The organism is Actinoplanes flavus (genome assembly GCF_017592555.1).
Classification (GTDB): Bacteria; Actinomycetota; Actinomycetes; order Mycobacteriales; family Micromonosporaceae; genus Actinoplanes; species Actinoplanes flavus.
The window spans coordinates 286,667-344,337 of the sequence record NZ_JAGFNS010000005.1; the positions used below are offsets into that span (position 1 = coordinate 286,667).

45 protein-coding genes and 1 pseudogene (2 of these 46 running past the window's edge) are annotated in these 57,671 nt (G+C 72.2%); 22 read left to right on the top strand and 24 right to left on the bottom strand.

The window, feature by feature from the left end; all coding sequences use genetic code 11:
- Positions 1-375 (bottom strand): annotated as a pseudogene (locus tag J5X75_RS10155) (enoyl-CoA hydratase) (its annotated part extends 447 nt beyond the left edge of the window); the annotation flags it as partial.
- A complete protein-coding gene (locus tag J5X75_RS10160; RefSeq protein ID WP_208467077.1) occupies positions 372-1,871 on the bottom strand; it encodes a FadD3 family acyl-CoA ligase in 1,500 nt (499 codons plus the stop codon). The gene J5X75_RS10160 and the pseudogene J5X75_RS10155, both read right to left, overlap by 4 nt.
- Before the next feature lie 45 nt (positions 1,872-1,916).
- Between J5X75_RS10160 and J5X75_RS10165 the strand changes: the two genes are divergently transcribed.
- From J5X75_RS10165 to pgfA, 3 genes are all read left to right on the top strand, one after another.
- Positions 1,917-3,092 carry an acyl-CoA dehydrogenase family protein gene (locus J5X75_RS10165; protein ID WP_307798013.1) on the top strand — a complete coding sequence of 392 codons (1,176 nt, stop codon included), beginning with the start codon at positions 1,917-1,919 and terminating at the stop codon, positions 3,090-3,092.
- Positions 3,089-3,886: an SDR family oxidoreductase gene (locus J5X75_RS10170; RefSeq protein WP_208467079.1), complete on the top strand. Its 798-nt coding sequence runs from the start codon at positions 3,089-3,091 to the stop codon at positions 3,884-3,886. The genes J5X75_RS10165 and J5X75_RS10170 overlap by 4 nt, the downstream gene beginning before the upstream one ends.
- 75 nt (positions 3,887-3,961) lie before the next feature.
- Positions 3,962-5,014, top strand: a complete 1,053-nt coding sequence (gene pgfA, locus J5X75_RS10175; RefSeq protein WP_208467080.1) for a cell envelope lipid trafficking protein PgfA — start codon at positions 3,962-3,964, stop codon at positions 5,012-5,014.
- Between the two features lie 40 nt (positions 5,015-5,054).
- Here pgfA and J5X75_RS10180 read toward each other — a convergent pair whose 3' ends face one another.
- Positions 5,055-5,222 carry a hypothetical protein gene (locus J5X75_RS10180; RefSeq protein WP_208467081.1) on the bottom strand — a complete coding sequence of 56 codons (168 nt, stop codon included), beginning with the start codon at positions 5,220-5,222 and terminating at the stop codon, positions 5,055-5,057.
- A 12-nt stretch (positions 5,223-5,234) separates the two neighbouring features.
- A complete protein-coding gene (locus J5X75_RS10185; RefSeq protein ID WP_208467082.1) occupies positions 5,235-6,332 on the bottom strand; it encodes a steroid 3-ketoacyl-CoA thiolase in 1,098 nt (365 codons plus the stop codon).
- A gap of 95 nt (positions 6,333-6,427) precedes the next feature.
- On the opposite strand from J5X75_RS10185, the gene J5X75_RS10190 reads away from it, so the two are divergent.
- Complete coding sequence (locus J5X75_RS10190) at positions 6,428-7,657, top strand: cytochrome P450 (RefSeq protein WP_307798014.1); 1,230 nt, start codon at positions 6,428-6,430, stop codon at positions 7,655-7,657.
- Between the two features lie 415 nt (positions 7,658-8,072).
- Here J5X75_RS10190 and J5X75_RS10195 read toward each other — a convergent pair whose 3' ends face one another.
- Positions 8,073-8,999 carry an alpha/beta fold hydrolase gene (locus J5X75_RS10195; RefSeq protein ID WP_307798015.1) on the bottom strand — a complete coding sequence of 309 codons (927 nt, stop codon included), beginning with the start codon at positions 8,997-8,999 and terminating at the stop codon, positions 8,073-8,075.
- A 109-nt stretch (positions 9,000-9,108) separates the two neighbouring features.
- On the opposite strand from J5X75_RS10195, the gene J5X75_RS10200 reads away from it, so the two are divergent.
- Both J5X75_RS10200 and J5X75_RS10205 read left to right on the top strand, forming a co-directional pair.
- The gene (locus J5X75_RS10200; RefSeq protein ID WP_208467084.1) at positions 9,109-10,779 is read left to right on the top strand and encodes a GMC oxidoreductase; all 1,671 of its coding nucleotides are present in this window, start codon (positions 9,109-9,111) and stop codon (positions 10,777-10,779) included.
- Positions 10,776-12,221 carry a flavin-containing monooxygenase gene (locus tag J5X75_RS10205; protein ID WP_208467085.1) on the top strand — a complete coding sequence of 482 codons (1,446 nt, stop codon included), beginning with the start codon at positions 10,776-10,778 and terminating at the stop codon, positions 12,219-12,221. Before J5X75_RS10200 ends, J5X75_RS10205 begins: the two co-directional genes overlap by 4 nt.
- On the opposite strand, the gene J5X75_RS10210 is transcribed toward J5X75_RS10205, so the two are convergent.
- The 8 genes from J5X75_RS10210 to J5X75_RS10245 form a co-directional block, all read right to left on the bottom strand.
- Positions 12,204-12,737: a DUF6346 domain-containing protein gene (locus J5X75_RS10210; protein ID WP_208467086.1), complete on the bottom strand. Its 534-nt coding sequence runs from the start codon at positions 12,735-12,737 to the stop codon at positions 12,204-12,206. The genes J5X75_RS10205 and J5X75_RS10210 overlap by 18 nt on opposite strands.
- 63 nt (positions 12,738-12,800) lie before the next feature.
- Entirely contained in the window at positions 12,801-13,790 is a 990-nt protein-coding gene (locus J5X75_RS10215; RefSeq protein WP_208467087.1) for a hypothetical protein, read from the bottom strand.
- Positions 13,787-14,107, bottom strand: a complete 321-nt coding sequence (locus J5X75_RS10220) for a hypothetical protein (RefSeq protein WP_208467088.1) — start codon at positions 14,105-14,107, stop codon at positions 13,787-13,789. Before J5X75_RS10220 ends, J5X75_RS10215 begins: the two co-directional genes overlap by 4 nt.
- On the bottom strand, positions 14,107-14,484 hold the full coding sequence (locus tag J5X75_RS10225; RefSeq protein ID WP_208467089.1) for a YbaB/EbfC family nucleoid-associated protein: 378 nt from the start codon (positions 14,482-14,484) through the stop codon (positions 14,107-14,109). The genes J5X75_RS10220 and J5X75_RS10225 overlap by 1 nt, the downstream gene beginning before the upstream one ends.
- A gap of 151 nt (positions 14,485-14,635) precedes the next feature.
- Positions 14,636-15,841, bottom strand: a complete 1,206-nt coding sequence (locus tag J5X75_RS10230) for a globin domain-containing protein (protein WP_208467090.1) — start codon at positions 15,839-15,841, stop codon at positions 14,636-14,638.
- A gap of 14 nt (positions 15,842-15,855) precedes the next feature.
- Positions 15,856-16,293 carry an RrF2 family transcriptional regulator gene (locus tag J5X75_RS10235; protein ID WP_208467091.1) on the bottom strand — a complete coding sequence of 146 codons (438 nt, stop codon included), beginning with the start codon at positions 16,291-16,293 and terminating at the stop codon, positions 15,856-15,858.
- Positions 16,294-16,380: 87 nt separating this feature from the next.
- Entirely contained in the window at positions 16,381-17,802 is a 1,422-nt protein-coding gene (locus J5X75_RS10240; protein WP_208467092.1) for a glycoside hydrolase family 43 protein, read from the bottom strand.
- A 10-nt stretch (positions 17,803-17,812) separates the two neighbouring features.
- Positions 17,813-20,302, bottom strand: a complete 2,490-nt coding sequence (locus J5X75_RS10245; RefSeq protein WP_208467093.1) for an alpha-L-arabinofuranosidase family protein — start codon at positions 20,300-20,302, stop codon at positions 17,813-17,815.
- Between the two features lie 300 nt (positions 20,303-20,602).
- On the opposite strand from J5X75_RS10245, the gene J5X75_RS10250 reads away from it, so the two are divergent.
- The 4 genes from J5X75_RS10250 (at position 20,603) to J5X75_RS10265 (ending at position 25,853) form a co-directional block, all read left to right on the top strand.
- Positions 20,603-22,699 carry a PhoX family protein gene (locus tag J5X75_RS10250; protein WP_208467094.1) on the top strand — a complete coding sequence of 699 codons (2,097 nt, stop codon included), beginning with the start codon at positions 20,603-20,605 and terminating at the stop codon, positions 22,697-22,699.
- A gap of 77 nt (positions 22,700-22,776) precedes the next feature.
- Positions 22,777-23,280: a hypothetical protein gene (locus J5X75_RS10255; protein WP_208467095.1), complete on the top strand. Its 504-nt coding sequence runs from the start codon at positions 22,777-22,779 to the stop codon at positions 23,278-23,280.
- Positions 23,281-23,396: 116 nt separating this feature from the next.
- Entirely contained in the window at positions 23,397-24,896 is a 1,500-nt protein-coding gene (locus tag J5X75_RS10260; protein WP_208467096.1) for a glycosyltransferase family 39 protein, read from the top strand.
- 18 nt (positions 24,897-24,914) lie between these two features.
- Complete coding sequence (locus tag J5X75_RS10265) at positions 24,915-25,853, top strand: NAD(P)-dependent oxidoreductase (RefSeq protein WP_208467097.1); 939 nt, start codon at positions 24,915-24,917, stop codon at positions 25,851-25,853.
- Here J5X75_RS10265 and J5X75_RS10270 read toward each other — a convergent pair.
- A complete protein-coding gene (locus J5X75_RS10270; RefSeq protein WP_208467098.1) occupies positions 25,830-26,435 on the bottom strand; it encodes a helix-turn-helix domain-containing protein in 606 nt (201 codons plus the stop codon). The two genes, J5X75_RS10265 and J5X75_RS10270, sit on opposite strands and share 24 nt — an antisense overlap.
- 73 nt (positions 26,436-26,508) lie before the next feature.
- Between J5X75_RS10270 and J5X75_RS45905 the strand changes: the two genes are divergently transcribed.
- A complete protein-coding gene (locus tag J5X75_RS45905; protein WP_208467099.1) occupies positions 26,509-28,083 on the top strand; it encodes a bifunctional NAD(P)/FAD-dependent oxidoreductase/class I SAM-dependent methyltransferase in 1,575 nt (524 codons plus the stop codon).
- 109 nt (positions 28,084-28,192) lie between these two features.
- Complete coding sequence (locus J5X75_RS10280; protein WP_208467100.1) at positions 28,193-33,493, top strand: DUF3320 domain-containing protein; 5,301 nt, start codon at positions 28,193-28,195, stop codon at positions 33,491-33,493.
- On the opposite strand, the gene J5X75_RS10285 is transcribed toward J5X75_RS10280, so the two are convergent.
- From J5X75_RS10285 to J5X75_RS10295, 3 genes are all read right to left on the bottom strand, one after another.
- On the bottom strand, positions 33,483-34,001 hold the full coding sequence (locus J5X75_RS10285; protein WP_208467101.1) for a DUF6879 family protein: 519 nt from the start codon (positions 33,999-34,001) through the stop codon (positions 33,483-33,485). The genes J5X75_RS10280 and J5X75_RS10285 overlap by 11 nt on opposite strands.
- A 74-nt stretch (positions 34,002-34,075) precedes the next feature.
- Positions 34,076-35,287: an acyl-CoA dehydrogenase family protein gene (locus J5X75_RS10290; protein ID WP_208467102.1), complete on the bottom strand. Its 1,212-nt coding sequence runs from the start codon at positions 35,285-35,287 to the stop codon at positions 34,076-34,078.
- An 81-nt stretch (positions 35,288-35,368) separates the two neighbouring features.
- Positions 35,369-36,646, bottom strand: coding sequence for an acetyl-CoA C-acetyltransferase (locus J5X75_RS10295; protein ID WP_208467144.1), 1,278 nt, complete (start codon positions 36,644-36,646; stop codon positions 35,369-35,371).
- A 51-nt stretch (positions 36,647-36,697) separates the two neighbouring features.
- Here J5X75_RS10295 and J5X75_RS10300 point away from each other — a divergent pair, with 51 nt between their 5' ends.
- Together J5X75_RS10300 and J5X75_RS10305 are read left to right on the top strand one after the other, a co-directional pair.
- Entirely contained in the window at positions 36,698-38,038 is a 1,341-nt protein-coding gene (locus J5X75_RS10300; RefSeq protein WP_208467103.1) for a 3-oxoacyl-ACP reductase, read from the top strand.
- 1 nt (position 38,039) lies between these two features.
- Positions 38,040-38,930: a MaoC family dehydratase gene (locus J5X75_RS10305; RefSeq protein WP_208467104.1), complete on the top strand. Its 891-nt coding sequence runs from the start codon at positions 38,040-38,042 to the stop codon at positions 38,928-38,930.
- On the opposite strand, the gene J5X75_RS10310 is transcribed toward J5X75_RS10305, so the two are convergent.
- The gene (locus tag J5X75_RS10310) at positions 38,914-39,735 is read right to left on the bottom strand and encodes a hypothetical protein (RefSeq protein ID WP_208467105.1); all 822 of its coding nucleotides are present in this window, start codon (positions 39,733-39,735) and stop codon (positions 38,914-38,916) included. The two genes, J5X75_RS10305 and J5X75_RS10310, sit on opposite strands and share 17 nt — an antisense overlap.
- Positions 39,736-40,624: 889 nt before the next feature.
- Here J5X75_RS10310 and J5X75_RS10315 point away from each other — a divergent pair.
- Entirely contained in the window at positions 40,625-41,134 is a 510-nt protein-coding gene (locus J5X75_RS10315; protein WP_208467145.1) for a GNAT family N-acetyltransferase, read from the top strand.
- 2,667 nt (positions 41,135-43,801) lie between these two features.
- Here J5X75_RS10315 and J5X75_RS10320 read toward each other — a convergent pair.
- The 3 genes from J5X75_RS10320 to dhaM all read right to left on the bottom strand — a co-directional run bounded on the left by J5X75_RS10320 (position 43,802) and on the right by dhaM (position 45,933).
- Positions 43,802-45,166 carry an endo-1,4-beta-xylanase gene (locus tag J5X75_RS10320; RefSeq protein ID WP_208467106.1) on the bottom strand — a complete coding sequence of 455 codons (1,365 nt, stop codon included), beginning with the start codon at positions 45,164-45,166 and terminating at the stop codon, positions 43,802-43,804.
- Positions 45,167-45,302: 136 nt separating this feature from the next.
- Positions 45,303-45,563, bottom strand: a complete 261-nt coding sequence (locus J5X75_RS10325; protein WP_208467107.1) for an HPr family phosphocarrier protein — start codon at positions 45,561-45,563, stop codon at positions 45,303-45,305.
- Positions 45,547-45,933: a dihydroxyacetone kinase phosphoryl donor subunit DhaM gene (dhaM, locus tag J5X75_RS10330; RefSeq protein ID WP_208467108.1), complete on the bottom strand. Its 387-nt coding sequence runs from the start codon at positions 45,931-45,933 to the stop codon at positions 45,547-45,549. The genes J5X75_RS10325 and dhaM overlap by 17 nt, the downstream gene beginning before the upstream one ends.
- 108 nt (positions 45,934-46,041) lie before the next feature.
- Between dhaM and dhaK the strand changes: the two genes are divergently transcribed.
- The 5 genes from dhaK to J5X75_RS10355 all read left to right on the top strand — a co-directional run bounded on the left by dhaK (position 46,042) and on the right by J5X75_RS10355 (position 51,418).
- A complete protein-coding gene (dhaK, locus tag J5X75_RS10335) occupies positions 46,042-47,040 on the top strand; it encodes a dihydroxyacetone kinase subunit DhaK (protein ID WP_208467109.1) in 999 nt (332 codons plus the stop codon).
- A 1-nt stretch (position 47,041) separates the two neighbouring features.
- Complete coding sequence (gene dhaL, locus J5X75_RS10340; RefSeq protein WP_238487610.1) at positions 47,042-47,686, top strand: dihydroxyacetone kinase subunit DhaL; 645 nt, start codon at positions 47,042-47,044, stop codon at positions 47,684-47,686.
- 73 nt (positions 47,687-47,759) lie between these two features.
- On the top strand, positions 47,760-49,328 hold the full coding sequence (locus J5X75_RS10345) for a methyl-accepting chemotaxis protein (protein WP_307798016.1): 1,569 nt from the start codon (positions 47,760-47,762) through the stop codon (positions 49,326-49,328).
- Between the two features lie 39 nt (positions 49,329-49,367).
- Positions 49,368-50,039, top strand: a complete 672-nt coding sequence (locus J5X75_RS10350; protein WP_208467110.1) for an acetoacetate decarboxylase family protein — start codon at positions 49,368-49,370, stop codon at positions 50,037-50,039.
- 128 nt (positions 50,040-50,167) lie between these two features.
- A complete protein-coding gene (locus J5X75_RS10355) occupies positions 50,168-51,418 on the top strand; it encodes a YibE/F family protein (protein WP_208467111.1) in 1,251 nt (416 codons plus the stop codon).
- Positions 51,419-51,483: 65 nt separating this feature from the next.
- On the opposite strand, the gene recD2 is transcribed toward J5X75_RS10355, so the two are convergent.
- Positions 51,484-53,667 carry an SF1B family DNA helicase RecD2 gene (gene recD2 / locus J5X75_RS10360; RefSeq protein ID WP_208467112.1) on the bottom strand — a complete coding sequence of 728 codons (2,184 nt, stop codon included), beginning with the start codon at positions 53,665-53,667 and terminating at the stop codon, positions 51,484-51,486.
- 59 nt (positions 53,668-53,726) lie between these two features.
- Between recD2 and J5X75_RS10365 the strand changes: the two genes are divergently transcribed.
- Complete coding sequence (locus tag J5X75_RS10365) at positions 53,727-54,704, top strand: acetylxylan esterase (RefSeq protein ID WP_208467113.1); 978 nt, start codon at positions 53,727-53,729, stop codon at positions 54,702-54,704.
- 45 nt (positions 54,705-54,749) lie between these two features.
- A complete protein-coding gene (locus tag J5X75_RS10370) occupies positions 54,750-56,651 on the top strand; it encodes a hypothetical protein (RefSeq protein ID WP_208467114.1) in 1,902 nt (633 codons plus the stop codon).
- Here J5X75_RS10370 and J5X75_RS10375 read toward each other — a convergent pair.
- Positions 56,632-56,904, bottom strand: coding sequence for a YggT family protein (locus J5X75_RS10375; RefSeq protein WP_208467115.1), 273 nt, complete (start codon positions 56,902-56,904; stop codon positions 56,632-56,634). The genes J5X75_RS10370 and J5X75_RS10375 overlap by 20 nt on opposite strands.
- A gap of 105 nt (positions 56,905-57,009) precedes the next feature.
- Positions 57,010-57,671: the 3' portion of an aldo/keto reductase gene (locus tag J5X75_RS10380; protein ID WP_208467116.1), read on the bottom strand. Its footprint extends 166 nt past the window's final position; only the last 662 of its 828 coding nucleotides appear in the window; its start codon lies beyond the right edge, outside the window; the stop codon is at positions 57,010-57,012.

Sequence of the window (57,671 nt, forward strand, 5' to 3'; positions counted from 1 at the left end):
GCAGGCGCCCTGCACCATGGCGATGGCGGGTTTCGGGATCTCCCGCCACCGTCGGCACATGCCCAGGTAGACCTCCATCTCGCGGGCGTACCTGCGGTCGGCGCCGTCGCGTCCGGTGTGGTCCCACCAGGTCACCGCCCGGCGCGGGAAGGGCGTGTCAGCGTCCCGTTCGGGGGTGCCGATGTCGTGGCCGGCCGAGAAGTGGTCGCCGGCCCCGGCCAGCACGACGACGGCCACCTCGGGGTCGTCGACGGCCCGGGTGAACGCGTCGTCGAGGGCGTACGTCATCGCCGAGTTCTGCGCGTTGCGGTAGCGGGGCCGGTTCATCGTGACCAGGCCGACCGGGCCACGCCGCTGGTAGAGCACGACGCTCATGCGAACTCCCGCAGCCGGTACTTGAGCACCTTGCCGCTCGCGTTGTGCGGCAACCCGGACGGGAAGACGACCGACCGTGGCACCTTGTAGCCGGCCAGCCGCTCCCGGCAGAAGCCGATCACCTGCTCGGCGGTCAGCTCGTGCCCGGGACGGGCCACCACGAACGCGCGCCCGACCTCGCCGAGCCGTGGGTCCGGCACACCGACGACGGCGGCCTCGGACACTCCGGGCAGGGCGGCCAGAGCCCGTTCCACCTCGGCCGGGTAGACGTTGAAGCCGCCGCACACGTACATGTCCTTGAGCCGGTCGGTGATGGTCAGGTTGCCGGCGGCGTCCAGCGTCCCCACGTCGCCGGTGTGCAGCCAGCCGTCCGGGTCGACGGCCTCGGCGGTGGCGGCCGGGTCGTCGAGGTAGCCGAGCATCACGTTGGGCCCGCGCAGGAGCACCTCGCCGTCCGTCCCGGCGATCCGCACCTCGCATCCGGCGGCGGCCCGGCCGCTGGTGAAAGCCACGGTCCGGATGTCGTCGCCGGGCCGGCACATGGTCGCCACCACCGCCTCGGTCAGCCCGTACGCCGTGAGCACCGTGGCGAACCCCAGCTCGTCGCGGATCCGTTCGACCAGCACCGGTGGGACGGTGGCCGCCCCGGTCACGGCCAGCCGCAGGGACCGCAGGTCACGCCCACCCCGGACCGGGTGGTCGAGCAGCCCGATGTAGAGCGTCGGCGGCCCGGGCAGCACGCTGATCCGCTCGGTCTCGATCAGGTCGAGGGTCCGCGGCACGTCGAACACCGCCTGCGGCACCACGGTGGCCCCGCTGACCAGGCAGGCCAGGATGCCGGCTTTGAGCCCGAAGCTGTGGAAGAACGGGTTGACCACCAGGTACCGGTCGCGGACGTCGAGCCCGCCGATCTCCGCCCACGCCCGGGCCACGCCGAGCGACTGCCGGTGCGCGCTCATCGCCCCCTTGCTGCGGCCGGTCGTCCCGGAGGTGTAGAGGATGTCGCTGACGTCGTCCGGCCGTACCGCTGAGGCGCGCTCCTCGGCCGCGTCGCGCGGCACCTCGCCGGACCGCTCCCGGAAGGCGTCCCACTCGGGCAGCGCGAGCACGAAGGGGGGCAGCGCGGCGCCGCTCTCGCGCAGCGAGGCGAGCCGGTCGGTGCCGAGGAACGGCCCGGTGACGATGAGGCCGCGCGCCCCGCTGCGGCCGATCACGTCGGCCGCCTCGACCGCGGTGTAGCGGGTGTTGACCGGCACGAGCGTGCCGCCCGCGTAGAGGACGCCGAGCGCGGACAGCATCCACCGGGCGCTGTTGGGCGCCCAGATCGCCACCCGGTCGCCCGGCTCGATCCCGGAGGCGATCAGCGCACGCGCCACCGTGACGACCTCGTCGTGCAGCCCGGCGAAATCCCATCGGCGCACATGCGGATCGACGAGGGCCGGATGCCTGCCGAATGCGAGCGCCGCCCGTGCCAGCGCCGCCGGGACGGTCTCCATGGCATCCCCCCAGAGGCTTTACCAAGCAAGTGCTTGGTCGGTAGCGTGAGCCTACGCGTGATCCCGGAGGTGGCGCCAGTGACCGACGACGATGCGTTCCGGCACGAGATCCGGGACTGGCTGGCCACGAATCTGACCGATGAGCTGCGTGGCGCCGGCGGCCCGGGCCGGGAGAACGAGGCCTTCCCGCAGCGCCTGGCCTTCGCCCGGCGGCTCGCCGGGGCCGGATGGACCACGCTGGCCTGGCCGGTGGCGCACGGCGGGCGCGGCGCGTCGCTCCAGCGGCAGGTGATCTTCCATGAGGAGTACGCGAGAGCCGGCGCCCCCAGCCGCGTCGACCACATCGGCACCACCATGGTCGGCCCGACCCTGATCGCCCTCGGCACGCGTGCCCAGCGCGACCGGTTCCTGCCCGCGATCGCCGCCGTCGGGCAACTGTGGTGCCAGGGCTATTCCGAGCCGGGCGCCGGTTCCGACCTGGCCGGCGTCATCACCCGGGCCCGGCTCGACGGCGACCGCTGGGTGCTGACCGGCCAGAAGGTGTGGACCTCGCTGGCGCACGTGGCCGACTGGTGTTTCGTGCTGGCCCGCACCGAGCCGGTGCCGCCCGGCGGCCCGCGTCACGCCGGTCTGTCCTACCTGCTCGTGCCGATGCGGCAGCCGGGCGTCACGGTCCGGCCGATCCGGCAGCTCACCGGGGACAGCGAGTTCAACGAGGTGTTCTTCGACGACGCCACCACCGAGGCGGGCCTGGTCGTCGGCGAGCCCGGTCAGGGCTGGCGGGTCGCGATGGCCACCCTCGCCTTCGAACGCGGCGCGGCCACCGTCGGCCAGCAGGTCGGCTTCCAGCGGGATCTGGACGACCTGGTCGCGGTGGCCCGCCGGACCGGCGCGGCCACCGACCCGGCCCTGCGTGACCGGCTCACCCGGGCCTGGATCGACCTGTCGGTGCTGCGCGCGCACACGCTGCGCAGCCTCACCGAGGACCTGCCGGCCGGCTCCTCGGTGATCAAGCTGCTCTGGACCCGCTGGCGGCAGGGCCTCGGTGACCTGGCCATGGACGTGCTGTCCGCCGGTGACGCCGGGCCCGAGGCGACCGAGCGCTGGCAGCGGTACTTCCTGTTCAGCCGGGCCGACACCATCTACGGCGGGTCGAACGAGATCCAGCGCGGCATCGTCGCCGAGCGGGTGCTCGGGCTGCCCCGTCAGGCCCGGGGATGACCGGCCCGGCCGGGCACGGACTGCTGGCCGGCCCCGCCGGACACGGCCTGCTGGCCGGCAAGGTCGTGGTGGTGACCGCGGCGGCCGGAGCCGGCATCGGCTCGGCGGTGGCCCGGCGCTGCCTGGACGAGGGTGCCCGGGTGGTGGTCGGCGACAGTCACGAGCGCCGCCTCGGCGAGACCCGCGACCGGCTCTCCGACCTGCATCCCGGCCGGGTCTGGGCGATCCCCTGCGACGTCACCGACGAGGCCGGGGTGGGCCGGCTGATCGGTGGCGCGGTGTCCCGGTACGGCCGGATCGACGTGCTGGTCAACAACGCCGGGCTGGGCGGGAACCGGCCGGTTCCCCAGATGTCCGACGAGGAGTGGCAGCGGGTCCTGGACGTCACCCTGACCGGCACGTTCCGCTGCACCCGGGCGGCCCTGCGCCAGATGATCGCGCAGGGCGGCGGCGGCGCGGTGGTCAACAACGCCTCGGTGCTCGGCTGGCGGGCCCAGGCGGGGCAGGCGCACTACGCCGCCGCGAAGGCCGGGGTGATGGCGTTCACCCGGTGCACCGCCCTGGACGTGGCCGGGCACGGCATCCGGGTCAACGCGGTCGCGCCGAGCCTGGCCGCCCACCCGTACCTGAGCCGGGTGATCAGCGAGACCGAGCTGGCCGAGCTGGCCGGGCGGGAGGCCTTCGGCCGGGCCGCGCAGCCGTGGGAGGTGGCCACCGTGATCGCCTTCCTCGCCAGCGACTACGCCTCCTATCTGACCGGCGAGGTCATCTCGGTGAGCAGCCAGCACGCGTGAGACACCGGGGGTTTCCATCGATGTTACGGAGCAGTAGATTGTAACGCGTTCTAATTTCTGCGAAGGGAGACCGCGATGCGGCGGATCACCGGCGCGGCCCTGTTCGGACTCGGCATCCTCAGTCTCCTGCTCGCGATGGCCCTGGTCTGGATCATCGTGCCCTCGCAGGAGAAGGTGCCGCTCGACCTGGAGCCGCCGGACGTGGTGGTGGAGGCGGCCAGCGCGTCGTTCGTGCAGGTGCAGACGTTGCCGGACGGCACGCCGCGGGTCGCCGTGGAGAACGCCGGGCTGCGGTCCACCACCGGCATCAAACCCGACTTCGAGGCGGCCGCCGAGATCCCCGGCGAGCGGGCCGGCGAGACCCTGGTCTGGAACGTGTATCACTCCACTAGGCGGGCCGACACCGACGATATGATCAACAGTTCGGAGAGCCGGGTCGCGCTCGACCGCACCACCGGTGAGGCGGTGCCGTGGGCCGGGCAGTGTCACCTCGAGGAGAAGGCCGATCCGGCCACCGGCGTCGGCTGCATCCCCGGCAACGTGCGGTTCGAGGGCCAGCTCTACCTCTTCCCGTTCGGCACCGAGAAGCGCACCTACCAGTACTGGGACTCCACCCTGGGTGAGGCGCTGCCGATCGGCTACCAGGCCGAGGAGGAGTTCAACGGGCTGCCCACCTACCGCTTCCAGCAGCAGGTGCCCGAGCAGGAGGCGGAGATGGACCCGCAGACCCTGGCCGGGCTGCTCGGGTTCCTGGCGCCCGGCGCCACCAGCGGCACCATCTCGTACCGGGCCACCCGCACCCTCTGGGTCGAGCCGATGACCGGCGCCATCGTCGGGTACCGCGAACAGCAACACCGGGAGCTCGTGCCGAACATCGGCGCCCCGGTCGTCATCTTCGACGCCGACCTGCAATACGACCAGGCCACCCTGGCCGCCGTCGGGGCCGAGGCCGAACGCGGGCGCGACCTGCTGCTCCTGCTCGGCCGGTACGTCCCGATCGGGCTCGCCGTCCTCGGCCTGCTGCTGATCGTCGCCGGGGTGCTGCTGTCCCGGGGCGCCGGACCGCGCGGCGGGCACCGGGCGCGGGACGCCACCCGGCCGCTGCCGACGCCGGTTCCGCAGGGCTGAGCGCTCCGCGTACCCCCGCTCGGTTTCGATCTTTGAAAGATCAGCGCGTGCCGTAGAAATCGGGCGGGGTGGCCGGGTCGTTGTCCGAGACGTTCGAGGCCACCTCGGTGGCGCTCGGGTTGATGGCGGCCATCACCAGCGTGACGCCGATCGCGGCGAGCACCGCCGCGACCACCGCGCTCAGCAGCATGTACCGGAACGCAACCATGACAGTGCTCCTCTACAGCCGTTCGATGACGCTTGCGGTCGACATCGCCCCACCGGCGCACATGGTCACCAGTGCGGTCGTGCCGTCGATCCGTTCCAGCTCGTGCAGCGCGGTCGTCAGCAGCCGGGCGCCGGTGCTGCCGACCGGATGACCCAGCGCGAGCGCCCCGCCGTTGACGTTGACCCGGTCCGGATCGGCGCGGTGCACCGCCAGCCAGGACAGCACCACGCTGGCGAACGCCTCGTTCACCTCGCACCGGTCCAGGTCGTCGATCTTCATCCCGGCCCTGGCCAGAACCCGGTCGGTCGCCGCGATCGGGCCGTCCAGGTGGTAGTACGGCTCCGCGCCGACCAGGCACTGCGCCACGATCCGGGCACGCGGCCGCAGACCCAGCGCCCGCGCCCGGTCGGCGTCCATGATCAGCAGCGCGGCCGCGCCGTCGGAGATCTGCGACGAGGTGCCCGCCGTGTGCCGCCCGTCCGGCAGCACCGGCGTCAACCCGGCCAGCCCCTCGACGGTGGTGTCCCGCAGGCCCTGGTCGCGGGTGACGTCACCGACCGCGATCACCTCCCGGTCGAACCGGCCCTCCGCCCAGGCCCGTGCCGCGTTCGCCTGCGAGCGCACCCCGAACCGGTCCAGATCCTCGCGGGTCAGGCCGCGGCGGTCGGCGATCCGTTCGGCGGCCACGTACTGGTTCGGCAGGTCGATGTCCCACGACCCGGGGCGAGGAAGGCCGGCGTCGCCCAGGTTGGCGCGCAACGGCACCCGGCTCATCGACTCCACCCCGCAGGCCACGCCCGCATCGATCGCGCCGGCCGCGATCAGGCCGGCGATCAGGTGCGCCGCCTGCTGCGCCGAACCGCACTGCGCGTCGATCGTGGTGCAGCCGGTCGCGTGCGGCAGCCCCGCGTGCAACCACGCCGTACGGGTGATGTTGTTCGACTGCTCCCCGCCCTGGGTGACGCAGCCGCCGATGGCCTGATCCACATCGGCCGCCGGCAGCGCGCGCAGCGCGGCGCCGAGCAGTTCGGCCGGATGCAGGCCGGACAGCCACCCGCCACGCTTGCCGATCGGCGTGCGAACCGCATCGACGATGACCGGTGTCCCCACCGCGACCTCCAGCTAGAACCTGTTCTCGATTGAACCTACCAAATCTCTCTGATGCCATGTTTGAATCGGTAGAACTTGTTGCTGTAGGAGGAGCCGTGGCCGAGCCGCGCACCCGCATCGACCCCACCGATCCGGACATCTACCTGCACGGCATCCCGCACGCCGAATTCGCCGAACTGCGCCGCACCGACCCGGTCTGCTGGATCCCCCAGCCGCGCGGCAGCGCCGGATTCGACGACGAAGGCTACTGGGCGGTCACCCGGCACGCCGACGTGATGACCGTGTCCCGCGACAGCGACACCTACTCCAGCCGGGAGAACACCGCGATCGTCCGCTTCCAGCCGGACATGACCCGCGACCGGATCGAGATGCAGCAGGCCGTCCTGCTCAACATGGACCCGCCACAGCACACCAAACAGCGCGCCATCGTCTCCCGCGGCTTCACCCCGCGCGCCGTCAACAGCCTGCGCGCCGCGCTCCAAGCCCGCGCCGAACGCATCGTGCACACCGCGCTCGCCACCGGCGACGGCGGCGACTTCGTCACCGAGATCGCCTGCGAACTGCCGTTGCAGGCCATCGCCGAACTACTCGGCGTCCCGCAGGAGGACCGCGGCAACGTCTTCGAATGGTCCAACTCGATGATCGGCTACGACGACCCCGAATTCAGCGGGGCCGACCCGATGGAGTCGGCGATGGGCCTGCTCGGCTACGCCATGCAGATGGCCGACGAACGGCAGTCCTGCCCCCGCGACGACATCGTCACCACCCTGGTCAAAGCCGAGATCGACGGCTCACACCTGTCCGTCGACGAATTCGGCTTCTTCGTCCTGATGCTCGCCGTCGCCGGCAACGAAACCACCCGCAACGCCATCTCCCACGGCATGCTCGCCCTGCTGTCCAACCCCGAGCAGTGGGAGCTCTACCGGCAGACCCGCCCGCGCACCGCCGTCGACGAGTTCGTCCGCTGGGGCAGCCCCATCAACGCCTTCCAGCGCACCGCCCTGCACGACACGGACCTCACCGGCGTCCCGATCCGCGCCGGCCAGCGGGTCGCCATGTTCTACGGCTCCGCCAACTACGACGACGACGTCTTCGCCACACCGCACACCTTCGACATCACCCGCAGCCCCAACCCGCACCTCGGCTTCGGCGGCAGCGGCGCCCACTTCTGCCTCGGCGCCAACCTCGCCCGCCTGGAGATCGACCTCATCTTCAACGCACTCGCCGACCACATGCCCGGCATCACCCTCGCCGGTCCCGCTCAGCGCCTCCGCTCCGGCTGGATCAACGGCATCAAACACCTTCCCGTCAAATACTGTGCTTAATTGCTCCGCTTCGCTCCGCGGCAAAACGCCTGGTAACCGGTGTCGAGGCAGGTGATTTGCCGCCGCAGCACACCCCGCTGCGTCGGCAAATAACTTGCCTCGACACCGGCGGCGTTTTGCGGGGGTGCTGAGTGCACCGCCGTTCGAGTGAGGGTGGGCGTTGCGGGGGTGGTTCGGTCTTGTGGGTGAGGGCGCGGCGCAGGCCCGCGACGTCCTGAGTCGGGCGTTCCAGCGCCTCGTCGAACACCGCCACGCTTCCTCGTCGAGGAGGAACGCACGCCGATCGGCGAGCACGCCGCCTTCAGGGTGAGCGTGGACACGCTGGCGCCGGAGGCCTGACTGGCCGCCTTCAGCCCGGCGTCCAGCCGTTCCGCCTTCGTGTTCGTGGTTCGAACGTACGCACGATGTGTGCCGATCAGGGGGTGAGGAGGGCGGCGCAGTGGGTGGGGGCGTCGGAGAACGGGAGGTGGCCGGCGCTCGGGAGGGTGACGTGGCGGGCGGTCGGGAGGATCGTGCGAGCGCGGCGGGACTGATGGTGCGGGAGGATCGCGTCGCGCGTACCCCAGGCGATGGTGACCGGGATGCGAGTGAGGGAGCCCGCCTCGGCGAAGGACCACGGGCGGAGGTGGGTGAAGGCGTCGCGGGCCTCGGCGAAGCCGGGCGCGGCGGCCAGCGCACGGGCCGCGTGGACGCTGTCGGCCGGGTCGAGGCGGGCCGGGTGGGCGTAGAAGAGGGAGCAGAACGCGGAGCGGCCGGCCGGGGACGCCATGATCCGTGGCAGCGAGGGGGACAGGCGGGTGGCGACGGACCGGGCCGCGGTGACGGCGGTCTGGCACCAGCGGCGCTCCGCCCGGGTCCAGAAGCCGATCGGGGCGAAGGCGGTCACCGCGCGGGCGTGGCCGCGGCGGCCGAGTTCCAGGGCGATGCCGCCGCCCAGCGAGTTGCCGGCGACCGCGGGGGTGTCGATGCCCAGCCGGTCCAGGAACTCCTCGACCAGATCGGCGAGATGCGCGACCGACCCGGGGAGCGGCGTTTCGGACGGCGGCGCGGTCCCGCTGCCGGGCGTGTCCGAGGGCGCGGCGGGGCGGGGCGTGTCCGAAAGGACGGCGGGGTGGGGCGCGTCCGAGGGCGCGGCGGGGCGGGGCGAGTCCGAGGGCGCGGCGAGGTGGGGCGCGGGCCAGGGTGGGGAGTCGCCGAAGCCGGGCAGGTCCAGGGCGATCACGTCGTGGTGCTCGGCGACCGCGTCGAGGATCGGGGACCAGACCTGGCGGTGGCTGCCCAGGCCGTGGATGAGCACGAGCGGCGGCCCGGATCCGCGGCGATCATGAGACAACTCGGTCACCGGGCCAGCCTCGCATCGACCGGGGCGGACCGGAAGGTGATTCGCGCTGCGAGCCAAGACCGGAAACCGGTTGTTGACATGTTGCCAATAAGGGTGTGATGGTACGGCGATGTCGTACGACTACGACGTCCTCGTCATCGGCTCCGGCTTCGGTGGCAGCGTGACCGCGCTGCGTCTCACCGAGAAGGGCTACCGCGTCGGCGTCCTCGAAGCCGGCCGCCGGTTCACCGACGAGCAGTTCGCCAAGACGTCCTGGCGGCTGCGCGACTACCTCTACGCGCCCGCGTTCGGCTGCTACGGCATCCTCCGGCTCACCCTGCTCCGGGACGTGATGATCATGTCGGGCGCCGGGGTCGGCGGTGGCTCCCTGGGCTACGCCAACACCCTGTACGAGCCGCCCGACGCCTTCTACGCCGACCCGCAGTGGTCCGGCATCACCGACTGGAAGGCCGAGCTGGCCCCCTACTACGAGCAGGCGAAACGCATGCTCGGCGTGACCGTGAACCCGGTCGAGACGGCCTCCGACCGGGCCCTGCGCGCGGTCGCCGACGACATGGGCGTGGGACACACCTACCGGCACACCCCGGTCGGCGTGCTCTTCGGCGACGAGCCGGGCGTCCCGGTGGCGGATCCGTTCTTCGGGGGCGCGGGACCGGACCGCCGCACCTGCACCCTCTGCGGCTCGTGCATGACCGGCTGCCGGGGCAACGCCAAGAACACCCTGGTCAAGAACTACCTCTACCTCGCCGAGCGGGCCGGCGCCGAGGTGCACCCGCTGACCACGGTGCGTGCCGTGCGCCCGCGCGACGGCGGCGGCTACCTGGTGGAGACCCGGCGCACCGGCGGGCTCGCGAAACGGACCTTCACCGCGGAGCAGGTCGTCTTCGCCGGTGGCGCCCTCGGCACCCAGCGCCTGCTGCACCGGATGCGGGACCGGGGACTGCTGCCGGACGTCTCCCCACGGCTGGGCGAGCTCAGCCGTACCAACTCGGAATCGATCCTCGGAGCGCGCACCCGCCGCACGGACCGCGACTTCAGTCACGGGGTCGCGATCACCTCCTCGATCCACCCGGATCCGGTCACCCACGTCGAACCGGTCCGGTACGGCCCCGGCAGCAACCTGCTGGCGCTGCTCGCCACGGCACTGGTCGACGAGGGCCGTCCACGCTGGTGGCAGGCCGTCACGACGATCGCGAAGGCGGGCCGGGACGCGCGGCTCTACCTCTCCCCGCGGAACTGGTCGAAGGAGACCGTGGTGCTGCTGGCCATGCAGCCGCTGGACAACTCGATCACCGTGCACACCAGGCGAGGGCTGTTCGGGCGGCGGATCACCAGCCGGCCGGGCATCGGCGAGCCGAACCCGGTGTGGGTGCCGGCCGCGCACGACGTGGCCCGCCGGGTCGCCGCCGAGGTGGACGGGGTGCCGACCGGCTCCTACACCGAACTGGTGGGACGGCCGGTCACCGGGCACTTCATCGGCGGCTGCGCGATCGGCGCGGATCCGTCCCAAGGGGTCGTCGACCCGTACCACCGGCTCTTCGGGCATCCCGGGCTGCACGTCATCGACGGGTCGGTGGTGGCCGCCAACCTGGGCGTCAACCCGTCCCTGACGATCACCGCCCTGGCCGAGCGGGCGGTGGCGCTGTGGCCGAACGCCGGCGAGCCGGATCCGCGGCCGTCGTCCGGGTTCGCGCCGGTGGAACCGGTGGCGCCCCGCGAACCCGTGGTGCCCGCGTCCGCCCCCGCCGCGCTGCGGCTCACCATCGGACGGCGGCCGTGACCCGGATCGCGATCGTCGGCGCCGGGTTCGGCGGGGTGGCGGTCGCCGCCGAGCTGCTCCGCGCCGGCTTCGACGACATCGTCCTGCTGGAGAAGGCGGACCGGGCCGGCGGCGTGTGGCGCGACAACACCTACCCGGGGTGCGCCTGTGACGTGCCGGCGCCGCTCTACTCCTACTCCCGCGCCCTGAACCCGGACTGGTCGCGCCGCTATCCGCCGCACGACGAGATCCTGGCCTACCTGCAACGGTGCGCCGACGAGTGGGGCGTCACGCCGCGGGTCCGTTTCGGCGCCGAGGTGGCCTCCGCCTCGTGGACCGGCGGCGGCTGGGAGATCCTTCTTTCCGACGGGGATTCGGTACGGGCGGACGTGCTGATCCCGGCCGTCGGTCAACTGTCCCGCCCGTCGATCCCGGCGCTGCCCGGCGCGGAGAGCTTCGCGGGCGTCGCCGTGCACACCGCACACTGGACCCCGGACGTCCCGGTCCAGGGCAGCCGGGTCGCGGTCGTCGGCACCGGCGCCAGCGCCATCCAGCTCGTCCCCGCGATCGCCGGAACCGCCGCCCACGTCACCGTCTTCCAGCGCACCGCGCCGTGGACACTGCCCAAACCCGACCGTCGCTACGGACGCCTGCGGAAGGCCGCCTACCGCCGGATCCCGTCGCTGATGCTGCTGTCCCGCGCCGCCACCTGGGGCCTCACCCTCGTCCCGGGCGCCGCCCTGACCGGCAACCGGGTGGTCGACGCCCTGATCCGCGGCTACTCGTGGAGTCAGCGCCGCTGGCAGATCCGTGACCCGGAGCTGCGCGCCAAGGTGACCCCGGACGAGCCGCTGGGCTGCAAGCGGGTGCTGTTCACGAACGCCTGGCTGCCCGCCCTCGCCCGCCCCGACGTCGACCTGGTCACCGAGAAGATCGTCGCGGTCACCCCCGGCGGCGTCCGCACCGCCGACGGCGTCGACCACCCCTGCGACGTGCTGGTCTACGGCACCGGCTTCGCCGCCACCGAGTTCCTGGTCCCGATCCGGGTCACCGGCCGCGACGGCGTCGTGCTCGCCGACGAGTGGCGGGACGGGGCGCACGCGTACCTGGGTCTCGCGGTGCCCGGCTTCCCCAACATGTTCCTGGTCTACGGCCCGAACACCAACACCGGCAACACCTCGGTGATCTACTTCCACGAGGCCCAGGCCGGGTGGATCACGCAGGCCGTCCGGCGGGTCGCGGCAGGCGACGATCTGGAGGTACGCCCGGAGGTCGCGGCCGCCTACGACACCGAGATCCAGTCCCGGCTGGCGGGTTCGGTGTGGACGGCGTGCCAGAGCTGGTACCGCACCGCCGCCGGCCGCGTCGTCGCCAACTGGCCGGGCAAGGCCACCGAATACCGCCGCCGAACCACCACCCTCAACCGTTCCGACTTCCTCCCCGGCTCACTTCCGGTGGAGTAGCAGGCTGATCATGATGCCGATGATCAGAAGCGGTAGCCCTCCGATGATCCCGACGGCCACACCGATCCACGTGAGCCAGGGCCGGGCGGGCGTGTCCTCGCGAGCGAGCTTCACACGGTACTTCTCGGTGCCCAGATAGCCGACACGGACCTGTCGGCCCACGTCGGTCGCGGTGAAGTCGCCGTCGTTGATCAGCCGGGTAGCCGTTCCGTCGTCCCAGCGGATCGTGACCCGGCAGCTGTCCCAGTAGCCGAAGCCCTGGTTGGTGATCGGACCATGTTCGGTGCATGAACCGACAGTCGCCCAGCCGACACGTTCGGCGTCGCCGAAATCCCGGCCGGCCAATCTGACGAAGGTGATGCCGGTGCCGACGAGCATCAAACTCACCAGGACGATTCCGGTCAGCAGCGCGGTGGTGCGGAGCGCGCCGCCCTTGCGCCGGTCGACGACCGTGGTCGCCGGGTCCGAGTCGGCGGCCTCCCATTCGGCCAGCTCACGTTCGGCCTCGGCCTCCATGGCCTTGATTTTGGCTCGCTGCCTGGCGAAACGTTCATCGTGGCTGCCCATGGTGCTCCTGCCTCAGGACGGAGGTCCGATAGGAGTCGGATCGGGGTTTCCCTTGGGAATATTGTCGAGGGTCGAACCGGTGTTCTGCGCGGTGTTCGACTCGGCCGCGGCGCGGCCGGTGTTGATGGCCACCTGATGTGGAGCGCCGTAGACGCGGAAGTCGCCCAGGAAGAGTGTGCCGGCACCCTTGATCGGACCGGACCAACCCTCCCGCATCTTTTCCGCAGCTTCAGACCGATGAGCAACGAGGCGTAGAACGTTGTCGTTGGCCTTGTGAATCTGCTTGAGCAGTACCGACATCAGCTTCATGGCTCTGCCCGCGTCCCTGATCCCGTCGAAGAGACGTCTCAGCACGCCGAGAATCGTTCTGCTCGTGTTGAAAGCCAGGTCCGCGACCTTGAGAAGAGCGGCGGGCATCATCACCCCGGTGACGGCTTGAAGGCCTATGGAGATCAGCGAGCCGGCGAATTGGCAGAGGATGTCCCGGATCGTATTTCGAACGACGCCCACCAGAGTTCCCAGCCCGTAGGTGAGCTTGCCCATTCCGTCCGCGATCTTGCCCATCGCCTGGATGGTCAAGGCCTGGTCATGAGCACGCCGTCGATATGCCTCCGCCGCTTCCGCCGCCCACACCGCGGTGGTCTTCTCGGCCTCCGCCACGAGGAGGTCGGCGGCCTCATAGATCCGGCTCTCGATCCTCTTCCAGCTCTCGGCGTGACCCTCGATGGCCTTGGGATTGCCCAACAGCTTGTCGAATGGCTCACGGATTGCGGACACGTGCTCCAACAACCATCCGAGGCCCGCGGAGAACACCATCTGTAGCGGGTCTGTGATCGCCCCGACCGTGCCGAGTGTGGTCGCGAGAAGATTCCCGCCGAAGCCACCCCAATCCCGGTTGGCGAATCCCTCCACCATCCCGCTGGCCGACTCGAAGATGCCGGCACCCTCGTAGACCTTCCGGTCGGCGTCCGGCGCGATCAGGGCCTCGTAGCCGCTGTTCATCGCTCCGGCTCCCGGAAAGCCAGGAGGTGGGCGGCCTCGTGGTCGGTGAGGCTGATATCGACGGTCAGCGCGCGGAGCAGATTAGCAAGATGTGACGTCGCGTCGGTTCCCGTTCGCATCCGCAGGCTGACATCCTCCTGCGCCGTGTTGAGAATCGGCAGGATCAGCTTGCTGGGCCATTCTCCGTAAACCTCGTCGTGCTGATCAAGATGGGCGCATGCCGCCGTCACCTCGTCAAGAATGTCGGCGATCTCGTCCACTTCGGCTGCGTGGCTGGTCACGGCCTCCACGTTCAGGCGGAGTTCGGGTTCGGCCATCACCGATCACGCTCCCCGGGAGCGGTGGGGAACTGTTCGGCGTAGGACTCGGCGACGAAGGCGGTGGTGGGGGAGTCGGAACCGTAGATGCCGGCGACCAGGTCGGTCATCTGTTCGGCCAGGCGGGACTGTGCCCGGCGGCAGGTGCTCAGGATGAGACGTGCCAACTCGTCGGGGGTCAGGCGCAGGGCGTCGCCGGTCAGGCGGAGGTCGCTCAGACTTCCGGCGTGGTCGACGGTCACGGTGACGTCGCCGTGCGCGGACTGGACGGTGGCGTCGACCCGCTTCATCCGGCGGCTGAGTTCCAGGGTGGCCTCGGTCTGCCGCTGGACGCGCCACTGCCAGTCGGCGAGCAGCTCCTCCGGGTCCTGTGGCATGGCTTCCCTCCCCGTCGGACATGTACCGGTCGTCCTGGTACACACCCGCGAGCGGGAACGGGTTCATCACGCTGCCCCAGCAGAAAGCCGATCTTGGACGTTGGCCCACCTGGAGCGGTGGTCGATCGTCCAAGATCGGCTCAAAGCCTGGTCAGGCGGGGACCGGGGCCGGGCGCCACTGTTCGGAGCCGAACACCTCGTACCGGATGCGTTCGTCCGGGATGCCGCGCCGGTGCAGGCCGGCCCGGACGGTCTGCATGAACGGCGCCGGGCCGCACAGGTACACCTCGGCGTCCGGGTGCACCGGGATCCGGTCGGTGTCGATCAGGCCGGTGTGCGTGCCGGTGTGGCCGCCCTGCTCGTACCAGACGACCTCGCGGAACGAGCGGAGCCGGGCGCCGCTGCTGAGCATGTCGCCGCGCAGCGGGTGGCGGCCCGGGTCGCGGTCGGCGTGCACGACGGTCACCTCGCGGGTCGGCTGGGTCCGGGCCGTCTGTTCCAGGATCGCGGCCATCGGGGTGATCCCGACCCCGGCGCTGACCAGCAGCAACGGGGCGTCGCCGGGGCGCAGGACGAGGTCGCCGTACGGTTGGCTGATCCGCAGCCGGTCGCCGGCGCCGACCTGGTCGTGCAGGAACGCGGAGACCACGCCGTCCGGGGCGCCGCCGCGGCCGCGGACCCGCCGGACGGTGATCCGCAGGGTGCCGCCGGTCGGGGCCTGGGACAGGGAGTACTGCCGCAGTTGGCGGCCGGCGCCGGGCAGGTCGACGGCGACCGTCACGTACTGCCCGGGGTGGTAGGCGGGGGCGGCCCGCAGGTCGGCCGGGACCAGGACGAAGGAGACCGTGTCGTGGGCCTCCTCGATCTTGTTGGCGACCGCGTAGGACCGCCACGGGTCGGCGCCGTCCACCCCGGCCTCGGCGTAGAGGCGCGCCTCCCGGCCGATCAGCTGGGCCGCGAACAGCCAGTACACCTCGTCCCACGCGGCGGCGATCTCCGGCGTGACGGCGTCGCCGAGCACGGTGCCGACGGCGCGCAGCAGGTAGCGGCCGACCATCGTGTACTGCTCGGGGCGGATGCCGAGGGCGCAGTGCCGGTGCGCGATCCGGTCCACCACATGCTCGAACGCCACACCGGACGGTCCGGCGCCGATGAGGTGTGCGGCGTACGCCGCGACCGCCCCGGAGAGCGCGCCGCGCTGCTCGCCGGTGGCCTGTGCGCTGCGGCTGAACAGGTTCAGCAGCTCCGGGTTCTCCCCGATCATCGTCTGGTAGAAGACGGTGGTGATGGCTTCGAGGTGCTCGCCGACGACCGGGAGCGTCGCCTCGACGACCGGGGCGCTGGATGCGGACAGCATGAGGGGTCTCCTCTTCACTGGGGAGATCGGCCGAGGGTCAGGAGCACCTGCCGGACCGGGGGAGCGGCCAGGTCGCCGATCGTGATGGGGTCGAGCGAGGCGTAGAACGCCTCCTGTGCGACTCGCAGCGCGCCCCGGAGCCGGCAGCCGCCGCTGAGCGGACAACCCGGCTCGCCCTCGCAGTCGACGACCTCGGTCTCGCCTTCGAGGTCGCGGACCAGCCCGCCGATGGAGGCGCCGGCCGCGCCGGTGGCGAGCCGGACGCCGCCGCCCCGGCCGCGCACGGTGTCGAGCAGGCCGAGGTGGTGCAGCCGCTGGACCACCTTGGCGAGGTGGTTGCGGGGGACCGCCACCGAGTCGGCCAGCACGTCGATGGTGAGCAGGTCGTCCGGCCGGGCGGCGGCGAGCATCAGGACGCGGAGGCCGATGTCGGTGGAGCGATTCAGTCGCACGTGCCGACCGTACTAAAACAGGTATTTGAAAGTCCTGTTTTTGAGCCGTAGATCACGGAGGGGGTGGACCCCCTCCGTGATCAGGGACTAGCTGAGCTGGAAGACCGTCGCCTTCGCGGCGACCGTGATCTGCCCGCCCCGGTGCTGGAGGTACCGGCCGGGCGCGACCCGGATCGTGACGCCGCCCTTGGCCGCGATCCGGGTGACCGGGGTGCCGGTGGCGCCCAGCCCGACGGTCGTGCCGCTGACCAGGAGGAATTTCGTGGGCTGGTCGACCGGCTGGATCGTCTCGGTGCCGTCCGTCCCGGCCACGAACCGGAACTGGGTCGGCTCCAGCTCGTGCGGCGCGTGCGCGGCCCGGATCACGTCGTCCTCGTGCTTGACGAACGAGCGCGGCGCGTCGGACGGCGACAGGCGCACGATCGGCCCGCCCGACCCGACCGGGATGCCGAACAGCGGCGTCCCGTCCTCGTGCCAGTAGAGCTTCTGCACCCGGGTGTGCCGGTTCGGGTCGTAGAGGGGGTCGCCGACGATCTGCCGGTAGTCGCGGGCGTGGTAGACCAGCACGTCGGTCTCCCCGTCCTCGGCCACCGTGAACGAGTTGTGCCCGGGACCGAAGCGGGAGGTCTCCTCGTTGGAGACGAAGATCGGGTCCGGGTGTTTCGTCCAGCTGGAGCGCGACAGCAGGTCCGACGAGGCGGGCGCGCTGAGCAGGCCCATGCAGTAGTTGGCGTCGGTGGCGCTGGCCGAGAAGGTGATGAAGACCTTGCCGTTGCGGATCAGCACGGCCGGGCCCTCGTTCACCCGGTAGCCGATGATCTCCCAGCTCCTGGTGGGCGTGGTGATCCGGGTCGGCTTGGTCTTGAACGTCCACGGGTTCGCCATCTCGGCGATGTAGAGGCTCGTGTTGACCGCGATCTCCGGCTCGCTCTGGGCCCACACCAGGTACTGCCGCCCGCGGTGGGTGAAGCTGGTGGCGTCCAGGGTGAAGCCGTCCCACTCGGTGATCAGCTGCCCCTTGAGGGTCCAGCCGGCCGGGTCGCGCGGGTCGTCGAGGGCGGACTCCATCACGTACGTCCGGATCCGGAAGACGTTCCCGGCGTCACCGGCGGCGAAGTAGATGTACCACTTCCCACCGATCCGGTGCAGTTCCGGCGCCCAGATGTGGCCGCCCATGGTGCCGCTGGTGGGGCGGCGCCAGATGACGGTCTCCTCGGCGTCGGCGAGGCCGGCGATGGTGGTGGCGCCGCGCACGACCAGGCGGTCGTACTCCGGCACCGAGCCGGTGAAGTAGTACATGCCGCCGACCGGCCTGGTGATGAAGGGGTCGGCGCGCCGGCTGATCAGCGGGTCGATGGTGGGCACTCCGTAGATGGCGGCGTCATCGGGCAGCGGGCCGGGCTGCGGGGCGCCTTCCGCGCCGCTCGCGGCGAGCGCGCCGAGGGCTCCGGCGCCGGCCACCCCGAGAGAACCCCGCAGCAGGGTACGGCGATGCAGTGCGAACGTCATGTCCACGTCCTTATCGGGTCTTGATCCGGAGGAAGGTGACCGAGTTCGCCGGGAACTCGCGGGTGAACGTCGAGGCGATACCGCTGACGGTGCTGGTGACCGGCAGGATCGGCTCGGCCGAGCGGGTGTTCTGCTCGCCCGGGTCACCGGTGATCACGGTCTGCTTCGCGGTGCGGGCCACCTTGCGCCCACCCAGGTCGATCTTCGTGACGGCCGGGGTGTCCTGCGCGTTGACGACCTTGACGATCAGCTCGCCGGTCCTCGTGTCCTCCGTGACGACCTGGGCGAACGGCTCGGTGACGGCGTTGTCGTCGAACGAGCCCCACTCCACGCCGTCCAGGAACAGGGTGACCTTCGTACCCCGTACCGAAATCTTCAGGTCGTAGGTCTTGCCCGTGGTCACGCTGTTGGGCTTGGTGAGGATCTGCTCCTTGGCGGAGGTGATCCCCTTCTCGATGGCGCCCTGGGTGTTGTTCCAGCCGCCCAGGTTCCACCAGTAGAACTGGCCGGTCTCCTGGATGCCGAACGCGACCAGGAAGCCCTCCGCGCCGGCCGTCTTGGTGGCCTTCAGCGTGTAGTCGTAGTCGGTCGCGCTGATCGTCGCGCCCTTGACCATGGTGTCCTCGGTGTCCGTGGTCGTCTGGGTGTAGGCGCCGTTGGTCACCGCCCAGGCGCCGCGGTTGGTCACCGAGGTCCAGCCGTCCGCGTTGCCGTCGTTGAAGTCGTCGCTGAACAGCACGGCGCCGTCCGGGCTGGTGACCTTGACGTCGTCGTAGGTCGCGGCGGTCCGCCAGGTGGAGAGCCCGACGGCGCCGGTGATCGGCTTGGGCTGCGCCACGGCGCCGGTCGTGGTGGTCGGGACGACCCGGTCGCCGACGTTGTTCATGAACAGCTTCTGCACCTGGTAGCTGGTGGAGCCCCACGACTCGTCGTTGTCGAACCAGATCATGTCCGGCTTCCACTGCACGTTGTCGATGTTGGCGAGCAGCGGCGCGTAGGACGCCATCCGGACCACGTCGGCGTTGCGCTCGAGGCCGGTCATGTAGGCGGCCTCGGCCAGCGAGTTGAACAGCTTGTTGTCCAGCGACGCGTATTCGCCCAGGAAGACCTGGGGGCCGCTCCGGTCGTACGCGTCATATCGTTTGTTGTTCTGCAGGAACCACGACGGGCTGTTGTAGTAGTGCTCGTCGACCATGTCCGAGCCGTGCGCCCGGTTCTTGGCCCACAGGTTCTCGAACGTCGAACCCTGGTCGTCCGGGCCGGAGTTGCCGACCACCGTGATGTCCGGGTGTTTCGCCTTGATCGCGGACTCGAACCTGAGGAAGTTCGCCCAGTACTCCTCGGGCAGGTTCTCCTCGTTGCCGATGGCGAGCGTGGTGAGGCCGAACGGCTTCGGGTGGCCCATGTCGGCGCGCAGCCCGCCCCACGTGGTGGTGGTCGCGCCGTTGGCGAACTCGATCAGGTCCAGGGCGTCCTGGATGTGCTGCTGGAGCAGCGCCTCGTCCACCGTGGCCCGGTTCTGGCCGCAACCGGTGACCAGGGCCGGCAGCACCGGCAGCGGCATGGCGCCGATGTCCTCGGAGAACTGGAAGTACTCGTAGTAGCCGAGGCCGTAGGTCTGGTTGTAGCCCCAGAAGTTCTTGTTGGTGGCCCGCGTCTCGACCGGCCCGACGGTGTCCTTCCACTGGTAGGACCGGGCGCGCGGGTAGTTGTTGGCGGCCGTGTACGGGTACATGCTGCCGGTGTTGACGAGGCAGCCGCCCGGGAAGCGGACGAAGCCCGGCTCCAGCGCCGCGATCTTCTCGGCCAGATCCTTGCGCAGGCCGTTCGCCCGGCCCTTGTAGGTCTCCCGCGGGAACAGCGAGATCTCGTCGAGCCGCGCGCTTCCGGAGGCCTTCACCGAGAGCCGGGCCACGTCGCTGGTCGCGGTCGCCTTCAGCGTGCCCGTGTACCTCGTCCACGTGTCACCGGCGACCGGGAGTGTCAAGGGCGCGGCCAGTGCCGTTCCGTCGGCCGTGTGCAGGCTGACCTCCAGCGAGGCGGCGGCGTCCGCCCGAGCCCAGACCGAGAAGTCGTATTTATCGGACTTCTTGAGGGCGAGGCCGGTGTTGTAGCCGGAGTTGGTCAATCCGGCCGCGCCGGTGACACGCAGATAGTTGCGGTTGCGGTCGTTCAGCCGCTGGTCGTCGTCGACCACGGCGGCCGAGCCGGTGGCGGTCCACGCGGTCAGTCCGTGGTAGCCGGACGCGTCGGTGCCGTTGAACTCGAACGAGCGGTTGCGGACCAGTTCGGCGTAGAGACCGCCGTCGGCGGCGTAGTTGATGTCCTCGAAGAAGACGCCGTACATCGACCGGGGGATGGCGGCTCCGGTCGCGTCCGGGTTCACCGTGATGGTGTAGTCCGGTTCGACCGCCACGGCGGCGACCGGCGGGGCGACCGCGAGCGGGAGCGAGACCAGTACGGCGGCCGCGCCCACGAGACGGTAGGGGATTCGGGGCATGAAGAGTCCTCCGGTGCGGATCGCAACGGTTTCGGAAGTGTTTCCGCTATAGGGGCTCCGCAATGTGTACGCAAACATCGACAGGACTGTCAAGACTTGACAGTCCTCGGATTTCAGCGCTGCAAAGGCGGAGGAAGTGATCTTGTTAGCGTTAACCTCGGTCGTGGTGCACGATGGAGGTTCATTCCTCGTTCACCTGGGTGGCACCGGTCCGGGGTGGTAGCCGTACACCTGGGCTTCCTAGCGTCCGGGCAGCCCGTCACCGAGCACGGTGACGTGAGACCGAGGAGAACAGAACCGATGCCCGACCTCAACCGCCGCCTGCTTCCGCTGCTGGGACACAGCGGTGGCAGTCGCGACGCGATGACCTGTCTGTACCGCTGCGGCAACGCGTGCGACCACCCCGTGCCGAACCAGTCGGCCAACCCCTACCTCGGAGACGTCGTCGACGCCGAGATGAGCCGCCGCGGCGTGATCCGGGCCGGCGCCGTCGGAGCGATGGTGCTCGGCTTCGGTGGCCCGGCGCTCGCCCCGGCCGGCCCCGCCGCGGCCGCCGCGACCACCCCGGCCGCGGCCGCCCACCACGGCCGGGCCGGCCGGCTCACCTTCGAGACGGTCGCCCCGAACACTTTGGACCGGGTGACCGTCCCGGCCGGGTACCAGTCGTCCGTGGTGATCCGCTGGGGCGACCCGGTCGAGCCCGGCGCGCCCGCGTTCGACGTCGACAAGCAGACGGCGGCCGCCCAGTCGAAGCAGTTCGGCTACAACAACGACTTCGTCGGCGTGATCCCGGTCCCCGGTGACCGGGACCGGGCGCTGCTCGTGGTCAACCACGAGTACACCAACGAGGACCTGATGTTCCGTGGCTTCACCACCATGGACGCCCTCACCGTCGAGCAACTCAGGATCGCCATCGCCGCGCACGGCCTGTCCGTGGTCGAGATCGAGCGGGTCGGCCGCACCGGCCGGTGGAAGCCCGCCAAGAGCCGCCGACCACGCTGGAACCGCCGGATCACGGCGCTCGCGACCGAGTTCCGGCTGACCGGCCCGGTGGCCGGATCGGCGCTGGTCAGAACCGCCGCCGACCCGTCCGGCCGGATCGTCGTCGGCACGCTGAACAACTGCGCCGGCGGCGTCACCCCGTGGGGCACCGTGCTCTCCGGCGAGGAGAACTTCAACCAGTACTTCGTCGGCGGTGACGCGGTGGCGGCCGACGTCAAGCCGAAGCTCAACCGGTACGGCATCACCACCACCGCCCGCTACCCGAGCGGCAGCCGCAAGTGGGACCGGGCCCAGGAGCGCTTCGACCTGGCCCTGCACCCGAACGAGGCGAACCGGTTCGGCTGGATCGTCGAGGTCGACCCGTTCGACCCCACGGGCCGTCCGCGCAAGCACACCGCCATGGGCCGCTTCAAGCACGAGGGCGCCAATGTCATCGTCGCGCGCAACGGCCGGGTCGTCGCGTACATGGGTGACGACGAGCGGTTCGACTACCTGTACAAGTTCGTCTCGGACAAGAAGTACATCGACAGCGACGCGCCGTGGGCCCGCAAGCACAACCTCACCCTGCTGGAGTCGGGCACGCTCTACGTCGCCAAGGTGACCGGTGACAGCGACCCGGCCGAGATCGACGGCACCGGCAGACCGCCCGCCGACGGCAGGTTCGACGGCCGGGGCGAGTGGATCAAGCTGGTGTCCGGCACCACGTCGTACGTGCCCGGTATGACCGCGATCGACGTGCTCACCTTCACCCGCCTGGCGGGCGACGCGGTCGGCGCCACCAAGATGGACCGTCCCGAGGACGTCCAGCCCAGCCCGCGGACCGGCAAGATCTACGCGGCGATGACCAACAACACCAACCGCGGTACCGGCGCCAACGCCAAGGCGGACGAGGCCAACCCGCGCAACGCCAACAAGCACGGCCACATCTTCGAGATCACCGAGGACCGGGGCGACCACACCGGCGCCACCTTCACCTGGCAGCTGCCGATCGTGTGCGGCGACCCGGCCGCGGCCGACACCTACTTCGGCGGGTACGACAAGGCGGCGGTCTCCCCCATCTCCTGCCCGGACAACGTCGCCTTCGACAGCGCCGGCAACCTCTGGATCTCGACCGACGGCAACGCGCTGGGCGGCAACGACGGTCTCTTCGCGACGCCGGTCGAGGGCCGGGAGCGGGGCCACCTGCGCCAGTTCCTCACCGTGCCGAAGGGCGCCGAGACCTGCGGCCCCTTCATCACCGCCGACGACCGCTCGGTGTTCGTGGCGGTCCAGCACCCCGGCGAGATCACCGGCGCCTCGGTGGACGAGCCCGCCTCGGTCTGGCCGGACGGCGACTTCGCCAAGCCCGGCGTCGTGGTGACCTGGCGTACGGACGGCGGCCCGGTCGGCAGCTGATCCACCGAGCGCCACCCGGACGGCCGCGGCGTGCCACGCCGCGGCCGTTCTGGCGTCCCCTTCCTACAGTGATCTTCGTGAACGCGTTCGAGGCCGCCGCCCGGCGCCCGCTCCCCGCTCTTCTGGCCGCACTGCTGGTCGCGGTGTTCACCGGCGTGGCGCCGCGGACGTTCGGACCGCCGGTGCTCTGGTCGCTGCTGCTGCTCGGCACGATCGTCCTGGCATTGTTCCTGTGCGTGCTGGGGATCCTGCTGCGCGACCGGTCCGGCGTCCCGCTGGTGCCGACCGGGGAGACGGCGTCGGCGGCCGCTGGTCGATCCCGTCCGTCCGCCTGCGCCGCGCGAGCGGCCGTACCGTCCTGGTGCCGACCCGGTACCCCGACCGGCTGGCCACGATCATCCGGGAGTACGCCGCGGACCCGGGCCGCCGGGCCGCCATCGGCACTGTGGGGGAATCAGCCCGAATCCGCCGGTGACGTCCCCCATTCACGCCATCATCGGAAGGTGATCATCACGGGCCGGCCCGGGCTCCCATGGTTACCGAAGGCGCGTTGCCCACGACTCAAAAGGGCGACGAAGTGATCCGTACGGTCCCGGCAGGCGTGTTCCTAAGCGTTCAGGGGCCGTAACACCTGCGGGGGTGACAGGTTTTGACCGAGACGCCGACCACGACGAGGCCGGACGTTTCCGATCCGCGCGTGGCGCCGCGCCCGGCGGCCGCGGACGACGTCCGGGGTCCCGGGCGACGCCGGCCGCGGGTGGCCGCGTGGCTGCTGCGGATCCTGCCGGCCGCGGTGCCCGGCGCGCTGATGCTCGGCATCGCCCTGATCCAGGCCGGCCGGCCCACGCTCAGCTGGGACGAGGTCACGTCCGCGGAGATGGCCTCCCGGTCGGTGCCGCAGATCCTCGACACGATGCCGAACATCGACGCCGTCTTCGGCTTCTACTATCTGCTGCTGCACTGGTGGACCGGGCTGGCCGGCACCGGCGAGGTGGCCCTGCGGCTGCCCTCGATCGTGGCCATGGCGGCCGGTGTGGCGGTCGCCGCCGAGCTGGGCAGGCGCCTGTTCACCCCGCTGGCCGGGCTGGTCGCCGGACTGATCCTGTGCGTCGTGCCGAACACCTCCCGGTACGCGGCCGAGGCCCGCCCGTACGCCTTCGCCTGTCTCTTCTCGGTCCTGGCGCTGCTGATGCTGGTCGAGGCGATCCGGCGCGGTGGCGCGTACCGGTGGATCGCCTACGGCCTGAGCGTGCTGATGCTGGGTCTCTTCCACCTGGTCGCCCTGACCACCCTGGTGGCGCACGCCGCCCTGGTCGCCCTGCAACCCGGCGGGAGGCGCCGCGAGCGCGCCCTGGTCTGGGGCGGCACGGTGCTGGCCGCCCTGGTGCCGCTCACCCCGATCGCCTGGCTGGGCCTGCGCCAGCAGGACACCCAGCTGCACTGGGTCGAGCCGATCACCCTGCGCGGGATCGGCGGCATGCCGGCCGGGATCGCCGGCTCCCGGGAGGTGGCCTGGTTCCTGATCGGCATGGTGGCGCTGGTCTCCTGGCGGCCGCTGCGCCGCCTGGTCCCGGTCGCGCTGCTCGCCGTCGGCCCGCTGGCCGTCCTGGCCGCCGTGTCGTACCTGGCCTCGCCCATGTGGGTGGCCCGCTACCTGCTGGTGGTGCTGGCCCCGATGGCGATCCTGGCGGCGGTCGCGCTGACCGGCGGCCGGGACGGCTGGGCCCGGTTCACCGTGACCCGGGTGGTGACGGTGCTGCTGGTGCTCGCCGCGATGGCGGTGCCGGGACAGCGGGCGGTCCGCGCCCCGACCGCGAAGAACGGGCCGGACTACCGGACCATCGCGACGATCATCGGCCGGGAGGCGCGGCCCGGGGACGTGGTGGTCTACCCGGCCCGGAACCGGGCGATCCGGGCCGGCACGGACCACTACCTGGCCGGCGAGCCGGTCGTCCCGGCCGACCCGCTGGTCCGGGTCCCGTCGGCGCGGACCGGCACCCTGATCGCCGAGGAGTACCCGGACAGCGCCGCCCGGGTGGCCGGCGCCCGCCGTGTCTGGCTGGTCCTCGGGGACCGGACCACCGACCCGCTCCGGATCCGGCCGGAACTGCGCGTGATGCTGACCGAGGACTACCGCCAGGTCGATCTCTGGCAGCCCAAGCGGGCCACCGTCGCCCTCTACGAACTGCGGGGCTGAGCTGGCAGGCTGAGCGCCATGAAGGTTCTGCTGCCCGACACCATCCCCCTCGACCCGGAACTGCCCTCCGGCGTGACCACCGCGGTCTACGACGTGCGCCGCCCGGTGCCCGACGAGCACACCGACGCCGAGGTGCTGGTGGTGTGGGCCAACACGCCGCAGAACCTGTCCGACGCGGCCCAGCGGCTCAAGGCGGTCCGCTGGGTGCAGACGCTCGCCGCCGGGCCGGACGCCGTGCTGGCCGCCGGATTCGCCGCCGACGTGGTGGTCACCGCGGGGCTGGGGCTGCACGACCGGACCGTCGCCGAGCACACGCTGGGCCTGGTGCTGGCCGCCGCCCGGCGGCTCAACCGGCTGGTCCGGGCGCAGATCGGCCGCCGCTGGGCGGGCGAGTGGGGCGGCCCGCAACCGGTGGACGAGCCGGGCGCCTTCCGTACGCTGCGCGACGCGAACGTGGTGATCTGGGGATTCGGCGGGATCGCGGCGAGGCTGGCCCCGCTGCTGGCGGCGCTGGGCGCGCACGTGACCGGGGTGGCCCGCCACGCGGGCGTCCGGCACGGCTTCCCGGTCGTCACCGGCGCCGCCCTGCCGGGCCTGCTGCCGGAGACCGACCTGCTGATCAACATCCTGCCGGCCACGCGGGAGACGGCCGGCGTGCTGAACGCCGCGATCCTGGACCGGCTGCCCGCGCACGCCTGGGTGGTGAACGTCGGCCGCGGCGCCACCCTGGACGAGGAGGCGCTGCTCGCCGCGATCCGGGCCGGGCGGCTCGGCGGGGCGGCCCTGGACGTCTTCGCCGAGGAACCGCTGCCGGTCGCCTCCGGCCTGTGGGACGAACCTGACGTGATCATCACTCCGCACGCCGCCGGCGGCCGCCCGGAGGGGGCGTCCGCGCTGCTCGGCGAGAACCTGGCGGCCTATCGCTCCGGTGGCTCACTGCGCAACATCGTCTCCTGACCCGTGGGTCGAGCGGGCGCGCACGTGCACCCGCTCACCCTGCGGCCCGAAGATGTTGAGCACCTCGGCCGGCTCCGGGCCGGGGTTGAGGATGGCGTGCGGCAACCGGGTGTCGAACTCGGCCGCCTCGCCCGGGGTCAGCACCAGGTCGTGGTCGCCGAGCAGCAGCCGGACCCGCCCGGACAGCACGTAGAGCCACTCGTAGCCCTCGTGGGTCTGCTGTTCCACCCCGCACGCCCCCGGTTCGGGCGGCAGGATCTGCTTGAAGGCCTGCAACCCGCCCGGCCGGCGGCTGAGCGGGACGTACGTGCGCCCGCCGCGCCGGATCGGCCGGGCCCGGACCCGGGGGTCGCCGGTCTCCGGCGCGTCCACCAGCTCGTCGAGGGTGACCTGGTACGCCTCGGCCAGCGGCAGCAGCAGCTCCAGCGTGGGGCGGCGGCTGCCCGACTCGAGGCGGGACAGCGTGCTCACCGAGATCCCGGTGGTCTCGGCCAGCCGGGTGAGCGTGATCTCCCGCCGCCGGCGCAGCTCGCGTAACCGGGGCCCGACGGCGGCGAGCGCGGACTCCAGGTCTTTTGCCATAACAGCAACATTAGTTGCCGGTGTGCCGCAGCGTTGGGCACGGTGAGCGGGAGAGGCGAGAGAGGAGTACGCCGTGGAGGAGCAGACGTACGACGTCGTGGTGATCGGCGGCGGCGCGGCCGGACTGAGCGGGGCCCTGGCCCTGGCCCGTTCGCGGCGGTCGGTGCTCGTGGTCGACAGTGCGGAGCCGCGCAACGCCCCGGCCGCGCACATGCACAACTACCTGGGCCGTGACGGCACACCCCCGGCCGAGCTGCTGGCCGCCGGCCGGGCCGAGGTCATCGGCTACGGCGCCGAACTGCTGACCGGCCGCGCCGCGTCGGCGGTCCGTGACGGCGACGGGTTCCGGGTGGCGATCGACGACGGCCGGCTGGTCCGCGGGCGGCGGCTGCTGGTCACCACCGGCCTGGTCGACGAGCTGCCGGACATCCCGGGGCTGGCCGGGCGGTGGGGCCGCGACGTGGTGCACTGCCCGTACTGCCACGGGTGGGAGCTGCGGGAACAGCGGATCGGCGTGCTGGCGACCGGACCGCTGAGCCTGCTCCAGGCGCAGATGTGGCGCCAGCTCAGCCCGCACGTGCTGATCCTGCTCAACGGCCAGGCCGAGCCCGGCGCCGAGCAGGCCGAGGAACTCGCCGCCCGGGGCATCCCGGTGGTGGCCGGCGAGGTGGTGGGCGTGCAGGTGTCCGCGGACCGGATGACCGGGGTGCGGCTGGCGTCCGGTGAGACGGTCGCGGTGGACGCGCTGGTGGCCGGGCCCCGGTTCACCGCCCGCGGCGGGGTGCTGGAGTCGCTGGACCTGACGGCCGAGCCGTTCGAGATGCACGGGCACGTGCTGGGCAGCCGGATCCCGGCCGACGAGACCGGGGCGACCCGGGTGCCCGGCGTGTGGGTGGCCGGGAACGTGACGAACCTGGGCGCGACCGTCGTGGTGGCCGCCGCGGCCGGGCAGACCGCCGCCGCCGCGATCAACATGGACCTGATCGCCGAGGACACCCGGCGGGCGGTGGACGCCTACCGGGAGCGGATCTCCACCATGTTCACCGAGGAGGCGTGGGAGCAGCGCTACCGCGGTAAGGACGCGATCTGGAGCGGGCGGCCCAACCCGCAACTGGTCGCCGAGGTGCCCGGGCTGACCCCGGGACGTGCCCTGGACGTGGGCTGCGGCGAGGGCGCCGACACGGTGTGGCTCGCCGAACACGGCTGGGAGGTGACCGGCGTGGACATCTCGACGGTCGCCCTGGAGCGCGCCGCCGGGCACGCGGCCGCGGCCGGGGTGGCCGAGCGGGTCACGTTCCGGCACGCGGACCTGCGCGCCGACCCGCCGGGAGAGGCATACGACCTGGTGTCCGCCCAGTTCATGCACCTGCCGCCGGAGGAGCGCCGCGAGCTGTACGCCCGGCTGGCCGCCGCCGTGGCCCCGGGCGGCACCCTGCTGGTGGTCGGCCACCACCCGTCCGACCTGGCCACCTTCGCCCGGCACCACTTCCCGGACATGCTGTTCACCGCCGAGGAGATCGCCGCGGAACTCGACCCGCAGGCGTGGAAGGTGCTCACCGCCGAGGCCCGCCCCCGGACGGCGACCGACCCGGACGGCCGCGTGATCACCGTCCGGGACGCGGTCCTGGTGGCGCGGCGTCAGGGCTGAGGCGGACAGCGGCCGCGGTCCGGGGCGCTTGTCCGAGTTTTCCGGGCCGAGTTCCGGCTAACCGGGCGAATCGCCAGCACGGCTGCGGCCGCCTTGCTGCAATGAGCACATGCGGCCGGACGATGACGAACGACACCCCGATCCGGGCGAGGACGCCCGGGCGGCGCTCGTGGCCTGGCGGGAGGGGCTCGTCGATCCCGGCGGCGCCGACCGCCTCCTCGACCTGCCCCGCGGCGGCGCCGACCTGGTGGAGATCGTCTCCCCGAACCCGGCCGGCGTCGTCGAGGCGCTGCGCCACGGTCGCGACTGCACCCTGTCCGGGGCCGGCGCCGGGACGAAGGACGGCGGTCTGCGTACCGAGCTGCCGGACGGGGTGCTGCGGCCGTTGCTGCGCCGCCTGCGCCGGCAGACCCGGCTGGAACGGGCCGACCGCGGGGTGGACGTGCTCCACCTGGCCGCCGGGCTGCTGCACTGGCAGGACGACGACGGCGCCGGCCACGCCAGCCCGCTGCTGCTGATCCCGGTCGACCTGGTCGCCCTCGGCCCGGGCGAGGTGCCCCGGCTGCGCGCCGGCAGCGGCGACCCGCTGGTCAACCCGGCCCTCACCGCCCGGCTCGCCCGGCTCGGCATCACCCTGCCGGAGAGCGGCGACCTGGCCGGCGTGGACATCGCGGCGCTCACCGCCGAGGTCGCCGCCGCCGGCGCGCGACGGCCCGGCTGGCGCACCGCCGACCTGGCCGTGCTCGGCCGCTTCGACCCGGCCATCGAGGCGATCCGCCGCGACCTGACCGAGAACGAGGACCGGATCCTCGCCCACCCGGTGGTCCGCGCGCTGGCCACCGCCGACGGCGTCGAGAACACGTTCACCTTCGCCCCGCTCACCCCGGACGAGATCGAGGTGCTCGCCCCGCCCGACGACGTGCCGCTCGTGCTGGACGCCGACGCCGAACAGCGCGCCTGCGTGGCCGCCGCCTGCGAGGGCCACAGCTTCGTCGTCGACGGCCCGCCCGGCACCGGCAAGTCGCAGACCATCGCCAACATGGTCGGCGCCCTCGCCCACGCCGGGAAACGGGTGCTGGTCGTCTCCGAGAAGGCGTCCGCCCTGACCAGCGTCCAGCACCGGCTGGCCGACACCGGGCTCGGCAACTACCTGCTCGACCTGCACGGCGACCGGGTGTCGCGCCGGCAGGTCGCGGCCACGCTGTCCGCCGCCCTGGAAGCGGACCCGCTGCCCGGCACACCGATGAGCGACGAGGCACGCCAGGATCTGCGGGACCGGCGGGAGCGGCTCAACGCGTACGCCGAAGCCGTCAACGAGATCCGCCACCCGCTCGGCCGCAGCCTGTACGAGGTGGCCGGCCGATTCGCCCGGCTGGCCGGCCTGCCGGAGGCGCCGGCCCCGGCCCTGCCGGCCGCCACCCTGACCGACGAGGTCCTGGACCGGATCCGCGACGCCGCGCACCGCCTGGCCGGCGCCTGGCGGCCCGCCACCGAGCGCAGCGGCTTCCGCTGGCGTGAGGTCGCCGAACGCGAACCGCTCGGCGAGACGCTGCTGGAGGCCCAGCTCGCCCTGGAGGAACTGGAGGGCGCCGTGGCGGTGAACGCGCCCATCGCCGCCGCCTTCCACCTGCGGCTGCCGACCGACGCGGCCACCCTCGGGGAGATCGCCGAGCACGCCGCGCAGCGCCCGCCCGGCGTCGCCGACCAGTGGCTCATGGCGAACACCCTGCGTACCGTCCGGACCGCCGCCGAGGAACTCGCCCAGCATCTCGACGTGACCCGCCGGGTCGCCGAGGCGGTCCGCCACCGGGCCGGTGTCGGCTGGGAGACCCTGGCCGTCCCGATGGACCTGGACGCCCTGCCCGAGCCGCCCCGCCTGAACCCGCCCGCGGTCCGGCTCGAACCGCTCACCGCGGACGAGGCCAAGGCGCTGGCCGGCCGGTTCGCCGCGGACGCCGACGAGCTGGAGCACCAGCAGCGGAACCTGGACCGGGCCACCGTCCGGCTCGGCCTGCCGGACGTGGTCACCTTCTCCGACGTCGAACTGGTGCACCTGGTCGCCGAGCTGGGCGGCCGCCCGGACAAGCCGGAGAAGGCGTGGTTCGCCCCGGGCGCCCAGTCCGCCGTGCACAACGCCGCGAGCACGTTGCGGCTGCACATCGACGCGGTGGCCGCGGCCCGTGCCGCCGCGCAGGAGATCTTCACCGCCGCGGTGCTCACCGAACCGGTCGAGGACCTCGCCGAACGGTTCGCCACCGTGCACCGCGGCGCCCGCAAGCTGCTCGCCCCGCACCGGCGCGACCGGGAGACGGTGGCCGGGTTCACCCAGCCGGATGTCACCGTCGACGAGGCGGTCGCCGAACTAGGGCTGGCGGTCGCCTGGCGCCGCGCCCACGAGGGCCTGATCGCCGCCGAGAGGCAGCATGCCGGCCTGCTCGGGCGCTTCTGGAACCGGTCCGACACCGACTTCCCGGCGATCGGCCGGGCCCTCCAGACGGCCGGTGAGGTGCTGCGGGTCACCCCGCCCGAGGCGCTGCCCGCGGTGATCGACTACGTCTGCGCGGTGCACCCGGCGGACGACCTGGTCCGCGCCGTCACCGAGGCCCGTGACGTGTTCCGGTACTGGCGGGGCACCCTGCGGCCGGAACCCGACCCGGCCGCGCGGCCGGAACTCGGCCACGGCCCGGTGCACGACGCCATCGCCTGGCTGCGCGCCCAGGTGGCGCCACTGCGCGACCTCGCCGCGATCCTGGGACAGCTCGGCGACGCCGTCGGCCGCGACCTCAACGGCGCCGAGGCGGCCGGGATCATCGAGGTGCGGCAGAACGCGATCGACGCCGAGAACGCGTTCACCGCCGCGTCCCGGTCCTTCGAGACCACCCTGGGGCCGGTGTTCCGGGGACGGCAGACCGACCTGCGCGCCCTCGAGGACGCCATCGAGTGGACGGCGCACGCCCGTACGCTGCGCACCGGCATCGACTCCGCGCTCACCGCCGAACAGGCCGAGGCGCTGACCTCGGGCCGCCCGGTCCCCGACCTGACCCCGGCGATCACGGCGTGGCAGCAGGCCCGGCAGCGCGTCCTGGACGCCTTCGGCCCGGCCCGGCAGGTCCGGCTCGGCACCACCCTGGACCGCTACGAGACCGCCGGCGACCTGCTGCGCGACCTGCTCGACGACGACACCGGCCAGCAGGAGTGGTTCCGGTACCTGGAGGCTCGCGCGGTCCTCGCCGAGTACGGGCTGGACACCGTCATCGACTTCTGCGCCGACCACGCGGTGGACGTACAGCGGCTCGGCGACGTGCTGGAACGCAGCGCCTACCGGGCGTGGACCGACCACGTCCTGGCCGAGGACGAGCGGTTCCACCCGCTCGCCGCCGTCGTACGCGACGAGCTGGCCGCCGGATTCCGCCGCCTGGACACCGAGCTGCTCACCGACGCGGCCGAAGCGGTCATCGAGGTGCTCGACCGGCGGCGGCCGGAGGTCGCCGGCGGGGACGGCGCCGCGCTGATCCGGGCCGAGGGCCTCAAGAACGACGGCCACCTCCCGGTACGCGACCTGCTCGCCGGCGCCTGGGACACGGTCACCGCCCTCAAGCCGTGCCTGGTCATGCCGCCCGCCGAGGTGAGCCGCCTGCTGCCGGCCGAGGCGTCCTTCGACGTCGTGGTGATCGACGAGGCGTCCCGGATGACGCCGGCGGCCGCGGTTGCCTGCGCCTACCGGGGAACGTCCCTGGTGATCGTCGGCGACGACGCCCAGCTGCCACCGGCCGGCGACCAGCCGTCGGTGCTGGTGGTGGCGAACGACTGCGGCGCGTTCACCCGGCTCGCCCTCACCTGGCACTACCGCAGCCGGCACGAGAGCCTGATCGCCTTCGCCAACCAGGCCTTCTACCAGGGCCGGCTGAACACCTTCCCGAGCCCGCACCCGTCCGGCGCGGACCTCGGCGTCCAGCTGCACCCGGCCGCCGGTACGAGCGAGGCCGCCCTGGTCGCCGAACGGGTCCTGCACCACCTCACCACCCGGCCGTCGCTGTCGCTGGGTGTCGTGACGCTGACCGCCGGCCACGCCGACGAGATCGCCGACGCCGTGGAGGCCGAACTGGCCGGGCGCCCCGACCTGGAAAGCTCCCTCGGCGACTTCGTGGTCGAGGCCGCCGAGACGGCACAGGGCGACGAACGCGACGTGATCATCCTGTCCACCGGCCCGAGCCTGGACGCGGCCGGCGGCCCCGCCGGCGCCCGGCGGCTCGCGGTCGCCGTCACCCGGGCCCGGCACCGGGTCGAGGTGGTGTCGGCGATCGGCGCCGGGGACCGTGAGGAACCCGCCGGCGAGGGGGAACGCCGGCTGGCCGCCTACCTCGACTACGCCGAGCGCGGCGGGCCGGCGCCCACCGAGCAGGAGCCCACCCCGCTCGAGGAGTCGATCCGGGAGACTTTGGAGAACTGGGGCTACCCGGTGCACGTGCGGTCCGGCACGGGCCGCCACCGGGTCGAGATCGGGGTACGCCACCCGGACGACACCCGCGAGTCGTACGCCCTCGGCGTGCGCTGCGACGGCCCCGGCTACCAGCTGTCCCCGGTCGCCCGGGACCGGGACCGCCTGCACGAGCAGGTGCTGCACGGCCTCGGCTGGCACCTGCACCGGATCTGGTCGGTCGCCTGGTACCACGACCGGGAGACCGAGGAGGCCCGGCTGCGCACGGCGGTGGAGAACGCCCTGGCCACCCCGGACGTCTTCGCCGAGACCGAGGACGAGACGCTGACCGCCCGCCCGGCGCAGCGGCCCGAGTGGGCGCTGCCCTACGAGCGCGCCGTGATCGAGCCGCTGCCGGCCACCACCCGCCTCGCCGACGCGGTGGCCCGGCAGTTGCTGATCGAGGCCGTCGAGCGGGTCGCCGAGGTGGAGGGCCCGGTGCACCTGGCCACGCTGACCCGGCGGATCCGCGAGGGCTGGGGCATCGCCCGCCTCACCCAGCCGATCAAGGCGGCGATCGAGAGGGCCGTCCGCGACTCCCGCGCCGGTTTCGACGGCACCTTCGTGACCGCCCCGGACGCGCCCATCCCGGCCGTACGGGTGCCCGCCGACGGGGTCGACCGCAAACCCGACCAGGTCGCCGACGCCGAGATCCAGCTGGCCCTGGAGTATCTGGTCCTCGACGCCGGCCTGGTCGAGGGGGAGGACCTGCTGGCCGCGGCCGGGCGGCTGTTCGGCTGGAGCGGCAACCGGGCGGGCGCGGCCCGGCTCGCGGCGATGCTCGACGACCTGGTCGAGGCGGACCGGCTGATCGCCCACCGCAACGGGCTGATCGCCGCCCCGGCGAGCGACCTGCTCGACCTGCCCGACCCGGCGATGCTGCCGCGCCGGGAGGAGGGCGGCCGGCCGGTGTGGAGCGAGGTCAACCTTTGACGTAGTCGTCGTGCGGGGTCCCGGCGGTCCACAGGGTCGTCCGGGTCCGCGCGCAGTGCCGGACGATCGCCGGATCCTCGGTGAGCGCGCCCCCGGCGAAGCCGCCGTCCGGTCCGAACAGGGTGAACACCACCCGGCGGTCGTCGAACAGCCAGAAGTCGTCGAAGGCGACCGCCAGCCCGCCCGCCTCCGGCCGGGGCAGCCAGCGGATGTCCTCGCCGGCCTCGACGTTGAACCCGGAGATGCTCAGCAGCCACCGCGTGTAGTCCAGGTGCGGCACCGGCACGACCCGCAGCCGCCGGACGCTGCGGCCCGCGTCGGTGACCTCCCGGACCAGCTCCAGCCACGGCCGCTGCCAGCCCAGATCATCCGGTTCGCCGTCGAGGAACCGCTGGAACGGCGCCGACTCCTCCCGTGTGTGATAGACGTCCTGGACCTCCAGGTGGAACGCCGTCCGTTCGAAGGACCGGAACAGCCCGTCGAACGCGTCACCCCGCAGCAGCCGCATGCGACCCACCTTGACCACAGTGGACGAGACCGGTCCAGTCCGCCCGTGACGTTGACGCACGGGGAGGGAAAACGTCAGCGGATCTGCACGCCGGAGATGGCCCGGGCGATCACCAGCCGCTGGATCTCCGAGGTGCCCTCGAAGATCGTGTAGATCTTGGCGTCCCGGAACATCCGCTCCACCGGGTGCTCGCGCAGATAGCCGGCGCCACCGAGGATCTGCACCGCCTTCTCGGTGACCGCGACGGCCACCTCACCGGCCTTCAGCTTCGACATCGAGCCCTCGCCGGCGGTGAACGGCCGGTCGTTGCGGCCCATCCACGCGGCCCGCCACACCAGCAGCCGGGCCGCGTCGATCTCCATCCGCATGTCGGCCAGCGCGAACGCGACCGCCTGGTTCTCGATGATCGGGCGGCCGAACTGGACCCGGGTCTTCGCGTACTCCAGCGCGTACTCGTAGGCGGCCCGGGCGATGCCGATCGCCTGCGCGCCGACCGCCGGCCGGGACAGCTCGAACGTCCGCATCGCCGCCTGGCCGGACCGCCGCTGCCCCTCGCGCGCCCTGGCGAGCCGCTTGTCCAGCGCCTCCTTGCCACCGAGCAGGCAACCGCCGGGCACCCGGACGTCGTCGAGGAACACGTCGGCGGTGTGCGAGGCCCGCAGCCCCAGCTTCTTCAGCTTCTTCGTCCCGGTCAGGCCCTTCGTCCCGGGCGGCACGATGAACGCGGCCTGCCCCCGGGAACCCAGCGACGGGTCGACGCTGGCCGTCACCACGTGCACGTTCGCGATCCCGCCGTTGGTGGCGTACGCCTTCTGCCCGCTGATCACCCACTCGTCGGTCGCCTCGTGGTAGACCGCCCGGGTCCGCATCGACGCCACGTCCGAACCGGCCTCCGGCTCGGTGCTGCAGAACGCGCCCACCTTGGGGTCGGCGGCGTCACCGAAGCACTGCGGCACCCACTCGACCAGCTGATCCGGCGTACCCGAGCCGAAGATCGCGGCCACCGCGAGCGACGTGCCGGAGATCGCCATGCCGATGCCGCCGTCGCCCCAGAACAGCTCCTCGTTGGCGACCGGCAGACTCAGCCCGGACGTGTCCGACCAGGTGTTGGCGAGGAACTCGAACCCGTACAGGCCGATCTTCGCGGCCTCCTGCAGGACCGGCCAGGGAGTCTCCTCCCGCTCGTCCCACTCCGCGGCCGCGGGCCGGATCACCGACGCGGCGAACCCGTGCACCCAGTCGCGCAACTCGCGCTGTTCGTCGTTGAGGTCGAGCCAGAACTCCACGGTCAGCCCCTCCGCCGGCAGGTTAACTCGCCGGTAACCTTACGAGGGCGTAACTTCCGGGACAAGCCCCGTCAATGGGTCTCAGCGCTCCAGAATGGCCACCACGCCCTGACCACCGGCCGCGCAGATCGACACCAGGCCCCGGCCGGAGCCCTTCTGCGCGAGCTGCTTCGCCAGCGACGCGACGATCCGGCCGCCGGTCGCCGCGAACGGGTGGCCGGCCGCCAGCGAGGACCCGTTGACGTTGAGCTTCGCCCGGTCGATCGAGCCGAGCGGGGCGTCCAGGCCCAGCCGCTCCTTGCAGAACTCGGGCGACTCCCACGCCGCGAGAGTGGCCAGCACCTGCGACGCGAACGCCTCGTGGATCTCGTAGAAGTCGAAGTCCTGAAGGGTGAGGCCGTTGCGGGCCAGCATCCGGGGCACCGCGTAGGCGGGCGCCATGAGCAGGCCCTCGTCGCCGTGCACGTAGTCGACCGCCGCGGTCTCCGAGTCGGCGAACCAGGCCAGCACCGGCAGCGAACGCGCCGCCGCCCACTCCTCGGAGGCCAGCAGCACGGTCGAGGCGCCGTCGGTGAGCGGCGTCGAGTTGCCCGCCGTCATGGTGGCGTTCTCCTCGCCGTACACCGGCTTCAGCTTCGCCAGCTTCTCCAGGCTGGTGTCCGCGCGCAGATTCTGGTCCCGGGTCAGCCCCAGATAGGGCGTCAGAAGATCATCGAAAAAGCCGCGATCGTACGCCTCCGTGAGCCGCCGGTGGGAGGTGAGCGCCAGCTCGTCCTGCTCCGCCCGCCCGATGTTCCACCGCAGGGCCGTGACCGCCGCGTGCTCACCCATCGACAGGCCGGTCCGCGGCTCGGCGTTGCGGGGCAGCTCCGGCCGGATCGCGTGCTGCGGGCGCAGCTTGGCCACCGCCTTGAGCCGGTCACCGAGGCCGCGGGCCCGGTTCAGCTGGAGCAGAGCCCGCCGCATGTCCTCGTTGAGCTGCAACGGAGCATCCGAGGTGGTGTCCACGCCACCGGCCACGCCGGAGTCGATCTGCCCGAGCGCGATCTTGTTGGCCACCAGGATGGCCGCCTCCAGACCGGTCCCGCAGGCCTGCTGGATGTCGTAGGCCGGGGTGCGCGGGTCCAGCCGCGAGCCGAGCACCGTCTCCCGGGTCAGGTTGAAGTCGCGTGAGTGCTTCAGTACGGCCCCCGCCACGACCTCACCGAGCCGTTCGCCGGCCAGCCCGAACCGGGCGATCAGCCCGTCCAGTGCGGCGGTCAGCATGTCCTGGTTCGAGGCCTCGGCGTAGCGGCTGTTGGAGCGGGCGAACGGAATCCGGTTCCCGCCCAGCACGGCCACACGGCGCACGTCCACCACGACTATCCTCCACATCGAAGAATCTCGGTTACTCACCGGTAGGCTACTCGCATGGCTGACAGGTACGCGAACTTCGCCAACTCCGGTCTCGGCCGGACCGTGGTCAAGCGCCTCGGGCTGCCTGATCCGCCCCGGCTGCGCCGCCATCAGCCCGGAGATCCGCTGGTCAGCGGGCCGGTCCTGCTGGGCGCGGCGCCGGGCGGCCGGCTCGGCGAGCCGATCCGCAAGACTCTGGGCGCGGCGGGCGTGGAGGTCACCGATCAAACCCCGGACGGAGTACGGGTGAGCGCGCTCGTCTTCGACGCCAGCGGGATCACCGACAGCACCGGGCTGCGGGCACTCTACGACTTCTTCCACCCGTACGCCCGCTCTCTGGAGGTCTCCGGTCGCGTGCTGGTGCTCGGCACCCCACCGGAAGCCACCACCTCGCCGGCCGAGGCGACCGCGCAGCGGAGCCTGGAAGGCCTGACCCGCAGCATCGGCAAGGAATTCGGGCGCGGGGCGACCGCGCAGCTCGTCTACGTGGCGCCCGGCGGCGAGCAGGCCACCGAGTCGACGCTGCGCTTCCTGCTCAGCGGCCGCTCGGCGTACGTCTCCGGCCAGGTCGTCCGGATCGGCGCCGGCGACGTGCCCACGCCGGCCGACGGGGACCGGCCCCTCGACGGCAGACTCGCCCTGGTCACCGGCGCGGCCCGGGGCATCGGCGCGGCCATCGCCCGGGTGCTGGCCCGCGACGGCGCCGACGTGATCGCGCTCGACGTGCCGGCCGCCGGCGACGCGCTCGCCGGCGTGGCCAACGAGACCCGCGGGCGCGCCCTGCAACTCGACCTCACCGCCGCCGACGCGCCCGAACGCCTGGCCGGATACCTGGCCGCCGGACCGCACACCGGCGTCGACATCGTCGTGCACAACGCCGGCATCACCCGGGACAAGACCATCGCCCGGATGTCCGCCGACCAGTGGGACGCGGTCATCGGCGTCAACCTCACCGCCCCGGAACGGGTCGACGAGCTGCTGCTGGAACGCGGGCTCATCGGCTCCGGCGGGCGCATCGTCGGCGTCGCCTCGATCGCGGGCATCGCCGGAAACCGCGGGCAGACCAACTACGCCACCAGCAAAGCCGGCGTGATCGGGATGGTCCAGTCGTACGCCCCGGTGCTGCTCCCGCGCGGCATCACCATCAACGCCGTCGCGCCCGGCTTCATCGAGACGGCGATGACCGCCACGATGCCGATCGGGCTGCGCGAGGCCGGCCGGCGGCTGAACAGCATGTCCCAGGGCGGCCTGCCCGTCGACGTGGCCGAGACCATCGCCTGGCTCGCCTCGCCCGGATCGGCGACGATCACCGGCAACGTGATCCGGGTCTGCGGCCAGAGCCTGCTCGGGGCCTGACATGGTGGCCGTCGTCGAACTCAGCGAAGGGCCGGGCACCACGGCCGCGTACGCCCGCGCCGCCCTCGCCCTGCTGCCCGGCCTCGGCCGCTCCGGCGACGCGCTACCCGACGTCGAGGTCCAGCACCGGGGCGTGACGGTCGACCGGGGGCACCTGGCCGCGTACGACCGGGTCTGCGGGTTCCGGCTCACCGACACACTGCCCGCGACCTACCCGCACGTGCTGGCCTTCCCGCTGGCCATGCGGCTGATGACGGGAGACGGCTTCCCGCTCCCGCTGATCGGGCTGGTGCACGTCGCCAACCGGATCACCGTACGCCGGGCGCTGTTCGCCGGTGAGACGTTCGACCTGGCGGTCCGGGCCGCCGACCTGCGCGAGCATCACCGTGGGCGGCAGTTCGACATCGTCGCCACCGCCACGGTCGACGGGGCCGAGGTGTGGCGGGGCGTCTCCACGTACCTGCGCCTCGACGCCGCCCGTTCCGCCTCCGGTTCCGCCGCCGTGGCACCGCCCTCTTCTTTCACCGGCTCGCGCCCCGCCGCCGCGGCACCGTCCTCTTTCGGCGGGGCCGTGTGGCGGGTGCCCGCGCGGGCCGGCGGTGACTACGCGGCGGTCTCCGGCGACCGCAACCCGATCCACACCTCCCGGCTGGGAGCACGGCTCTTCGGCTTCCCGCGCCCGATCGCCCACGGCATGTGGACCAAGGCCCGCTGTCTGGCCGCCCTGGAGGGCCGCCTCCCCGGCGCGTACACCGTCGACGTCGCCTTCAAGCGGCCGATCCCGCTGCCGGCCACCCTCCGGTTCACCGCGACGCCGGCCGCCACCGGCTGGGAACTCGCCGTCCACTCGCGGCAGCCGCACCTGTCCGGCACGGTCACCGCCGGCCGATGACGATGGCGCTCAGGTCGCGTGGCTCCGGGTCGAGGCAATCGGTCAACCGCGGTCGCCCACAGCGCACATAGGTGCCGACACCCGGATCCAGGTCGGTCCGGGTGAAATACACCCTGGCCGCCGCCGGCCACAGATTATGCGCCCGGAGATACAACCGTGTGCCCTGATACCTCGCGACGTCGACCGGCACCGGGAAGGTGACCTTGGCACGCCAGTCGAGGACGTCCGCCTCGCCCGAGGCGATCTCGGTCCCCCGCTCGTCGACGACGGACAGCAGCAGCCGGGCACCCTCCCCGCCCGCCGCCACCTCCACCGACAGGATCCACGACCCGGTCACCCGGAACTGGGTCGCCACCCAGTCACGCCGACGCAACGGATGCGCGACGTTCTGCGCGCTGCTCGGCCAGATCTCGTGCATCCGGATCTCGTCACCCGGCTCCGGAGCGACCTTCCGCGCGCTGCTCGGCCCGATCTCGTGCCCCCGGACCCCGTCACCCGGCTTCGTGCTCCCGTAGAACGGATTCAACGCCATCCCCGAGATCGCCAGAAGGACCGACGCCACCGCGCCGGCGATCCAACGGCGCGGCGCCAGCCACACGGTCAGCGCCGTCGCCCCGGTCGCGACGAGCACGACCACCAGGTTCCACAGCTTCGCCGGCTCGTCCTGCTCCGCCACGAAGACACCGAGGAGCCCGAACGCCCCCATCGCCGCGGTGACGACGGCCGGCGTCCGCGACCGCCGGCCGGCCTCCGGAGCGGGACCGGGCTCGGTGGGCCTCTCGGCGACAGCACCTCGACCTGCCATGAGTGAATCCATGCCCGACGATCGAGGTCATCAAGGCCCGCGGTCGTTGATCCGACAGCCGACACCGTCGTGGCCGTTCATCGCCCTCCGCGACCACGCGAAGCCGAGCCGACCCTCTCCGCGGCCCAGCCCTCGGTCTCCTTCCTGGCTCTCCCGGTTCGCTCCAGCCTTCCTCGTGGCTCTCCCGGTTCGTGTCGGCTTTCTTCGTGGCTCTCCCGGTTCGTGTCGGCTTTCTTCGTGGCTTTGCCGGTTCGCGTCGGTCTGTTCCGTGGCTTTCCCGGCTTGCGCCGACCTTCCTCGTGGCTCTCCCGGTTCGCCCCGGCCTTCCTCGTGGTTCTCCCGGTTCGTGTCGGCTTTCTTCGTGGCTTTGCCGGTTCGCGTCGGTCTGCTCGGTGGTTTTCCCGGCTTGGGCCGACCTTCCTCGTGGCTCTCCCGGTTCGTGTCGGCCTTCTTCGTGGCTTTGCCGGTTTGTCGGTCTGCTCGGTGGCTTTCTCCGCTTGCGTCGGCCTTCTTCGTGCCTTTGTCGGTTTGCGCCGATCTCAGTGATTTTCCCGGTTCATGTCGGTTTTGTTCGTGGCTCTCTCGGCTTGCGTCGGCCTCTTCGTGGCTCGCCCCGCCCGCGCTGGCCGGAAAGGCGGCACACGGCGGCGGAACGATTGGCTCGAGCATGTCGGCGGAGATGGGCGACCGTCCCGCCGGTACCTCGGTGACGACACCTCGGCATGCGGCGTCGTGAGGCGTTACCTCGGTATGCGGCGTCTGGGGCCTTGACTCGGCATCCGGCGTTCTGCCGCGCCCGGCATCCGGCATCCGGCATCCTGCCGCACCGGCCCGGCGCGTTACCGCGTTGATCCGGCAGACGCGGCTTCGGTAGGTTCCGGGCATGCGGATGGGTGATCTCGCGGGCGCGATGGTGCGGCTGCGACCGGCGACCCGGGACGACATCGCGGCGCTCGCCCGAATCCGGGCGGCACCCGAGGTGTACCAGCGGTGGGGCGGCGACGACGACCTGACCGCCACCGTCGCCGAGGGCCTCGCCGATCCCGACACACGAGTGCTGGTCATCCTGTACGAGGACCGCATCGTCGGCGCCATCCAATGGAGCGAGGAGGCGGACCCCGACTACCGGCACGCCGGTATCGACATCTACCTCAGCCCCGAGGTGCACGGCCTCGGACTGGGCGCCGACGCGGTCCGTACCGTCGCCCGGCATCTCATCGACGACCTCGGCCACCACCGCCTGGTGATCGATCCCGCCGCCGACAACCACGCGGCGATCCGCTGCTACGCCAAGGTCGGCTTCCGCCCGGTCGGCGTCATGCGCCGCTACGAGCGAGGCCCGGACGGCACCTGGCACGACGGCCTCCTGATGGACCTCCTCGCCGGCGAGCTGACGTGAACAGCCGCAATCCCCTCTGAGCCCAGAACCACCAACGATGGTCCCCCCGGAACCACAAGGATCAGGACTCCGCGTCTTCGTCTGCGCCTTTGTGCCTGCGCCCCCGTGTGTCTTTGTGCCCGCGCCCCGCGTGTCTTTGTGCCTGCGCCTGCGCCGGGCCGGGTCCGCGGCAAGTGCGGCCGCCTCTCCTTTTGAATCTCGTCATTACCGGACAAATTGCGCTTGATCTTGGTGAATCGTCGAACGTGGTCCGGGACGTGTCTGTCGGCATGGTCATATTCGGCAGTGTGCTTCGGTGTCGGATGTCGATGGATGTGACGGACTTCGGCAATCCTGTAGTGCGACGTGCGCGAGATCTTCCGGCATGCGTCGATTTGCCGTTACAAAGTAGCGGAAGCCAGGTTGGCATGATCGACTTCTTACACTTCTAAGCCGCGCTTCGGGAGAATTATCGTGTGATGCAGCAATCGTTGTTCGGAAGGGCGGAAATCGCCGGGATGCGCGATCGCTCCGCGTCGCGAAAATATTCTGCCGCCCGCGACGAATTCCGTCGTGAACACGAGCGGCACCGCGCATGGGGTCTTCGGCGCCGCCATGCCGAGAAGCTGCTCCGCGCCCGCCACGGCGACCGCACGCCACCGACCAGAGCTGCCGCCAGCGTTGTTTCGGCCTGTTCGGCAGCACCCACCTCCCGACCGCGATCCGGCGTCGCGCGGCGTGAGGCCCCGCCGGTTGCGGCAAGCTGTGAAGTTTCCGCTGCCCCGCCGGCCACAGGGGGTTTGGAGATGTTCGCTGCTCCGCCGGTCGCGCCGGTGGTGCCGGTTCCGCCGCTTGCGCCAGCCGTGCCGGTTCCGCCTCTCGTGCCGGGCGTGCCGGTTCCGTCCCTTGCGCCAGCTGTGCCGGCTCCGCACCTCGCGCCAGCCGTGCCGGTCCCGTCCCTCGCGCCAGACGTGCCAGCCGTGCCGGGCGTGCCGGGCGTGCCGGGCGTGTCGGTCCCGCCGGTCGTGCCGGTCGCGGTCGTGCCGGTTGTGCCGACCTTCTGGCTCCTGCGAGTCGTGCCGCTCCCGGTAGCCGCGAAAGTCTCGCTGGTTCCGGCGGCTTCGGAAGCGGCAACCGGCCACCGGGCAACAGGTGCTTCATGGGTGGTGGTATCGGCTGGGCAAGCAACGTCGGTACCGAGGCCATCGGTTGCTCCGGGATTGTCCGCTGGTTCGGCGGCTGTAGTTGTTCCGTGTGGGTCAGCTGTCTCAGCACCTGTGCCGACGCCGCAAGTGTTGCCTGCGCCAGTGGCTGAGGCCCTTCCGGAGGCGTCGGCCGGCTTGGGCGGTCGGGTCGCTCCGGAAGTGTCGGCCACTCGCCCGGTGGTGGCAGCCCTCGAAGTGTCAGCTGTCGCGGGAGCCGAGGCGGTTTCAGTATTGTCAGCTTCTCCCGGAGTTGCTGCCCTTTTCAAAACCGCAAGCTTTTCGGTGGTAGGCATCCCGGAACGTCGGCTATTGCGGCGGTTGTGGTGGTTCCGCGATTTGTGGTGGCACGGCAAAGTTTCAGTCCCTCCTCGGGATCTGGCCTTTGTGCCTCTGTTTCGTGTGCCAATGCGAAGAATGGCGACGGAGCGTGGTCGGAGGGGCCGTGACGGCGAAGACCGGGAAGATGGTCCGCGACGGAGGGTGCGATTGGCGCCGTCCGGGTCGGCGCGTGCTGGTGCGGCACCCGCGGCCTGGGCCATCGGCCGCAATCCGGCCGTGACCAGGCCGTCTCTGCCGTGCGCTGGTTCTGCGACGGCACCCGGATCAAGCAACTCGCGCTGTTTCGCCTTCAAAGCAGGGGCCTCGGGCGTGCTCGAGTTCGACAGCGCCGAAGTGCCGCTGGAGAGTTCGAACAGGAGCTGATCACCTTCGTCGCCGTAGCGGGAAACTCGGTGACCAGTGTGGACGACAGCACCCAGGAGACGGGTTGTGGGCTCCGGGCCCGGATCGATCCGCCCAGCGCGGGCACCGGGTTTCCATCCACGACGTCGGGGACCTCCGAGGCGAGGCGGGTCCACGCTAACGGTGGCCGAATCGGCCGGCCCCGTGACAAAGGGTCGCCGCGTGGCCCGGGGAGTTGGGCCTGGCGGCGTGGGAGTGCAGTGCGGCTTGGGGAAGGCGGGCCGGGTGGCGTGGGAGCGTCGCGTGGCTTGGGAAGGCGGGCCGGGCGGCGGGGAGTGCCGTGTGGCTTGGGGAAGGCGGGCCGGGCGGGCTGGGAGCGTCACGTGGTCTGGGGGAAGGCGGGCCGGGCGGGGTGGGAGTGCCGTGCGGCCAGGAGGAGGGCGGGCTAAGCGGCGTGGGAGTGCTGCATGGTCAGGGAACTGTGGGCCGGGCGCCTGGGACTGTCGCGTGGCTTGGAAAAGGGTCCGGCCGGGCGGCGTGGGTCTGTCGCGTGGCTTGGGGGAAGGCGGCCGGGCGGCGTGGGACTGTCGCGTGGTCTGGGGGACGGCGGGCCGGGCGGTGTCGGAGTGCTGTGCGGCCTGGGGGACGGTGGGCCGGGCGGCGTGGGAGCGTTGCGTGGCCTGGGGGAGTTTGGGTCGGAGGGCGTGGGGCTGGCGCTTGGCTGGGGGAAGCGGGCCCGGGGTGTGGGAGTGCCGCGCGGCCCGGGGAAGGGCAGGCCGCGCGGCGTGAAGTGGGCCGGGAGTCAGCGGGCTGTGCAGGTGGCCGTTGTGGACGGGGCGCTGCCGGTGCCCTGGAAGCCGAACTCGGTGGTGCCGCCGGCGGGGACCGTGCCGTTGTAGCCGACGTTGGTGAAGGAGACCGCGCCGCTGGTGCCGGAGGCGGTGGCGCTCCAACTGTTGGTCACGGCGCTGCCGGCGGGCAGGGTGAGGCCGGTGGTCCAGCCGGTCAGGGCGGCCGAGCCGGCGGTCACCTTGACGGAGGTGACGAAGCCGCCGGTCCAGGCGTTCACCGTGACGGTCGCGGTGCAGGCGCGGGTGCCGGAGGACTGGCTGACCGACGGGGACGGGGATGCCGACGACGACGTGGACGGCGACGGCGACGACGTGGAGCCGCCGAGGGCCGCCAGGGTGGAGGTGTAGGCCTGCTTCGGGTTGCCGTTGGCGTCGAAGAGCAGCGGGGTGCCGCTGGCCCGCCACGAGTCGCTGTCGCGGATGCCCCACACGGTGATGCCGTTGCACCGGGTGACGGCGAGGCAGTCGCGGACCACGTTGGCGTACGTGTTCGCCTGCGTGGTGCCGGAGCCCTCGATGTCGAGTTCGGTGATCTGCACGTCGACGCCGAGATCGGCGAAGTTCTGCAGGGTGGTGCGGTAGTTGCTCGGGTACGGCGAGCCGCTGTTGAAGTGCGATTGGAAGCCGACGCAGTCGATCGGCACACCGCGCGCCTTGAAGTCCTTGACCATGTTGTAGACGCCCTGCGTCTTGGCCCAGGTCCAGTTGTCGGTGTTGTAGTCGTTGTAGCAGAGCTTGACGGCCGGGTCGGCGGCGCGCGCGGTCTTGAACGCGTCCTCGATCCAGTCGTTGCCGGTGCGCTGCAGGTTGGAGTCGCGGCGGCCGCCGTTGCTGTCGTCGAACGCCTCGTTCACCACGTCCCAGGAGTCGATTTTGCCCTTGTAGTGGGTCATGACCTGGGTGATGTGGTTCTTCATGGCGTTGCGCAGCGCGGTGCCGCTCATGCTCTGCATCCAGCCGGGCTGCTGCGAGTGCCAGGCCAGCGTGTGACCGCGGACCTTGGCGCCCATCTCGTTGGCACGGGTGATCAGCCGGTCGGCGGTGGTGTAGTTGAACTGGTTCTGCTGCGGTTCGAGAGCGTCGATCTTCATCTCGTTCTCGGCCGTGACCGAGTTGAACTCGCGGTTGAGGATGCTCGAGTAGGTCGCGTCGCTCAGCCTGTTGATCGAGACCGCGGTGCCGAAGTAGCGGCCCTGGCCGGCGGCGGCCGACCCGAGGGTGCTGGCCGCGTCGGCCGCGGGGGAGAGGACGGTGAGCGCGCCGGCGGTCAGGGCGCCGGTGGTCAGGACGGTCAGGATGGCGCGGGATCGTCTCATGGGGAACTCCAGTCGGGGATCTGGAAGGCATCGACGGGGATCGACGCCACTCCGGAACGCTACCGACATGTTCCGGAAACCTCAACCGGTTCAGTCGATGAATCGCCAGGCAGTCGCTCCCGAAACTTTCGGAAGATCACTCAGAGGAGAGTAGGGCGGCGGCGACCGCCCGGGCCGCCGCCGCGGCGTCCTCCCCGGTGGCGCGCACGACGGCCGTGGCGCCCGTGTCCGCGCCCAGCGCCATCAGCCGCAGCGCGCTGCGGGCGCTCGCGGACCGCTCGCCCACCCGTACCTCGATCTGGGCTTGAAAGGACGCCGCGGCCCGGACCACCGCGCCCGCCGGGCGGGCGTGCAACGCGGCCGGAAGGACCACCGGGATCTCAAAATTTTCCGACATCGCGGGCCTCCCGGGCGGCGTCGGCGACCGTCGCGAGATCGGCGCCGGTCGAGGCGAGGACCGCGGCGGCCACCGCGCCCTCGACGAACGGGGCGTCGACGAGCAGCGGGCCGTCCGGCAGCTCGGCCAGCACGGCCCGGGTGGTCAGGACGGCGCTGCCCAGATCGGCGAGGATCAGCACCCCGGCCCCGGCGTCGGCGCGGGCGATCGCCGCCTCGATCAGGCCGGCGCTGGTGCCCAGGCCGCCGTCGTCGGTGCCGCCGGCCGGCTCCACCCGGACGTCGGCGCCGGCCACCTGGGTGAGCAGATCGCGGACGCCGGACGCCAGCGACGAACTGTGTGAGACGAGCACGATCCCCACGTACGCCATGGATCCCGATGGTAGTCACCGAAAGCCTTGGCCGAATCGCCCAGCGCGACCATGCTGTGGGGAGCGGGGCGCGACCATGCTGTGGGGAACGAGGCAAAGGAGCCGGCCGTGAAGAAGTTCATCAACGATCCCGCCGACGTCGTCGCCGAGGCGCTCGCCGGCCTCGCCGCCGCCCACCCCGAGCTGCGTGTGGACGTGACCGAGCGGTACGTGGCCCGGGCGAGCGCGCCCCGCCCCGGCAAGGTGGCGCTGGTGTCCGGCGGCGGTTCCGGGCACGAACCGCTGCACGGCGGTTTCGTGGGCCCCGGGATGCTCGACGCCGCCTGCCCGGGCGAGGTCTTCACCTCACCGGTCCCCGATCAGATCCTGGCCGCCACCAAGGCCGTCGACGGCGGCGCCGGGGTGGTCCACATCGTGAAGAACTACACCGGTGACGTGATGAACTTCCAGCTCGCCGCGGAACTCGCCGCCGACGAGGGGATCACCGTCGAAACCGTTCTGGTCGACGACGACGTGGCGGTGGAGAATTCGACGTGGACGGCCGGCCGCCGCGGCACCGGCGCCACCCTGCTGGTCGAGAAGATCGCCGGGGCGCTCGCCGAGGAGGGCGCCAAGCTGGGCGAGGTGGCCGCCGTCGGCCGCGAGGTCAACGCCGCCTCGGCCTCCTTCGCCTACGCGCTGACCGCGTGCACCACGCCGGCCGCCGGACGGCCCGGCTTCGACCTGCCGGACGACGAGATCGAGGTCGGCGTCGGCATCCACGGTGAGCCCGGCCGCCGGCGGGAGAAGCTGCGCCCGGCCCGCGAGCTGGTCCGGTCCGCTGTGGACGCCCTACTCGATGCCAAACCACTGAACCCCGGCGATCGTACGCTCGTGCTGGTCAACGGCCTGGGCGCGACCCCGTTGCTGGAGCAGTACCTGGTCTTCGGCGAGGTCGCCACGGTGCTCGCCGAACGGGGCCTGGAGATCAGCCGCCGCCTGGTCGGCAACTATGTGACCAGCCTCGACATGGCCGGCCTGTCGATCACCGTGGCCCGGCTGACCGACGAGATGATCCGGCTGTGGGACGCCCCCGTCCGTACCCCCGGGTTGCGCTGGGGAGTCTGACATGGACACCACCCACCTGGATGTCGCCCTGGCCGTCGCCTGGCTGCGCGCGGCCGCCGCGTCGGTGACCGCCGAGACCGACCAGTTGACCCGCCTGGACGCGGCGATCGGCGACGGTGACCACGGGGTGAACCTGGCCCGCGGCTTCACGGCCGTGGCCGCCACCCTGGACGGCGGCGGGTTCACCGCGGTCGGCGACGTCTTCGTCCGGGCCGGCGCGACCCTGATCGCCAAGGTCGGCGGCGCGTCCGGCCCGCTGTACGGCACCGCCTTCCGGGCCGTCGGCAAGGCGCTGCCGCCCGGCGCCGCTTCGGCCGACCTCGCCGACCTGGCCACCGCCCTGCACGCCGGGCTGGACGCGGTCCGCAAGCTGGGCGGCGCCGAACCGGGGGACAAGACGATCGTGGACGCGTTCCGCCCGGCGCTGGACGCCTTCGAGGAGGCGGTGGCCGGTGGCGCGGCCCTGCCCGAGGCGGCGGCGTCGGCGGCCCGGGCGGCCGGTGAGGGGGCCCGCGCCACGGCGCCCTTGACCGCGCGCAAGGGGCGGGCGTCCTACCTGGGCGAGCGCAGCGCCGGCCACCAGGACCCGGGAGCCACCTCCACCTGGCTGATCTTCCAGGCGCTGGCGGACGTGACCGCGCCCTGAGATCCCAGCGGCCTCACCTGTCAATCGGGTGGAGTTGACACCGGTGTGGCCTTTTCGGCTCCAGACTACGGAGGTGGGGCTGAGTGGGATCTTCGAGGACCGGTCGCTGCGTGCCAAGATCGGCATCGCGGTGATGATCGCCACGCTGAGCGGCATCCTGGTCGGCGGCCTGGCGGTGAAGACGATTCACGACCTGAACGAGGACGGCGCCGCGGCGCAACGGCGGTCCCTGGCCATCGCCGCGGCGATCAGCTCGTACAGCACGAACGTCGAGGCGATGAGCGGAAGCGTCACGGCGCTCCAGCTCTACCCCCACCTCGCCGCGCGGATCCAGGAGGAGATGGCGGCGCACCAGGAGGCGGTCGACGCCGCCCTCGCCACGCTCAACACCCACCTGTCCGGCGACGACAAGGTCGCCAAGGCCGCCGGCGACTGGGCGGAGTTCCTGGCCTTCATCAGCGGGTACGGCGGTGGCGGGTCGGCCGCGGAACGTGCGGCGGCGCTCAAGAAGTACGACGACCTGCGCACCGCACTCGCCGTCGACCAGGCCGCCCTCCAACAGCGCGGGACGGAGATGGCGGAGCAGAGCATCCGTGACGCGGAGGCCGACGGCACGCGGGCCGCGTGGACGGTCGGCATCGTGCTGGCGATCGGCGTCCTGCTCAGCCTTCTCGTCGGATTCCAGGTCGCGGCCCGGGTCGGCAAGACCGTCCAGGCCGTCTCCCGGCTGGCGGACAGGCTGGCCGAGGGCGATCTCACCGGCACCTCCGGGGTGCGCAGCCGGGACGAGATCGGCCGGATGGCGGCGTCGCTGGACGAGGCCGTGGGCCGGCTCCGCGCCGACGTCGTGCAACTGGCCGGCAGCGCGACCACCCTGCAGGGCGCGGCGGGCCGGCTCAGCTCGGTCTCCGGGGCGGTCAACGCGGCCGCCAGCGAGGCGTCCAACCAGGCCGGCACGGTCGCCGCCGCCGCCGACACGGTGTCGCACAACCTCCAGGTCGTCTCGGCCGGGTCCCAGGAGATGGGTTCGGCGATCCGCGACATCAGCGTCTCCACCTCGGAGGCGACCGAGGTGGCCGCGCAGGCGGTCCGGGTGGCCTCGGACACCAACGCGATCGTGGCCCGGCTCGGCGCGTCGTCCGAGGAGATCGCCACCGTGGTCAAGGTGATCACCAGCATCGCCGAGCAGACCAACCTGCTGGCGCTGAACGCGACCATCGAGGCGGCCCGGGCCGGCGAGGTGGGCAAGGGCTTCGCGGTGGTCGCGGGCGAGGTGAAGGACCTGGCCCAGGAGACGGCCAAGGCGACCGAGGACATCTCCCAGCGGGTGCAGGCCATCCAGGCCGACACCAGCGGGGCGGTCACCGCGATCGGCGAGATCTCCGAGATCATCGAGCGGATCAACGGCATCCAGCTGGCCATCGCCTCGGCGGTCGAGGAGCAGACCGCCACCACCCAGGAGATGAACCGGACCCTCACCGAGGCGGCCAGCGGCGCCGGCGACATCGCCGAGACCATCGGTACGGTCTCCGCCGCGACCCGCCGTACCACCGACACCGTGGGCGAGACCCAGACCGCGGCCGAGGACCTGACCGCCACGGCGTCCCAGTTGCAGGCCGTGGTCTCGCGTTTCCGCTACTGACATCTGGTGCGCGCCCGCACGAGCTGACACTGTGGGGACATGTACCCGCCCGAGCCCTGGCATCTGCGCGGTCAGATGTATCTGTCGGTCTTCCTGCTGCCCGCGGCACAGGCGCCGGCGCTGCCCCCGGTCCTGGGCGCGGCGGTGCGCCCGCTCACGGTCGGCGGCCGGGTCGCGGTCGGCGCCGCCTGGGTGTCGTACGAGCCGGGCGGCGTCCTGCACTACCGGGAGCTGCTCAGCGCCGTCCTGGTGCGTGAGGGCGGCCGTCCCCGGGTGAGCATCACCGACATCTGGGTGGACAGCGTCGCCTCCCGTGAGGGCGGTCGCCGGCTCTGGGGCATCCCCAAGGAGCTGGCCGAGTTCACCCTCGACGCGGAGAGCGATCCGCTGGTCGACGCCACGATCACCGAACCGGGGGCGGCCGCTCCGTTCTGTTCGGCGCTGGTCCGGCTCAAACGGCGGATGCCGGGCCGGTTCCCGCTCGGGTTCACGGTGGCGCAGGCGCTCGGCGAGCACGTCCGGCGGACTCCGGTCCGGGGCCGGGCCGGCTTGCGTACCGCGTCGGCCGCCTGGCGTCCCGAGCCGGACGGCCCGCTCGGCTACCTGGCCGGGCGGCGGCCGGCGCTGACCCTCGCCATCACCGACTTCTGGCTGGTTTTCGGGCGTTCCGCCGAGGACCGGGCGAAACGCCGCGAGCGCTCGGCGTCCTGACGGCCCGGGCCCGGTTCGGCGGGAGGAGCCGATCGGCCGACCCCGGGCAGCGTCCGGCGGGAGTCGTCGATCGGCCGGCTCCGGGTACGGTTCGGCAGGACCTTCCGCCGACCGCTACGAGGAGCACGATGAGCCCGGCCGACCACCATCACCACGCGCGCGGTGACCTCCCCGAGTTCCCCGGCGCCCGGCGGCTCACCCTGCTCCTGCTGATCCCGGCGGTGCTGATCACCGTGGTCGGCATGGTCCTGCTCTGGCCGGGCGACACGCCGGTGGCGGCCGGGGGCGGCGACGGCCCGGTGCGGGTGACCGGTGAGGTGCTGGCGGTGCGGCCGGCCCCGTGCCCGCCGGTGCCGGAGGGCGACCAGCCGCTGGAGAACTGCGGCACCGTGACGGTCCGGCTCACCAGCGGCGCGGCGTCGGGCACCCCGATCACCACGGACATCCCGAACGGGCCGGGCGCGCCCGAGGTGGCGGCCGGCGACGACGTGGAGCTGCTCCAGCTCAACGCCGAGGGCGAGACGACGTACGCGATCTCCGACCACCAGCGCGGCGCCGAACTGTGGGTGCTCGGCGCGGCGTTCGCGCTGGCGGTCATCGCCTTCGGCCGGTGGCGGGGCGTCACGGCGCTGGCCGGGCTGGGGGTCACCTTCGGCATCCTGGTGTGGTTCATCGTGCCGGCCATCCTGGGCGGCGGGTCCCCGGTGCTGGTGGCGGTGGTCGGCGCCGCCGCGATCATGCTGATCGTGCTCTACCTGACGCACGGGTTGTCGACGACCACCACCATCGCGGTGGCCGGCACCCTGGCCAGCCTGGCGATCACCGCGATCCTGGCCGCGATCGCCACCGGGGCGGTGCATCTGACCGGCGTCGCCGACGAGACGTCCAACTTCCTGACCATCACCCAGGGCGACGTGAACATGCGCGGTCTGCTGCTGGCCGGCATCGTGATCGGCTCGCTGGGCGTGCTGGACGACGTGACGGTCACCCAGTCGGCCACGGTCACCGAGCTGGCGACGGCCAATCCGGCGTACGGGTTCCGCCGCCTCTACGGCGCGGCGACCCGGATCGGCCGGGCGCACATCGCCTCGGTGATCAACACGATCGTGCTGGCGTACGCGGGCGCCTCACTGCCGCTGATGCTGCTGTTCGCGGCCGGCGACACCCCGGTCGGCGAGGTGCTCACCAGCCAGCTCATCGCGCAGGAGCTGGTCCGCAGCGCGGTCGGCACGATCGGCCTGGTCGCCGCCGTGCCGATCACCACGGCGCTGGCCGCCCTGCTGGCCACCCGCCGGGCCCGGCCGGTCACACCGCCGGCGCAGCGGGTGGAGCGGCCGGTCGAGGACCCGTGGGCGGCCTTCGTGGACCGTGTGGAATAGCGGCACTTCGTCCGGGCCACCCGGTCGAGCGTGTCGATGGCGGCGCCGGTGGAGCGGGCGGTGTGCTAGGAGCCCAGGCGCCGGGCCAGGGCGGTGTGCCGGCGGCCGGCGCCGACCGTGCGCACCGCGGCGGCCAGCGCACGCCGGGACCCGACCAGCACCACCAGCCGCTTGGCCCGGGTGATCGCGGTGTAGAGCAGATTGCGCTGCAACATCATCCAGGCGCTGGTGGTCAGCGGGATCACCACGGCCGGGTACTCCGAGCCCTGCGAGCGGTGGATCGTGATGGCGTACGCGTGGGCCAGCTCGTCCAGCTCGTCGAAGTCGTAGTCGATCAGTTCGTCCTCGTCCGTGCGTACGCTCAGGGTCTGCTCCTCGGGCGACAGCCCGGTGACGACGCCCACCGTGCCGTTGAAGACTCCCGCGACCCCCTTGTCGTAGTTGTTGCGGATCTGGGTGACCTTGTCGCCCACCCGGAACACCCGCCCGCCCACCCGCCGCTCCGGCAGGCCGTCGCGGGCCGGGGTGAGCTGCTGCTGGAGCAGCGTGTTGAGGGCGCCCGCACCGGCCGGACCACGGTGCATCGGGGTGAGGATCTGCACGTCCCGGCGCGGGTCGAGACCGAACTTGCGGGGGATCCGGGTGCAGGCCACGTCCACGGTGAGCCCGGCGGTCGCCTCGGTGTCGTCGCACGGGAAGAGGAAGAAGTCGCGCATCCCGTCGAACACCGGCGGCCGTCCCTTGTTGACCCGGTGCGCGTTGGTGACCACCCCGCTCTCGGCGGCCTGCCGGAAGATCTGGGTGAGCCGCACCCGCGGGATCACCTCGGCGGCGAGCAGGTCGCGCAGCACCTCACCGGCGCCCACCGAGGGCAGCTGGTCGACGTCGCCGACCAGCAGCAGGTGCGCGCCCGGCGGGATCGCCTTGACCAGCTTGTTCGCCAGGATCAGGTCCAGCATGGACGCCTCGTCGACGACCACCAGGTCGGCGTCGAGCGGGTTGTCCCGGTCGAAGGTGGCGTCGCCGCCCGGTTGCAGCTTGAGCAGGCGGTGCACGGTGGCGGCCGGATGGCCGGTCAGCTCGGCGAGCCGCTTCGCGGCCCGGCCGGTCGGCGCCACGAGCTGGATCTTGGCCTGCTTGGCCGCGGCGAGTTCGACGATCGATCGTACGGTGAAGCTCTTGCCGCACCCGGGCCCGCCGGTCAGGACCGCGACCTTCGACGTGAGAGCGAGCCGGACGGCCTGTTCCTGTTCCGGCGCGAGACTGTTGGAGGTCCGCTGCCGCAACCAGGCGAGCGCGCGGGCCCAATCCACATCCGCGAAATGCGGCATCCGGTCCGCTTTATCGTGCAAAAGGCGGATGAGGGTCGAGGAGAGGGATTGCTCCGCCCGATGGAACGGCACCAGGTACACGTCGTCGTCCTCGCGCACCACACCCTCTTCCTCGACCAGTTCGTCGAGGCAGGTGGGGATCAGCGAGCCCGGCACGTCGAGGATCGTGGCGGCGTCGGCCATCAGCTCCGGGGCCGGCAGGAAGCAGTGCCCGTTGTCGGTGGCCTGCGACAGCGTGTACTGGAGGCCGGCCTTCACCCGTTCCGGGCTGTCGTGCGGGATGCCGACCGCCTGCGCGATCGTGTCGGCCGTCTTGAAACCGATGCCCCACACGTCGGCGGCCAGCTTGTACGGCGAGTTCTTCACCACGGAGATGGACGCGTCGCCGTACTTCTTGTAGATCCGGACGGCGATCGAGGTGGACACCCCGACCCCCTGGAGGAAGACCATCACCTCCTTGATCGCCTTCTGCTCGGCCCACGCCGCGGTGATCTTTTTCGTCCGTTTCGGGCCCAGCCCGGCCACCTCGACGAGCCGCTCCGGCGCGGTCTCGATGATCTCCAGGGTGTCGAGTCCGAAGTGGTCCACGATTCGCTCGGCGAACACCGGACCGATGCCCTTGACCAGGCCGGACCCGAGGTAGCGGCGCAGCCCCTGAATGGTCGCGGGCAGCACCGTGGTGTACGAGACGACCTCGAACTGCCGCCCGTACTGGGGATGCGACGACCACCAGCCGCTCAGCCGCAGGCTCTCCCCGGGCTGCGCGCCGAGCAGCGACCCCACCACGGTCAGCAGGTCGGTGCTGCTCTTGTGGGCGACCCGGGCCACCGTGTAGCCGGTCTCCTCGTTCACATAGGTCAGGCGCTCCAGGACCGCCTCGAGGACGTGCGGCGGGCGGGCGGGCGATTCTGGTGGCACGCGCCCATCGTGCCCGCAGGGGTGGAAGGAGTCGAGTCCCGGCCCCTAACGTGATCGCCATGGCGCTCTTCGACCTTCCCCTCGCCCAGTTGCGCGACTATCGCCTCGACCGTCCCGAGCCATCCGGTTTCGACGAGTTCTGGGACGGCACGCTCGCCACCGCCCGGCGGCTCGCCCTGCCGCCCAAGCTGCACGAGGTCCAAACCCCGCTGAGTGGCATCACGACGTACGACGTCACCTTCACCGGCTACGCGGGCCAGCCGATCCGGGCCTGGCTGAACCGTCCGTCCGGCGTACCGGGGCCGCTGCCGGTGGCGGTCGAGTTCATCGGCTACGGCGGCGGCCGCGGCCTGCCGATCGACTGGCTGGTCTGGGCCAGCGCCGGGTACGCCCACCTGGTCATGGACACCCGCGGTCAGGGCGGCTCCTGGCGGTCCGGCGACACGCCCGACCCGGACGAGCACGGCGCCGGCCCGTCCACCCCGGGTTTCCTGACCCGGGGCGTGCTGTCGCCGGAGACGTTCTACTACCGCCGGCTGATCACCGACGCGGTCCGGGCCGTGGAGACCGCCGCCGAACTGCCCGGTATCGACGCGTCCCGGCTGGTGGTGACCGGCAAGAGCCAGGGTGGTGCGCTCGCCCTGGCGGCCGGCGGCCTGGCCCCGGACCGGGTCTCGGCCGTGGTGTCCGGCGTGCCGTTCCTCTGCGACATCCGGCGGGCCGTCACGATCACCGACAGCAACCCGTACCACGAGGTGGTCCGGTTCCTGCGGGCCAACCCGCCGGCCGCCGAACGGACCCTGGACACCCTGGACCACGTCGACGCGGTCCACTTCGCACGCCGGATCACCGCGCCCGCCGTCCTGTCGGCGGCGCTGATGGACGACGTGTGCCCGCCGTCCGGGGTGTTCGCGGCCTACCACGCGATTCCCGGCGACAACAAGCACATCGAGGTGTACGAGTGGGACGACCATGAGGGCGGCCGCAGCTTCTTCGACGTCACGGCGCTGGAGTTCGTGGACGATCGGCTGAGCTGAAACCCTATGTAGAGAAACGGCACAGGGTGGGCTACGGTGGCGCACATGATCTCGCTGACCCGGTTCACCCGGTGGGCGCTGCGCGCGGCGGCCCGGCGCTGGCCCGCCGCCCTGCGCGAGGAACTGTACCGGGAGTGGGAGGCCGAGCTCGCGTACCTGGAGACGCGTCCCGCCTCCGCCGCCCGGCGCCTCGGGTTCGCGCTCAGCCTGCTCGCCTCCCCGCCCGCGCGGGACGCCGCGGGCGTTCCGCGCGGCTGGGCCGAGGCCCGGTCCGGGCTCAGCCCGGCCGCCGCGCTCATGCTGGCCGCCCTGATCAGCCTCGGCGTGCCGCAGCTGACCGGCTACCTCGTCTTCAGCTTCGTGCCGGACGGCTTCCCGTACGCCGACGCGGCCCTGCTCGCGCTCGGGTGCCTGCCACTGGCCTGGTGGCTGGGCCGCCGCCTGCCGATGTCCCGGGACGGCCGCCTCGGCCCGGCCGGCCCGGCGGTCCTCGCGCCGCTCGCCGTGCTGCCCACACTGTTCGCGCTGGCCACGCCGGCGCCGGGCGTGCTGGCGCCGAGCACCCTGCTCGGCGCGCTCGCCTGGACACCGCTGACGGCCCTGCTCGGCCTGGCCGCGGTCCGGTCCGGCCGGGCCGCCGCCGTGGTCGCGATCGTCGGCGGCCCGCTGGTGGCGGTCGCCGCGACGGCCGCGTCCACGATCCCGGTGCTGGTCGAGTTCGGGCGGGAGGCGGCCGCCGCGTCCCTGATGATCGGGGACGTGTCGCTGGAGACGCTCGGCGTCGACACGTTCTACTTCACCGGCAGCGCGCTGCCGTCCTACCTGGTCTACGCGTGGTTCGCGGTCCTCTACGGGGTGCGGGCGGCCACCGCGCCGGAGCGCCCGGTCCGGCTGCCCGAGCCGGTCGCCCCGGCCCCGGCGGACCGTCCCGCGCGCTCCGCGGTGGCGCGGGCGGCCGGCCTCACCGCGGTCGTCGCCGGGGTGCTGGCGTGGGCGTACACGGTCACCTGCCTGAGCCCGGTGATGGACGACTGGTCGGCGGTCGCCCCGATGCCCGGCGGTGACGGCGAGATCTACCTGTGGGTGGCCGAGCTGCGCTGGGCCGCGGCCCTGCTGGCGGCACTCGGCACGCTGGTCGCCACGGCGAGTCCCCGGGCTGCCGTCGTGCTCGGCGTGGGCCTGCTGGCCGTCGAGTCGGTGCTGCTGAACCTTCCGATGACCGGGGCGGCCGGGTTGCGGGTCGCCCTGCTCGCCGCGGCCGTGGTGATCGCGGTGAGCTGGACGGCCGCCGGCCGTGCCCCGCATCCGGCGCTGATCCGGCGCCGGACCACCACCGCGGCGATCGTGGCGGCCGGCTGCGGCCCGCTGCTCTTCGCGCAGGGCACCCCGGGGGAGAACCACCCGTTCATGCCGTTAGGGCTGCCGATCACCACGGCCGGGGTGGCGATCGGCCTCACCCTGCTGGGCACGGTGACCGCGGTCGCCACCAGCCGGCACCGTCCGCACCCGGTGCTGATCGCCCTGCTGACCGGGCTGCCGGTGGCCGCACTGGTGGTCGCCGGGATCGGGCTGCGCGGCGGTCCCGAGTGGGAGTACCTGGGCGAGCCCGGCACTCTCCTCGCGCTGCCGCTCGCGGTGGTGGTGACCGCCCTGCTGCGGCGGCACCGCCCGCGGCGGCGCGGCCGGACCGCCGCGCTGTGGACCGCGCTGACCGCCGGCGCCCTGGTGGCGACGGTCCCGGTGCTGCTGATGGCGGCCATGATGCTGTCCTTCGTCGCCGATCTGCTCTTCCAGATCGACGGGACCAGCTACCCGGCGGACGGCATCTCGGTGCTGCCCGGGGCGCTGGTGCTGCTGCTCCCGCTGGCCACGGTGCTGGCCGGAAAGGCGGACGGCGCCGTGGTGGAGGCCCCGGCGCCGCAACCGGTCAGAGGAACGAGCGGATGACGCTGATCGCCAGGAACAGCACGATGAACGCGAGGTCGATCGAGACGCCGCCGGCCCGCAGCGGCGGGATGATCTTGCGAACCGGGGCCAGCATCGGCTCGGTGATCGTGTAGACGACGTCCAGGGCCTTGGACCGGAAGGAGCCCGGCATCGCGGGACCGGCCAGGGTCACGCTCCAGTCCAGGATCACCCGAGCCACCAGCACCAGCTGGACCAGCAGCAGCGCGAAGCTGACCAGACCGAGAAGACCCATCGGAACCTCCGTGTGAGGGGAACGTACCACCCACTATGCGGCGGATTCCTGTGAACTCGCTTGGCGGTGGCTGTGACGCGGCCCGCCGTGACGGGCCGCGTCCTCTCAGCTGTTGAAGTGGTCCGGATGCGGGCCGGTGCGGCCGTCGCACTCCAGCGCGTCGATCGCGGCGATCTCGTCCGCGGTCAGCTCGAAGTCGAAGATCGCCAGGTTCTCCCGGATCCGCGCCGGGGTGACCGATTTCGGGATCACGATCCGGCCCTGCTGCACGTGCCAGCGGAGCACCACCTGCGCCGGGGTGCGGTCGTGGGCGGTGGCGATCCGGGTGACGGCCGGGTCGCCGAGCACCCCGGCCTGCGCCAGCGGGCTCCACGCCTCGGTCGCCACCCCGAGCTCGGCGTTCGCGGCCTGCGCGTCCCGCTGTTGCAGCTGCGGGTGCACCTCGATCTGGTTCACCGCGGGCACCGTGCCGCCCAGGCCGACCACGGCCCGCAGATGCTCGGGCAGGAAGTTGGAGACACCGATGGCCCGGACCCGGCCGTCGGCGAGCAGCGTCTCCAGCGCCCGCCAGGTGTCCGGGAACCTCCCCCGCTTCGGGGTGGGCCAGTGGATCAGGTACAGGTCGAGCCGGTCCAACCCGAGCCGGGCCAGGCTGGCGTCGAAGGCGCGCAGCGTCTCGTCGTACCCCTGATCGGTGTTCCAGACCTTGGTCGTGATGAACAGCTCGTCCCGCGGCACCCCGGCCGCCTTCAGCGCGGCGCCGACGC

Bases quoted from the DNA above. Each gene is read 5' to 3' on its own strand.
- J5X75_RS10160 (WP_208467077.1), bottom strand. From the start codon at position 1,871: ATGGAGACCGTCCCGGCGGCGCTGGCACGGGCGGCGCTCGCATTCGGC.
- J5X75_RS10170 (WP_208467079.1), top strand. From the start codon at position 3,089: ATGACCGGCCCGGCCGGGCACGGACTGCTGGCCGGCCCCGCCGGACAC.
- pgfA (WP_208467080.1), top strand. From the start codon at position 3,962: ATGCGGCGGATCACCGGCGCGGCCCTGTTCGGACTCGGCATCCTCAGT.
- J5X75_RS10180 (WP_208467081.1), bottom strand. From the start codon at position 5,222: ATGGTTGCGTTCCGGTACATGCTGCTGAGCGCGGTGGTCGCGGCGGTG.
- J5X75_RS10200 (WP_208467084.1), top strand. From the start codon at position 9,109: ATGTCGTACGACTACGACGTCCTCGTCATCGGCTCCGGCTTCGGTGGC.
- J5X75_RS10210 (WP_208467086.1), bottom strand. From the start codon at position 12,737: ATGGAGGCCGAGGCCGAACGTGAGCTGGCCGAATGGGAGGCCGCCGAC.
- J5X75_RS10215 (WP_208467087.1), bottom strand. From the start codon at position 13,790: ATGAACAGCGGCTACGAGGCCCTGATCGCGCCGGACGCCGACCGGAAG.
- J5X75_RS10220 (WP_208467088.1), bottom strand. From the start codon at position 14,107: ATGGCCGAACCCGAACTCCGCCTGAACGTGGAGGCCGTGACCAGCCAC.
- J5X75_RS10225 (WP_208467089.1), bottom strand. From the start codon at position 14,484: ATGCCACAGGACCCGGAGGAGCTGCTCGCCGACTGGCAGTGGCGCGTC.
- J5X75_RS10230 (WP_208467090.1), bottom strand. From the start codon at position 15,841: ATGCTGTCCGCATCCAGCGCCCCGGTCGTCGAGGCGACGCTCCCGGTC.
- J5X75_RS10240 (WP_208467092.1), bottom strand. From the start codon at position 17,802: ATGACGTTCGCACTGCATCGCCGTACCCTGCTGCGGGGTTCTCTCGGG.
- J5X75_RS10245 (WP_208467093.1), bottom strand. From the start codon at position 20,302: ATGCCCCGAATCCCCTACCGTCTCGTGGGCGCGGCCGCCGTACTGGTC.
- J5X75_RS10250 (WP_208467094.1), top strand. From the start codon at position 20,603: ATGCCCGACCTCAACCGCCGCCTGCTTCCGCTGCTGGGACACAGCGGT.
- J5X75_RS10265 (WP_208467097.1), top strand. From the start codon at position 24,915: ATGAAGGTTCTGCTGCCCGACACCATCCCCCTCGACCCGGAACTGCCC.
- J5X75_RS10270 (WP_208467098.1), bottom strand. From the start codon at position 26,435: ATGGCAAAAGACCTGGAGTCCGCGCTCGCCGCCGTCGGGCCCCGGTTA.
- J5X75_RS10280 (WP_208467100.1), top strand. From the start codon at position 28,193: ATGCGGCCGGACGATGACGAACGACACCCCGATCCGGGCGAGGACGCC.
- J5X75_RS10285 (WP_208467101.1), bottom strand. From the start codon at position 34,001: ATGCGGCTGCTGCGGGGTGACGCGTTCGACGGGCTGTTCCGGTCCTTC.
- J5X75_RS10300 (WP_208467103.1), top strand. From the start codon at position 36,698: ATGGCTGACAGGTACGCGAACTTCGCCAACTCCGGTCTCGGCCGGACC.
- J5X75_RS10305 (WP_208467104.1), top strand. From the start codon at position 38,040: ATGGTGGCCGTCGTCGAACTCAGCGAAGGGCCGGGCACCACGGCCGCG.
- J5X75_RS10310 (WP_208467105.1), bottom strand. From the start codon at position 39,735: ATGGCAGGTCGAGGTGCTGTCGCCGAGAGGCCCACCGAGCCCGGTCCC.
- J5X75_RS10315 (WP_208467145.1), top strand. From the start codon at position 40,625: ATGGGTGATCTCGCGGGCGCGATGGTGCGGCTGCGACCGGCGACCCGG.
- J5X75_RS10320 (WP_208467106.1), bottom strand. From the start codon at position 45,166: ATGAGACGATCCCGCGCCATCCTGACCGTCCTGACCACCGGCGCCCTG.
- J5X75_RS10325 (WP_208467107.1), bottom strand. From the start codon at position 45,563: ATGTCGGAAAATTTTGAGATCCCGGTGGTCCTTCCGGCCGCGTTGCAC.
- dhaM (WP_208467108.1), bottom strand. From the start codon at position 45,933: ATGGCGTACGTGGGGATCGTGCTCGTCTCACACAGTTCGTCGCTGGCG.
- dhaL (WP_238487610.1), top strand. From the start codon at position 47,042: ATGGACACCACCCACCTGGATGTCGCCCTGGCCGTCGCCTGGCTGCGC.
- J5X75_RS10350 (WP_208467110.1), top strand. From the start codon at position 49,368: ATGTACCCGCCCGAGCCCTGGCATCTGCGCGGTCAGATGTATCTGTCG.
- J5X75_RS10355 (WP_208467111.1), top strand. From the start codon at position 50,168: ATGAGCCCGGCCGACCACCATCACCACGCGCGCGGTGACCTCCCCGAG.
- J5X75_RS10365 (WP_208467113.1), top strand. From the start codon at position 53,727: ATGGCGCTCTTCGACCTTCCCCTCGCCCAGTTGCGCGACTATCGCCTC.
- J5X75_RS10370 (WP_208467114.1), top strand. From the start codon at position 54,750: ATGATCTCGCTGACCCGGTTCACCCGGTGGGCGCTGCGCGCGGCGGCC.
- J5X75_RS10375 (WP_208467115.1), bottom strand. From the start codon at position 56,904: ATGGGTCTTCTCGGTCTGGTCAGCTTCGCGCTGCTGCTGGTCCAGCTG.